At 56.7% G+C, this 43,621-nt stretch carries 46 protein-coding genes (1 of these 46 running past the window's edge); 32 read left to right on the top strand and 14 right to left on the bottom strand.

Features of this window, described 5'->3' with window-relative positions; translation table 11 throughout:
- Positions 1-12: 12 nt before the first annotated feature.
- Entirely contained in the window at positions 13-498 is a 486-nt protein-coding gene (locus tag HMPREF3143_RS25075; RefSeq protein WP_175441125.1) for a GIY-YIG nuclease family protein, read from the bottom strand.
- A 123-nt stretch (positions 499-621) separates the two neighbouring features.
- Here HMPREF3143_RS25075 and HMPREF3143_RS25775 point away from each other — a divergent pair, with 123 nt between their 5' ends.
- Positions 622-876 carry a hypothetical protein gene (locus HMPREF3143_RS25775; protein ID WP_131641656.1) on the top strand — a complete coding sequence of 85 codons (255 nt, stop codon included), beginning with the start codon at positions 622-624 and terminating at the stop codon, positions 874-876.
- A gap of 204 nt (positions 877-1,080) precedes the next feature.
- On the opposite strand, the gene HMPREF3143_RS17045 is transcribed toward HMPREF3143_RS25775, so the two are convergent.
- Positions 1,081-2,766, bottom strand: a complete 1,686-nt coding sequence (locus HMPREF3143_RS17045) for an aspartate:alanine antiporter (RefSeq protein WP_008503440.1) — start codon at positions 2,764-2,766, stop codon at positions 1,081-1,083.
- A gap of 279 nt (positions 2,767-3,045) precedes the next feature.
- Between HMPREF3143_RS17045 and HMPREF3143_RS17040 the strand changes: the two genes are divergently transcribed.
- Positions 3,046-3,414, top strand: coding sequence for an inner membrane protein YbjM (locus HMPREF3143_RS17040; RefSeq protein WP_023326986.1), 369 nt, complete (start codon positions 3,046-3,048; stop codon positions 3,412-3,414).
- A 35-nt stretch (positions 3,415-3,449) separates the two neighbouring features.
- Here the strand turns inward: HMPREF3143_RS17040 and HMPREF3143_RS17035 are convergent, their stop codons facing one another.
- The gene (locus HMPREF3143_RS17035; protein WP_006809455.1) at positions 3,450-3,719 is read right to left on the bottom strand and encodes a GrxA family glutaredoxin; all 270 of its coding nucleotides are present in this window, start codon (positions 3,717-3,719) and stop codon (positions 3,450-3,452) included.
- A 185-nt stretch (positions 3,720-3,904) separates the two neighbouring features.
- On the opposite strand from HMPREF3143_RS17035, the gene nfsA reads away from it, so the two are divergent.
- The 11 genes from nfsA (at position 3,905) to HMPREF3143_RS16975 (ending at position 14,581) form a co-directional block, all read left to right on the top strand.
- A complete protein-coding gene (nfsA, locus tag HMPREF3143_RS17030) occupies positions 3,905-4,627 on the top strand; it encodes a nitroreductase NfsA (RefSeq protein ID WP_008503442.1) in 723 nt (240 codons plus the stop codon).
- A gap of 69 nt (positions 4,628-4,696) precedes the next feature.
- Positions 4,697-5,599: a 30S ribosomal protein S6--L-glutamate ligase gene (rimK, locus tag HMPREF3143_RS17025; protein WP_021240931.1), complete on the top strand. Its 903-nt coding sequence runs from the start codon at positions 4,697-4,699 to the stop codon at positions 5,597-5,599.
- A gap of 63 nt (positions 5,600-5,662) precedes the next feature.
- Positions 5,663-6,139 (top strand): YbjN domain-containing protein, encoded by a 477-nt coding sequence (locus HMPREF3143_RS17020; RefSeq protein WP_003858385.1) that lies wholly within the window; start codon positions 5,663-5,665, stop codon positions 6,137-6,139.
- Positions 6,140-6,490: 351 nt separating this feature from the next.
- Positions 6,491-7,603, top strand: coding sequence for a spermidine/putrescine ABC transporter substrate-binding protein PotF (gene potF / locus HMPREF3143_RS17015; RefSeq protein WP_008503444.1), 1,113 nt, complete (start codon positions 6,491-6,493; stop codon positions 7,601-7,603).
- 98 nt (positions 7,604-7,701) lie between these two features.
- Positions 7,702-8,835, top strand: coding sequence for a putrescine ABC transporter ATP-binding subunit PotG (gene potG / locus HMPREF3143_RS17010; RefSeq protein ID WP_021240929.1), 1,134 nt, complete (start codon positions 7,702-7,704; stop codon positions 8,833-8,835).
- A gap of 10 nt (positions 8,836-8,845) precedes the next feature.
- Positions 8,846-9,799 carry a putrescine ABC transporter permease PotH gene (gene potH / locus HMPREF3143_RS17005; protein WP_021240928.1) on the top strand — a complete coding sequence of 318 codons (954 nt, stop codon included), beginning with the start codon at positions 8,846-8,848 and terminating at the stop codon, positions 9,797-9,799.
- The gene (gene potI, locus HMPREF3143_RS17000; protein WP_008503447.1) at positions 9,796-10,641 is read left to right on the top strand and encodes a putrescine ABC transporter permease PotI; all 846 of its coding nucleotides are present in this window, start codon (positions 9,796-9,798) and stop codon (positions 10,639-10,641) included. The genes potH and potI overlap by 4 nt, the downstream gene beginning before the upstream one ends.
- 65 nt (positions 10,642-10,706) lie before the next feature.
- Positions 10,707-11,180 carry a YbjO family protein gene (locus HMPREF3143_RS16995; protein ID WP_047073438.1) on the top strand — a complete coding sequence of 158 codons (474 nt, stop codon included), beginning with the start codon at positions 10,707-10,709 and terminating at the stop codon, positions 11,178-11,180.
- Between the two features lie 40 nt (positions 11,181-11,220).
- On the top strand, positions 11,221-12,348 hold the full coding sequence (rlmC, locus tag HMPREF3143_RS16990; RefSeq protein ID WP_059358960.1) for a 23S rRNA (uracil(747)-C(5))-methyltransferase RlmC: 1,128 nt from the start codon (positions 11,221-11,223) through the stop codon (positions 12,346-12,348).
- A 72-nt stretch (positions 12,349-12,420) separates the two neighbouring features.
- Positions 12,421-13,128, top strand: a complete 708-nt coding sequence (locus HMPREF3143_RS16980; RefSeq protein WP_025912904.1) for a response regulator transcription factor — start codon at positions 12,421-12,423, stop codon at positions 13,126-13,128.
- Positions 13,112-14,581 (top strand): sensor histidine kinase, encoded by a 1,470-nt coding sequence (locus HMPREF3143_RS16975; protein ID WP_070533779.1) that lies wholly within the window; start codon positions 13,112-13,114, stop codon positions 14,579-14,581. The genes HMPREF3143_RS16980 and HMPREF3143_RS16975 overlap by 17 nt, the downstream gene beginning before the upstream one ends.
- An 87-nt stretch (positions 14,582-14,668) precedes the next feature.
- On the opposite strand, the gene artJ is transcribed toward HMPREF3143_RS16975, so the two are convergent.
- From artJ to HMPREF3143_RS16945, 6 genes are all read right to left on the bottom strand, one after another.
- The gene (gene artJ, locus HMPREF3143_RS16970) at positions 14,669-15,400 is read right to left on the bottom strand and encodes an arginine ABC transporter substrate-binding protein ArtJ (RefSeq protein ID WP_025912906.1); all 732 of its coding nucleotides are present in this window, start codon (positions 15,398-15,400) and stop codon (positions 14,669-14,671) included.
- 174 nt (positions 15,401-15,574) lie between these two features.
- Positions 15,575-16,243, bottom strand: a complete 669-nt coding sequence (artM, locus tag HMPREF3143_RS16965; protein ID WP_008500034.1) for an arginine ABC transporter permease ArtM — start codon at positions 16,241-16,243, stop codon at positions 15,575-15,577.
- A complete protein-coding gene (gene artQ / locus HMPREF3143_RS16960) occupies positions 16,243-16,959 on the bottom strand; it encodes an arginine ABC transporter permease ArtQ (protein WP_008500033.1) in 717 nt (238 codons plus the stop codon). The genes artM and artQ overlap by 1 nt, the downstream gene beginning before the upstream one ends.
- A gap of 6 nt (positions 16,960-16,965) precedes the next feature.
- Positions 16,966-17,697 (bottom strand): arginine ABC transporter substrate-binding protein ArtI, encoded by a 732-nt coding sequence (artI, locus tag HMPREF3143_RS16955; protein WP_008500032.1) that lies wholly within the window; start codon positions 17,695-17,697, stop codon positions 16,966-16,968.
- A 19-nt stretch (positions 17,698-17,716) separates the two neighbouring features.
- On the bottom strand, positions 17,717-18,445 hold the full coding sequence (gene artP / locus HMPREF3143_RS16950) for an arginine ABC transporter ATP-binding protein ArtP (protein WP_008500030.1): 729 nt from the start codon (positions 18,443-18,445) through the stop codon (positions 17,717-17,719).
- Positions 18,446-18,671: 226 nt separating this feature from the next.
- Positions 18,672-19,190 carry a lipoprotein gene (locus tag HMPREF3143_RS16945; protein WP_023326990.1) on the bottom strand — a complete coding sequence of 173 codons (519 nt, stop codon included), beginning with the start codon at positions 19,188-19,190 and terminating at the stop codon, positions 18,672-18,674.
- Between the two features lie 97 nt (positions 19,191-19,287).
- Here HMPREF3143_RS16945 and HMPREF3143_RS16940 point away from each other — a divergent pair, with 97 nt between their 5' ends.
- The 3 genes from HMPREF3143_RS16940 (at position 19,288) to HMPREF3143_RS16930 (ending at position 21,337) form a co-directional block, all read left to right on the top strand.
- Complete coding sequence (locus HMPREF3143_RS16940) at positions 19,288-19,611, top strand: heavy metal-binding domain-containing protein (RefSeq protein ID WP_070533776.1); 324 nt, start codon at positions 19,288-19,290, stop codon at positions 19,609-19,611.
- Positions 19,608-20,438: an N-acetylmuramoyl-L-alanine amidase gene (locus HMPREF3143_RS16935; RefSeq protein WP_044596920.1), complete on the top strand. Its 831-nt coding sequence runs from the start codon at positions 19,608-19,610 to the stop codon at positions 20,436-20,438. Before HMPREF3143_RS16940 ends, HMPREF3143_RS16935 begins: the two co-directional genes overlap by 4 nt.
- A 275-nt stretch (positions 20,439-20,713) precedes the next feature.
- A complete protein-coding gene (locus HMPREF3143_RS16930; RefSeq protein ID WP_070533775.1) occupies positions 20,714-21,337 on the top strand; it encodes a helix-turn-helix domain-containing protein in 624 nt (207 codons plus the stop codon).
- Here the strand turns inward: HMPREF3143_RS16930 and HMPREF3143_RS16925 are convergent, their stop codons facing one another.
- Entirely contained in the window at positions 21,338-21,970 is a 633-nt protein-coding gene (locus HMPREF3143_RS16925; RefSeq protein WP_021240917.1) for a hypothetical protein, read from the bottom strand.
- Positions 21,970-23,535, bottom strand: a complete 1,566-nt coding sequence (locus HMPREF3143_RS16920; protein ID WP_070533772.1) for an ExeA family protein — start codon at positions 23,533-23,535, stop codon at positions 21,970-21,972. Before HMPREF3143_RS16920 ends, HMPREF3143_RS16925 begins: the two co-directional genes overlap by 1 nt.
- Between HMPREF3143_RS16920 and HMPREF3143_RS25770 the strand changes: the two genes are divergently transcribed.
- From HMPREF3143_RS25770 to HMPREF3143_RS16845, 16 genes are all read left to right on the top strand, one after another.
- Complete coding sequence (locus HMPREF3143_RS25770) at positions 23,521-23,886, top strand: hypothetical protein (RefSeq protein WP_126287664.1); 366 nt, start codon at positions 23,521-23,523, stop codon at positions 23,884-23,886. The genes HMPREF3143_RS16920 and HMPREF3143_RS25770 overlap by 15 nt on opposite strands.
- The gene (gene gspC, locus HMPREF3143_RS16915) at positions 23,837-24,568 is read left to right on the top strand and encodes a type II secretion system protein GspC (RefSeq protein ID WP_021240915.1); all 732 of its coding nucleotides are present in this window, start codon (positions 23,837-23,839) and stop codon (positions 24,566-24,568) included. Before HMPREF3143_RS25770 ends, gspC begins: the two co-directional genes overlap by 50 nt.
- Before the next feature lie 13 nt (positions 24,569-24,581).
- Entirely contained in the window at positions 24,582-26,504 is a 1,923-nt protein-coding gene (gene gspD, locus HMPREF3143_RS16910) for a type II secretion system secretin GspD (RefSeq protein ID WP_023343662.1), read from the top strand.
- Positions 26,505-26,518: 14 nt separating this feature from the next.
- Positions 26,519-27,997, top strand: coding sequence for a type II secretion system ATPase GspE (gene gspE, locus HMPREF3143_RS16905; protein WP_022647587.1), 1,479 nt, complete (start codon positions 26,519-26,521; stop codon positions 27,995-27,997).
- Positions 27,997-29,205: a type II secretion system inner membrane protein GspF gene (gspF, locus tag HMPREF3143_RS16900; protein ID WP_023343664.1), complete on the top strand. Its 1,209-nt coding sequence runs from the start codon at positions 27,997-27,999 to the stop codon at positions 29,203-29,205. Before gspE ends, gspF begins: the two co-directional genes overlap by 1 nt.
- Before the next feature lie 3 nt (positions 29,206-29,208).
- Positions 29,209-29,658: a type II secretion system major pseudopilin GspG gene (gene gspG, locus HMPREF3143_RS16895; protein WP_008500018.1), complete on the top strand. Its 450-nt coding sequence runs from the start codon at positions 29,209-29,211 to the stop codon at positions 29,656-29,658.
- Positions 29,658-30,143: a type II secretion system minor pseudopilin GspH gene (gspH, locus tag HMPREF3143_RS16890; protein WP_023343665.1), complete on the top strand. Its 486-nt coding sequence runs from the start codon at positions 29,658-29,660 to the stop codon at positions 30,141-30,143. The genes gspG and gspH overlap by 1 nt, the downstream gene beginning before the upstream one ends.
- A complete protein-coding gene (gspI, locus tag HMPREF3143_RS16885; protein WP_023292909.1) occupies positions 30,136-30,519 on the top strand; it encodes a type II secretion system minor pseudopilin GspI in 384 nt (127 codons plus the stop codon). The genes gspH and gspI overlap by 8 nt, the downstream gene beginning before the upstream one ends.
- Positions 30,516-31,145, top strand: coding sequence for a type II secretion system minor pseudopilin GspJ (gene gspJ / locus HMPREF3143_RS16880; protein WP_023292908.1), 630 nt, complete (start codon positions 30,516-30,518; stop codon positions 31,143-31,145). Before gspI ends, gspJ begins: the two co-directional genes overlap by 4 nt.
- Positions 31,142-32,152 (top strand): type II secretion system minor pseudopilin GspK, encoded by a 1,011-nt coding sequence (gene gspK, locus HMPREF3143_RS16875; protein ID WP_070533770.1) that lies wholly within the window; start codon positions 31,142-31,144, stop codon positions 32,150-32,152. Before gspJ ends, gspK begins: the two co-directional genes overlap by 4 nt.
- 15 nt (positions 32,153-32,167) lie before the next feature.
- A complete protein-coding gene (gene gspL / locus HMPREF3143_RS16870; RefSeq protein ID WP_070533768.1) occupies positions 32,168-33,310 on the top strand; it encodes a type II secretion system protein GspL in 1,143 nt (380 codons plus the stop codon).
- Positions 33,307-33,792 (top strand): type II secretion system protein GspM, encoded by a 486-nt coding sequence (gene gspM, locus HMPREF3143_RS16865; RefSeq protein ID WP_070533766.1) that lies wholly within the window; start codon positions 33,307-33,309, stop codon positions 33,790-33,792. Before gspL ends, gspM begins: the two co-directional genes overlap by 4 nt.
- On the top strand, positions 33,789-34,586 hold the full coding sequence (locus tag HMPREF3143_RS16860) for a prepilin peptidase (RefSeq protein ID WP_070533765.1): 798 nt from the start codon (positions 33,789-33,791) through the stop codon (positions 34,584-34,586). The genes gspM and HMPREF3143_RS16860 overlap by 4 nt, the downstream gene beginning before the upstream one ends.
- 257 nt (positions 34,587-34,843) lie before the next feature.
- The gene (locus HMPREF3143_RS16855; protein WP_008500009.1) at positions 34,844-37,576 is read left to right on the top strand and encodes a glycosyl hydrolase family 18 protein; all 2,733 of its coding nucleotides are present in this window, start codon (positions 34,844-34,846) and stop codon (positions 37,574-37,576) included.
- Positions 37,577-37,712: 136 nt separating this feature from the next.
- Positions 37,713-38,147 (top strand): type III secretion system invasion protein IagB, encoded by a 435-nt coding sequence (iagB, locus tag HMPREF3143_RS16850; protein ID WP_008500008.1) that lies wholly within the window; start codon positions 37,713-37,715, stop codon positions 38,145-38,147.
- A gap of 150 nt (positions 38,148-38,297) precedes the next feature.
- Positions 38,298-40,109 carry a chitinase gene (locus HMPREF3143_RS16845; RefSeq protein ID WP_008500007.1) on the top strand — a complete coding sequence of 604 codons (1,812 nt, stop codon included), beginning with the start codon at positions 38,298-38,300 and terminating at the stop codon, positions 40,107-40,109.
- A 160-nt stretch (positions 40,110-40,269) separates the two neighbouring features.
- Here the strand turns inward: HMPREF3143_RS16845 and HMPREF3143_RS16840 are convergent, their stop codons facing one another.
- The 3 genes from HMPREF3143_RS16840 to ltaE all read right to left on the bottom strand — a co-directional run.
- Entirely contained in the window at positions 40,270-41,283 is a 1,014-nt protein-coding gene (locus tag HMPREF3143_RS16840; RefSeq protein ID WP_008500006.1) for an NAD-dependent epimerase/dehydratase family protein, read from the bottom strand.
- Between the two features lie 92 nt (positions 41,284-41,375).
- Positions 41,376-42,812: an SDR family oxidoreductase gene (locus HMPREF3143_RS16835; RefSeq protein ID WP_070533763.1), complete on the bottom strand. Its 1,437-nt coding sequence runs from the start codon at positions 42,810-42,812 to the stop codon at positions 41,376-41,378.
- Positions 42,813-42,822: 10 nt separating this feature from the next.
- A protein-coding gene (gene ltaE, locus HMPREF3143_RS16830; protein ID WP_070533760.1) for a low-specificity L-threonine aldolase crosses the window boundary here: on the bottom strand, positions 42,823-43,621 show its 3' portion. The gene runs 203 nt beyond the window's last position; only the last 799 of its 1,002 coding nucleotides appear in the window; the start codon falls outside the window, past its right edge; it ends in the stop codon at positions 42,823-42,825.

The raw sequence follows: 43,621 nt of genomic DNA, 5'->3' as shown, positions 1-43,621 counted from the left end.
CTGAGGTGTCTGTTAAACGCGTGGCGATTCAGAGAGCGTTGGCTTAAAAGGATGAGTGTTACCTTGAATGTTTAATGGGAGCGGAATACTTCTTATCAACGCTTCTTCCAGCACCCAAGGTTCTTCGTCTGCTACCCAGTATACTTTTGCATTCTGTTCCATCCAAAGATCGAGCCATTGTTCCCCAGCATGGGTAAATGTCGTTCTGTTTCCCCTTCCAACACGACGGAGGGGATAATTGCTTACTGCCGCAAGCAAAACACCTAGCGTTCGTCTCAGCGTAGAGCCTTCGGCATTTCCGCTGTAGTGAGTTTTGATACGTGTTTTGAGATTGGCTCTACTATTAGGTTTCCCTTTTTTGTCGGGAGAAATACCCACATAAAGCAGAGTTAGCCCATCATGAGTTAGGCAACCTTCTGTTGGAACGCCCGGCGGGATTTCTTTGAACCACCAAAAATAGACTCCGTTGATGGCGGGAACGGGTGTTGGTCGACTCATAACTTCCGTTCTGTTAAATGTCTTGTCAGGATAAAAATTGAACACTGATATTCTCCGCGCTGATTTATCCGGGTATTTTATGGGATCATCAACTGGGATTGCTTGATTTACTTAGGGGAAGATATGAGTTTAAAAGTGACGACACAGCAGGTGGATACCTGGAAGAAACGTATTCAAAGGGATGGGTTGAAAGGTTCGACCTACTTTTGTCAGCAGAGTGGTGCTGTCTGGGTATCTGCATCCGTTGACCACCAGGCAATATGCCAGCGCGTTTTAGGGCAAGATTCGGGAACAAGCTCTCTGTCGAGCTACCTTCGCTGGGATGATGTAAGTGCGGTTGATCTGGTTGAACTGCTATATGCGATTGAAACGGCGTAGGAAGGCTTTGCCTATGGCTGTTCGCCACAAGGCACGAACTTCAGGCAACAAAAAACCCATCAACCTTGAACCAAAACGGCGGGGTTGATGGGCTCCACAAATTGGGGACATCAAAGAAAAGCAGTGGCACTAGTTATGACTGCCCCCTGATAAAAAAGTTCTGCGCGTAACGAAAATATTTTCCGCCACGCGCATTCTTAGGAGTTATCCGAGCCCCGGCCAGATGATGATGATCAGCGTACCCGCCAGCGTGAGCAGTACGTTAGCGATAGCATAGGTGCCCGCATAGCCCAGCGCCGGAATGTTGCTGCGCGCGGTGTCGCTGATGATTTCCATAGCAGGCGCACAGGTACGCGCCCCCATCATCGCCCCGAAGAGCAGGGCGCGGTTCATGCGCAGCACGTAGGCACCGAACAGGAAACAGATAACGACCGGTACCAGGCTGACGATAAGTCCGGAAACCAGCATCTGCCAGCCGACGGCGCCCAGGCTGTGACCAATCCCGCTGCCCGCGCTTAAGCCGACGCCTGCCATAAAGACCATCAGACCGAACTCTTTCACCATGTTCAGCGCGCCCTGCGGAATGTAACCGAAGGTCGGGTGGTTCGCTCGCAGGAAGCCCAGCATGATCCCGGCGAACAGCAGACCGGCGGCATTACCGATGCCGAAGCTGAAGTTGCTGAACTGGAAGGTGATCATCCCGATCATCAGGCCAACGATAAAGAATGCGCAGAAGGCCAGCAGGTCGGTGACCTGGCTGTGAATGGAGATAAAGCCGATGCGGTCGGCCACGGTTTTCACGCGGCGGGCGTCGCCGCTGACCTGCAGCACGTCGCCTTTGTTGAGCACCACGTTGTCGTCGATTGGCATCTCAATCTGGCTGCGGATCACGCGGTTGAGGAAGCAGCCGTGGTCGGTCAGCTTCAGCTGCGCCAGGCGGCGGCCCACGGCGTTATGGTTTTTCACCACGATCTCTTCGGTGACGATGCGCATGTCGAGCAGGTCGCGGTCGAACACCTCTTTGCCGTTACGGAAGCTCGGGTCGAGACGGGCGTGGGCGTCCGGGTAACCCACCAGCGCGATGTCGTCGCCCATCTGCAGCACCGCGTCGCCGTCCGGGTTCGCCAGAATGCCGTTGCGGCGGATACGTTCGATGTAGCAGCCCGTCTGGCGGTAAATCCCCAGCTCGCGCAGGTTTTTGCCGTCAGCCCACGCCACCAGCTCCGGCCCGACGCGGTAGGCGCGGATCACCGGGAGATAAACTTTACGTTTGGAGTCGGTATCCAGACCGCGCTCGCGGGCGATTTGCTGGGCGCTGGTCTGCAGATCCTGATGCTGCAGTTTTGGCAGGTAGCGTGCGCCAACGATAAGGCTTACCAGACCAATCAGATAGGTCAGGGCATAGCCCAGGCTCAGGTGATCGAGGGCGGTGGAGAGCTGTTCCCCGGCCATACCGGAGTGGCGCAGGGTATCACCGGCACCCACCAGCACCGGAGTGGAGGTCATCGAGCCTGCCAGCATACCGGCCGTTAGCCCGATATCCCAGCCAAACAGTTTACCCAGCCCTAACGCGATCAGCAGCGCGCTGCCGACCATCACCAGCGCCAGCATCAGATAATTTTTGCCGTCGCGGAAGAAAATGGAAAAAAAGTTAGGTCCCGCTTCCACGCCAACACAAAAAATAAACAGCATAAAACCTAAGTTGAGCGCGTCCGTGTTAATGCTGAAGTGCTGCTGGCCTAATAATAAGGAGACGACTAAAACGCCAATGGAATTACCGAGTTGAACCGAACCCAGGCGCAATTTACCCAGGCAAAGACCCAGCGCCAGTACCACAAATAATAACAGGATGTAATTCCCATTTAACAAGTCTGCGACGTTTATATTCACGGAGGCTAACTTCTTGTTTACCAGTAAGTTGTTGAATGAAAGGACTTTTTGGGCTACTGTTTTTTGGGTCAGGGAAAAGCGTTAACGCTCCCTGTTTCCTGCTTTATTCCCTAAAACATTAGCTGGCGTGTAGTTTAATCGCATTAGCTACTGACAGCTACTGATTATCGCATCACCCTGTGCGTACTTTGGCAAGGATTGCCGCATTGCTTTATCTGACTGGGCGTCTACCCGACGAAAGTGTATTTGATAGAGATAAGTCAGGAGGATAGGTTGAATATGAAACGAAACTGGGCGGGGGTGATCAGCTGCTTTTTGCTGTTCACGGTCGTATGCATGTCGCTTGCTTTTAACGTGAAAGGGGCATTCAGGGCGTCGGGTCATCCGGAGCTCGGGTTGCTCTTTTTTACCCTGCCGGGGGCAGCTGCCAGTTTTCTCTCCCGTAAAGGGGAGGTGGTGAAGCCACTGCTGGGCGCCATGCTGGCCGCGCCGCTCTGTTTGCTGATGATGCGCTTGCTGTATATCTCTACGCGAAGTTTCTGGCAGGAGCTGGCGTGGTTGATGAGCGCTGTTTTCTGGTGCGCCCTTGGCGCGCTCTGCTACTTATTTGTGCGCAGTCTGTTTCATAACCGACGGCACCACAAATAAAAACGCCCTCTCGGTGAGGGCGTCCTTTCATTTTATTACTGGGCAGCAAACAGGCCCAGGTGCTCTTTGGCGTAAGCTTCAAAGTCGGTGCAGCCGCCAATGTGTTTCTGATCGAGGAAGATCTGCGGTACGGTTTCAACCGGCTTACCGACAGTTTTTTCCAGATCGGCTTTGGTGATGCCTTCCGCGTGGATGTCCACATAGCGGAAGTTGAAGTCATCGCGCTCTTCGGTCAGTTTCTCAGCCAGCTCTTTCGCGCGCACACAGTAAGGGCATCCTGGACGACCAAAAATAACTGCAAACATTTCTCTCTCCTCAAAAAAACAAGCCTGACGGCGAATGACACGTATAGTGCCCCATAACCTGTCGTCATTAAAGAAGGTTTCGCCTGTCGTTATAATATCTATGAGCTATGTTTCGCCAATTACACCACGCATATCATTGCCTATACTGGCTGCCATACGGTTTAAGCAAGACAAAGAGAGACAAGATGACGCCAACCATAGACCTGCTCCTTTCCCATCGTTCCATTCGCCACTTCACCGATGAGCCGATTACCGATGCGCAGCGCGAAGCGATTATTAACAGCGCAAGGGCGACCTCCAGCTCCAGCTTCCTGCAGTGCAGCTCCATTATCCGCATTACCGACCCGGCGATGCGTGAACAGCTGGTGACGCTGACCGGCGGGCAGAAGCATGTGGCTCAGGCAGCCGAGTTCTGGGTATTCTGCGCCGACTTTAACCGCCACCTGCAGATCTGCCCTGAGGCCGAGCTGGGCCTGGCCGAACAGCTGCTGCTGGGCGTGGTGGATACCGCGCTGATGGCGCAAAACGCCTTTACGGCGGCGGAGTCGCTGGGGTTAGGCGGCGTCTACATTGGCGGCCTGCGTAACAACATTCAAAGTGTGACCGACCTGCTGAAGCTGCCAAAACACGTGCTGCCGCTGTTTGGCCTGTGCCTTGGCTGGCCGGCGGATAACCCGGATCTGAAGCCGCGCATTCCTGCGGCGATGCTGGTGCATGAAAACCATTACCAGCCGGTCGATCAGGACGTCCTGAATCACTACGACGAAGAGCTGGCGAACTACTACATGACGCGCGGCAGCAATAACCGTCGCGACACCTGGACGGACCATATTCGCCGCACCATCATTAAAGAAAATCGCCCGTTTATTCTTGATTACCTGCACAAACAGGGCTGGGCGACGCGATAGTCCATTTATCCTGCGCCTGCCTGCGTATATGATACGCAGGCTTTTTCCATGTCTTCAGAGAGGTGCAGGGTGAAAATTGCCATATTGTCCCGGGATGGAACGCTCTATTCATGTAAGCGCCTGCGAGAAGCGGCGGCGAAACGCGGGCATCAGGTTGAAATCCTCGACCCGATGTCCTGCTATATGAACATCGATCCGGCCGCCTCGTCGATTCACTACAAAGGCCGCAAGCTGCCGCACTTTGATGCGGTGATCCCCCGCATCGGCTCCCAGATTACCTACTACGGCACCGCCGCGCTGCGCCAGTTCGAGATGCTGGGCAGCTACCCGCTCAACGAATCCGTCGCCATTTCCCGCGCCCGCGACAAGCTGCGCTCGCTGCAGCTTCTTGCCCGTCAGGGGATCGATCTTCCCGTCACCGGGATTGCCCATTCCCCGGACGACACCAGCGATCTGATCGACATGGTGGGCGGCGCGCCTTTGGTGATCAAGCTGGTGGAAGGCACGCAGGGCATTGGCGTGGTGCTGGCGGAGACCCGTCAGGCGGCGGAGAGCGTGATTGATGCCTTCCGGGGCCTCAATGCCCACATTCTGGTGCAGGAGTATATCGAAGAGGCGAAAGGGCGCGATATTCGCTGTTTTGTGGTGGGTAACGAGGTCGTAGCGGCTATCGAGCGGCAGGCCAAAGAGGGCGATTTCCGCTCTAACCTTCACCGCGGCGGCATTGCCAGAATCGCCGATATCAGCGATCGCGAACGGGAAATTGCCGTGAAAGCGGCGCAAACCCTGGGGCTGGACGTGGCGGGTGTAGACCTGCTGCGCGCGACGCGCGGGCCGCTGGTCATGGAGGTGAACGCCTCGCCGGGGCTGGAAGGTGTGGAAAAAACCACAGGGGTCGATATTGCGGGTAAAATGATCTTATGGATCGAGCGTCATGCGACGCCGGGCTACTGTCTGAAAACGGGTGGTTAAATGGATTACCGCGCGCTTTTTAAGTACCCTATGCGAAGTTTTTATTAAAGAGGCTGCATCGCGATGGATTTACAGGTCGTACCTACACTGGATACGTTACGTCAATGGCTTGATGATGCCGGAATTACGTTCTTCGAATGTGATTCCTGCCAGGCGCTGCATCTGCCTCATATGCAGAATTTCGACGGCATTTTCGATGCCAAAATCGATCTGATTAACGACGTGATCCTTTTCTCCGCGCTGGCCGAAGTGAAGCCCTCCGCGCTGCTGGCGCTGGCTTCCGACCTGTCGGCAATCAATGCCAGTTCTTTGACGGTGAAGGCATTTCTCGACATACAGGATGATAATCTGCCAAAACTGGTCGTTTGCCAGTCTTTATTCTCCGGGGCAGGGCTGTCGTTCAAGCAGTTCGCCTGGTTTATGCGCTTGAGCGAAGAGCAAATTTCCATGGTTATGATGGAAGCCAATGCACACCATCTGCTGTATAGCGCGGAAGATGATGCAGAGAATAATGATGCATCTCCCAATTTTCTTCACTAAGCCTGTCTGACTTTTGCGCAGTCGCTGCCATAGCGGCTGCAGAAGGCCATTTTTTCTGCTGCTTTTAACCTTTCTTTAAAGAATTATTCACCTCCCTGAAGGCCGTTTCGGCTTATCACGTAGACTTAACCTGCATAAAAAATTGATAAAAGGCGTTTTTTCGTCTGGGCTATAGCCGGGGACACGGGCTACAGTTATTCTTGCGATGCTTAAAAAAGCGAGCGGAAGCTGCCGGGTAAAGAGGTTTCTTTTTATTTTGAGCAGAGCGACAAACTATGCATGATTTTTGCATATATCCTGATTGCACAGTTTTAGTTCGTTTGTTAACGAGCTTTCAGAAGGAATAACACTATGATCGCCTTGAATAAAAAATGGTTATCGGGTCTGGTTGCGGGTGCTCTGATGGCCGTCTCTGCCGGCACGCTCGCTGCGGAACAAAAAACGCTGCACGTTTATAACTGGTCTGACTATATTGCGCCGGACACGGTGGCAAATTTTGAAAAAGAGACCGGCATTAAAGTCGTCTACGACGTGTTCGATTCCAACGAAGTGCTGGAAGGAAAGCTGATGGCGGGCAGCACCGGGTTTGACCTCGTGGTGCCTTCCGCAAGCTTCCTGGAGCGCCAGCTGACGGCAGGCGTCTTCCAGCCGCTGGATAAGAGCAAATTACCGAACTGGAAAAATCTCGATCCGGAAGTGCTGAAGCTGGTGGCTAAGCACGACCCGGACAACAAATACGCGATGCCTTACCTGTGGGCGACCACCGGTATCGGCTACAACGTGGATAAAGTCAAAGCCGCGCTGGGCCCTGACGTGAAGCTGGACAGCTGGGACGTGGTGCTGAAGCCGGAAAACCTTGAGAAGCTGAAAAGCTGCGGCGTCTCCTTCCTCGATGCCCCGGAAGAGATTTTCGCGACCGTGCTGAACTACCTGGGCAAAGATCCGAACAGCAATAAGGCCGATGATTACACCGGCCCGGCGACCGATCTGCTGCTGAAGCTGCGTCCAAACATTCGTTACTTCCACTCGTCCCAGTACATTAACGACCTGGCGAACGGCGACATCTGCGTCGCGATCGGCTGGGCAGGGGACGTATGGCAGGCGGCGAACCGCGCGAAAGAGGCGAAAAACGGCGTGAACGTCTCCTACTTCATTCCGAAAGAGGGGGCGCTGGCCTTCTTCGACGTCTTCGCGATGCCGGCTGACGCCAAAAACAAAGACGAAGCGTATCAGTTCCTCAACTACCTGATGCGTCCTGAGGTTATCGCCCACATCAGCGACCACGTTTACTACGCGAACGGTAACAAGGCCTCCGTGCCGCTGGTGAGCGAAGAGATCCGTAATAACCCGGCTATCTATCCGCCAGCGGATGTGTTCGCCAAGCTCTTCACCCTGAAAGTCCAGGATCCAAAAATTGACCGCGTGCGTACCCGCGCGTGGACCAAGGTGAAAAGCGGTAAATAACCCTTTGTCACAGGCCGGGCAAGCGAAGCGCCCCCGGCAACAGGCGCACCGTTCTGGTGCGCCTGCACCATGATTTGATCTCTACCGGAGAACACCCCGTGAATGACGCGATCCCCCGCCCGCAGGCGAAAGTCCGTAAAGCGCTGACCCCGCTGCTTGAAATTCGTAACCTCACCAAATCTTTCGATGGCCAGCATGCCGTGGACGACGTCAGCCTGACGATCTATAAAGGCGAAATTTTTGCCCTTCTGGGGGCCTCTGGCTGTGGTAAATCGACCCTGCTGCGTATGCTGGCCGGTTTTGAACAGCCCACCGCCGGGCAGATCGTGCTCGACGGCGTGGATCTCTCCAGCGTGCCGCCGTATCAGCGCCCGATCAACATGATGTTCCAGTCCTACGCGCTGTTCCCGCATATGACGGTGGAGCAGAACATCGCCTTTGGCCTGAAGCAGGATAAGCTGCCGAAGGCTGAAATTACCGCGCGCGTGGCCGAGATGCTGAGCCTGGTGCACATGCAGGAGTTCGCCAAGCGTAAGCCGCACCAGCTCTCCGGCGGCCAGCGCCAGCGCGTGGCCCTGGCCCGCAGCCTGGCAAAACGCCCGAAACTGCTGCTGCTTGATGAGCCGATGGGCGCGCTGGATAAAAAGCTGCGCGACCGTATGCAGCTTGAAGTGGTCGATATCCTCGAGCGCGTGGGCGTGACCTGCGTGATGGTCACCCACGACCAGGAAGAGGCCATGACCATGGCCGGACGTATCGCCATCATGAACCGCGGGAAGTTCGTGCAGATTGGCGAGCCGGAAGAGATTTATGAGCATCCGACCACCCGCTACAGCGCGGAGTTCATCGGCTCGGTTAACGTCTTCGAGGGGCTGCTGAAAGATCGTCAGGAAGACGGTCTGGTCATCGAATCGCCGGGGCTGCAGCATCCGCTTAAGGTCGATCCGGATAACTCGGTGGTGGATAACGTGCCGGTTTACGTCGCGCTGCGTCCGGAGAAGATCATGCTCTGTGAGGATCCGCCTGCCGATGGCTATAACTTTGCCGTGGGCGAAGTGGTGCACATTGCCTATCTGGGCGATCTCTCCATCTACCACGTGCGCCTGAAAAGCGGGCAGATGCTCAGCGCGCAGTTACAGAACGAACATCGCTACCGCAAGGGGCAGCCGACCTGGGGCGACGAAGTGCGCCTGTGTTGGGATGCAGACAGTTGCGTTGTGCTGACGGTATAAGGAGCGGCCAATGAGTACACTTGAACCTCCAGCCCGCGTCGAAAAGCCGGGCGGCTTTGCCCACTGGCTGACGCGCATGCAGATGAAGCACGGCCGCAAGCTGGTGATCGCCATGCCATACGTGTGGCTGATCCTGCTGTTCCTGCTGCCGTTCCTGATTGTTTTCAAGATAAGCCTGGCGGAAATGGCGCGGGCGATCCCGCCTTACACCAACCTGCTGGACTGGGCCGACGGGCAGCTGACGCTGACCTTAAACCTGGGTAACTTCCTGCAGCTCACCGACGATCCGCTCTATTTCGAAGCCTATCTGCAATCGCTGCAGGTGGCGGCGATCTCGACGCTCTGCTGTCTGGTGATGGGCTATCCGCTGGCGTGGGCGGTGGCGCACAGCAAGCCGTCGACGCGAAACATCCTGCTGTTGCTGGTGATCCTGCCGTCGTGGACCTCGTTCCTGATCCGCGTTTACGCGTGGATGGGCATCCTGAAAAACAACGGCGTGCTGAACAATTTCCTGATGTGGTTAGGCGTTATCGATCAGCCGCTGACGATCCTGCACACCAACCTCGCGGTCTATATTGGCATTGTGTACGCCTATCTGCCGTTTATGGTGCTGCCGATCTACACGGCGCTGACGCGTATCGACTACTCGCTGGTGGAAGCGTCGCTCGATCTCGGTGCCCGTCCGTTAAAAACCTTCTTCAGCGTCATTGTCCCGCTGACCAAAGGCGGCATTATCGCCGGGTCGATGCTGGTCTTTATCCCGGCGGTGGGGGAGTTTGTGATCCCGGAACTGCTCGGCGGGCCAGACAGCATCATGATTGGCCGCGTGCTGTGGCAGGAGTTCTTCAATAACCGCGACTGGCCGGTGGCGTCGGCGGTGGCGATTGTCATGCTGCTGCTGCTGATCGTGCCGATCATGTGGTTCCACAAGCATCAGCAGAAACAGATGGGAGATCGCGGATGAACAACTTACCGGTAGTGCGCTCCCCGTGGCGAATTGCGATCCTGGTCATCGGCTTTACCTTCCTGTATGCGCCGATGCTGATGCTGGTGATCTACTCGTTTAACAGCTCCAAACTGGTGACGGTCTGGGCCGGCTGGTCGACGCGCTGGTACAGCGAGCTATTCCACGATGATGCGATGATGAGCGCGGTGGGGCTGAGCCTGACCATTGCGGCGCTGGCGGCGACCATGGCGTCCGTGCTGGGCACGATCGCCGCGCTGGTGATGGTGCGCTTCGGACGTTTTCGCGGTTCGAACGGCTTCGCCTTTATGATCACCGCCCCGCTGGTTATGCCGGACGTGATCACCGGTCTCGCGCTGCTGCTGCTGTTCGTGGCCCTTGCGCACGCCATCGGCTGGCCGGCGGATCGCGGGATGCTCACCATCTGGCTGGCGCACGTCACCTTCTGTACCGCCTATGTCGCGGTGGTGATCGCCTCGCGCCTGCGCGAGCTGGATCGCTCCATTGAAGAGGCGGCGATGGATCTCGGCGCGACGCCGCTGAAGGTCTTTTTCATCATCACGCTGCCGATGATTATGCCGGCGGTGATCTCCGGCTGGCTGCTGGCGTTTACCCTGTCGCTCGACGATCTGGTGATCGCCAGCTTTGTTTCCGGCCCGGGGGCGACGACGCTGCCGATGCTGGTCTTCTCCAGCGTGCGCATGGGGGTCAACCCGGAGATCAACGCCCTGGCCTCTATCATCCTCGGCGTGGTCGGAATTGTCGGATTTATCGCCTGGTATTTGATGGCGCGCGCGGAAAAACAGCGCGTGCGCGATATCCAGCGTGCAAGACGCGGCTGAAGGATTTAAAATTTCCAGTGATGTGCCGCGCATGACGCGGCACTGTTTTTCAGGGAAGTAAAACATTGGGATTATTAAAAAAATCACGTATTACGCACGCGCGTCCTAACGTACCTGCACTGGTTCAGGTGGCGGCGCTCGCCATTATTATGATCCGCTGCCTGGACGTGCTGATGATTCTGAATACCCTGGGCGTGCGCGGCATCGGTGAATTCATTCACCGCAGCGTGCAGACGTGGAATCTGACGCTGGTCTTTTTGAGCAGCCTGGTGCTGGTGTTTATCGAGATTTACTGCGCGTTTTCGCTGGTCAAAGGGCGCAACTGGGCGCGCTGGATCTATCTGCTGACGCAGATTACCGCGGCGAGCTATCTGTGGGCCGCCTCGCTGGGCTACGGCTACCCGGAGCTGTTCAGCATTGCCGGTGAATCCAAACGTGAGATCCTGCGCGCGCTGTTTATGCAAAAGCTGCCGGATATGCTGGTGCTCTGTCTCCTCTTCGTTCCGGCCTCCAGTCGGCGGTTCTTCCGCCTGCAATAATGTGTATAATCGCAGCCCTCGTGATTCTTAAGGTTTTCATATGCAGTGCGCACTCTATGACGCCGGACGCTGCCGCTCCTGTCAGTGGATAGAACAGCCGGTCTCTCAACAACTCACCGCCAAAATGGCCGACCTGCAACAGCTGCTGGCAGCACACGCGGTGGGCGAGTGGTGTGCACCCGTCAGCGGCCCGGAACAGGGTTTTCGCAATAAAGCCAAAATGGTGGTCAGCGGCAGCGTAGAAAAACCGCTGCTGGGGATGCTGCACCGCGACGGCACGCCGGAAGACTTAACCGACTGCCCGCTGTATCCTGACTCCTTTGCACCGGTCTTTGCCGCACTCAAGCCGTTTATTGCCCGGGCAGGGTTAACGCCCTACAGCGTGGCCCGCAAGCGCGGCGAGCTGAAATACCTTCTGCTGACCGAAAGCCAGATCGACGGCGGCATGATGCTGCGCTTCGTGCTGCGCTCCGAAACTAAGCTTGAGCAGCTGCGCGCGGCCCTGCCTTGGCTGCAGGCGCAGCTTCCGCAGCTGAAGGTCATTACGGCGAACATTCAGCCGGTGCATATGGCGATCATGGAAGGGGAGAAAGAGATTTTCTTCACCGACCAGCACGCGCTGGCGGAGCGCTTCAACGGCGTGCCGCTGTGGATCCGCCCGCAAAGCTTCTTCCAGACCAACCCGACCGTGGCAAGCAGCCTGTACGCCACCGCCCGCGACTGGGTGCGTGCGTTGAACGTTCATCATATGTGGGATCTGTTCTGCGGCGTGGGCGGGTTTGGCCTGCACTGCGCCACGCCGGAGATGCAGCTCACCGGGATTGAGATCTCTGCCGAAGCGATTGCCTGCGCGAAGCAGTCTGCCTCTGAGCTGGGGTTAACGAATCTGCGCTTCCAGGCGCTCGACTCCACGCAGTTCGCCACCGGCCAGGGCAACGTGCCGGAACTGGTGCTGGTTAACCCGCCGCGCCGCGGCATCGGGAATGCGCTATGCGACTACCTGAGCCAGATGGCGCCGGAATACATCATCTATTCCAGCTGCAACGCGCAGACCATGGCGAAAGACATCGCTCAACTGCCGGGCTATCGCGTTGAACGCGTTCAGCTTTTCGATATGTTCCCGCACACCGCGCATTATGAAGTGTTGACGTTGCTCGTAAAATCTTAAACAAAATGTGAACTCTTCATCCCGGCGAAATCAGGTAAGCTTACGTCATAAGACATGACTATAGGCTTATCCATGAAGCAGATCCTGCTGGTAGAAGACGACCACGATATCGCGGCGCTTCTGCGACTCAATTTAGAAGACGAAGGCTACGCCATCACCCACGAGCCCGACGGGGGCAACGCCTTACAGCGTCTTGAAGCCCAGACGTGGGATGCGGTGATCCTCGACCTGATGCTGCCCAACGTTGACGGTCTGGAGATTTGCCGCCGCATCCGTCAGATGACGCGCTACCTGCCGGTGATCATCATCAGCGCCCGCAGCAGCGAAACCGACCGCATTACCGGGCTGGAAACCGGCGCCGATGACTATCTGGCAAAACCGTTCTCCGTGCAGGAGCTGATTGCGCGGATCAAAGCGCTGTTTCGTCGCCAGCAGGCGATGGGGCAGGCGCAAACCGACGGACACATTCAGGCGCACGGGCTGACCATCGATCCGCTGGCGCGCAGCGTGCTGCTTCACGGCCAGGTGGTGGACCTCACCCCGCGCGAGTTCGAGCTGCTCTACTTCTTTGCCCGTCATCCCGGCGAGGTGTTCTCCCGTCTGGCGCTGCTGGAGCAGGTCTGGGGCTACCAGCACGAAGGCTACGAGCACACCGTCAACACCCATATCAACCGCCTGCGCATCAAGATAGAGAAGGACGCCGCCGAGCCGGAGATCATTCGCACCGTCTGGGGCAAGGGCTACAAATTTGCGGAGCCGCAGCATGATGCGTCGCTTTAGCCTGAGCCAGCGTCTGACGCTGCTCTTCATCCTGCTGATGATGCTCTGCGCCGCCGTCGCCTGCGCGGTACAGCTCTACAGCAGCATGCAGTACGGTAATGCGATGGTGCAGCGGTTATCGGGCGGGCTGGCGCAGCAGATCGTTCAGCGCGAACCGATTCTGGACGCGCAGGGCAGGGTCGACCGCAGCGCGCTGAAACCGCTGTTTGGCCGGCTGATGACCTTTAATCCGAGCGTTGAGCTCTACGTTGTCTCCCCGGACGGCGATATTCTCGCCGACGCTGCCCCGCCCGGCCATATTCAGCGGCAAAAAATCGACCTGGCGCCAGTGCAGAGCTTCCTGAGCGGCACCGCCATGCCGGTACTGGGCGACGATCCGCGCAGTCAAAATCAAAAAGTCTTTAGCGCTACGCCGCTGCGGCAGGACGGCGAGCTAAAAGGCTATCTGTACATTATTTTGCAGGGCGAGGAGTCAAACGCCCTGGCGGAAATGGCCTGGCACAAGGCGCTGTGGAGTACCGTCCTGTGGTCGCTGCTGTGGGTCGCGCTGTTTGGGCTGCTGGCAGGGCTGCTGGTCTGGTACTGGGTCACGCGCCCGGTCAAACAGCTGACGGTGGAGGTCGCCGGGCTGGAGCAGGACAGCATAAGCGCCATCAGGCTGCTGGCGGGACAGACGCCGGACGCGGCGGCAAAAGATGAAGTGGCGATCCTGCGCAACAGCTTTATCGAGCTGGCGCGCAAAATCACCCAACAGTGGGATCGGCTGGCCGACAGCGATCGTCAGCGTCGTGAGTTTATCGCCAATATTTCGCACGATCTCCGCACGCCGCTCACCTCGCTGCTGGGCTATCTCGAAACCCTGTCGCTCAAATCCGCCACCCTGACGCCGCAGGAGCACCAGCAGTATCTCGCCACCGCGCTGCGTCAGGGGCAAAAAGTCCGGCATCTTTCGCAGCAGCTGTTTGAGCTGGCGCGCCTTGAACACGGCGGTATTAAACCCCAGCGCGAGCGGTTTGCGATGGCGGAGCTGATTTCCGACGTGGCGCAGAAATTTGAGCTCACGGCCCGCACGCGCGAGGTCAATCTGCATATTGACGTGCCGGGGCCGCTGCCGCTGATCAATGCCGATGTGTCGATGATTGAACGCGTGGTGACCAACCTGCTGGATAACGCGATGCGCCATACGCCTGGCGGCGGGGAAATTCGTCTGGTAGTCTGGCAGGAGAATGAACAGCTACAGGTCGAAGTGGCCGACAGCGGCGCGGGCGTGGATGCCGCGCTGCGCGACGATCTGTTCCAGCGGCCGTCGGCGCTCAACACCCAGGCGTCGAGAGAGAATCGCGGCGGGTTGGGGCTGTTAATCGTGAAACGGATGCTGGAGCTGCACGGCGGCGGGATCAGGCTGATGGAGTCGGCGAGCGGGGCGCGGTTCAGGTTCTTTGTGCCGCTGTGAGAGAGTGCCGGGTGGCGCTGCGCTTACCCGGCCTACAACTCCCCCCGTAGGCCGGGTAAGGCGAAGCCTCCACCCGGCAAAAAAATCTTACTGCGGGAACCACTGCTCGCTAATTTTCTGGTACGTTCCGTCCGCTTTAATCGCCTTAAGCGCGCCGTTCAGTTTTTCCAGCAGGGCTTTGTTATCCGGACGTACCGCAATGCCGAGGCCCGTGCCGAAGTACTGCGGGTCGGTCACTTTTTCCGTTGCGGTGCCCAGCTGCGGGTTGGTTTTCAGCCATTCGTTCACCACGGCGGTATCGCCGAAGACGCCGTCGATACGGCCATTTTTCAGGTCGATAATCGCGTTCTGGTAGCTGTCATAGGCCACGGTCTTCACTTCCGGATGTTTGTCCTGGAGATATTTCTGGTGCGTGGTGCCGTTTTCCATCCCGATGCGTTTGCCTTTCAGCTGCTCGAAAGAGGTATACGCGCCTTTCTTCGCAATCACCACCGCCGAGTTGGCGTAGTACGGGTCGGTGAACGCGACCTGCTTGCTGCGCTCAGGCGTGATGTCCATCCCGGAGATCACCGCGTCGTATTTTTTGAACTTCAGCGACGGGATCAGGCTGTCGAAGGCATGGTTGGTAAAGGTGCAGTCGGCCTGCATCTGTTTGCACAGCGCTTTCGCCAGATCGATATCGAAACCGACGATCTGGTTGCTGGCATCCAGCGATTCAAACGGCGGATAGGTGGCGGAGACGCCGAAATTGATTTTATCCGCAGCGGATGCGCCAGCGGCGAAGGTGGCGAGTAATGCGGCCAGAACTAACTTTTTCATTGTAATGCTCCCGTCTGTCTTATTGATGCGCCGTGTCTGCGGCCTGGATGTACAATGCCAGTTAATGAATTTGTATGCAATAAAAATGATTAAGTATTGTGTTGAGCGCGAAAAAAAAGCGGATAACCCATCAGGTTACCCGCTCCATGAATACCGTTTTATGCACTTGCGCGGTTAATTCCTGCGCTCAAACGCCAGCGCTTTACGCTCAATAAGGCGCATCATCAGCGTCAGCAGACCGTTCACCACCAGATAGACCACGCCCGCCGCGCCGAACACCATCACGTCATAGGTGCGCCCGTACAGCAGCTGCCCGTGGCCCATCACTTCCATCAGGGTGATGGTATAGGCCAGAGAGGTACTCTTGAAAACCAGCACCACTTCGTTGGAGTAGGAGGAGAGCGCGCGCTTAAAGGCGTACGGCAGCAGGATCGCCAACGTGTCCTTCTTGCTCATGCCCAGCGCCCCGCAGGACTGCCACTGGCCTTCCGGAATGGCGCGGATCGCACCAAAGAACAGCTGGGTGGTATAGGCCGCGCTGTTCAGCGAAAGGGCAATCAGGGCACACAGCCATGGCTCAGAGAGCAGATGCCAGATAACCGGATATTCCTGCAGCGACGGGAACTGGCCCGGGCCGTAGTAAATCAGGAAGATCTGCACCAGCAGCGGCGTACCGGTAAACAGGGTGATGTACCCGCGCACAATCCACACCAGCACCGGCGTTTTCAGCGTCAGGATGATGGTGAAGATGAGCGCCAGGATCAGCGCCACGATAATGGACGCCACGGTCAGCGTCAGGCTGGTGTGCAGCCCTTTCATCAACTCGGGAAAGTATTCAAGCATCAGCCTGGTCTCCGTTCAAAGCGCGTCGCTCGCAGGTCAATACGCTTGAGGATGTACTGACTGAGCAACGTGATCACCAGGTAGATTGCCGCCGCCACAATGTACCAGGTAAACGGCTCCTGGGTACGGGTGGCGATGCTTTTGGTTTGCAGCATCAAATCGTTAACGCTTATCAGGCTCACCAGCGCGGTATCTTTCAGCAGCACCAGCCACTGGTTGCCGAGGCCCGGCAGGGCATGACGCCACATCTGCGGCATCACCAGACGGAAGAAGATGGCGGATTTCGACAACCCTAACGCCTGACCCGACTCCCACTGTCCCTGCGGCACGGCCTTCAGCGCACCGCGCAGGGTTTGCGACGCGTACGCGGAGTAGAGCAGGGAGAGCGCAATGACGCCGCACAGGAACGGGCTGACGTCGAAGTTGTCGATCTGCATCTGCACCGGGATCTGCGCAAAGCCGAGATTAATCGTGAAGCCGTCCGAGAGCGTGAGCAGCAGCTGCGAGGAACCGAAATAGATGAACAGGACCACCAGAATTTCCGGTAGCCCACGCAGCACGGTGACCAGCGCGGAGCCTGTCCAGGCGACGGGGAACCATTTCGCGGATTCCCACACCGCAAAGAACATCGCCAGCACCAGGCCGATAATCAGTGCGCAAACGGCAAGGCCGACGGTCATCCCGGCGGCGCTTGCTAAAGGAAAAATTTCATTCATCAGGAATTACTTCTGGAACCATTTTTTATAGATGGTTTCGTAGGTGCCGTCTTTCTTCACTTTTTCCAGCGCAGCGTTGAATTTCTGCTGCAGCTCAGTGTTGCCCTGACGAACGGCAATCCCCAGACCGGTACCGAAGTAATCCTTATCGGTCACTTTGTCGCCCACTGGCGCCAGCTTGTCGTTGGCTTTCAGCCACTCGGTCACGACAGCGGTATCGCCAAATACGCCGTCGATACGGCCATTCTGCAGATCCAGCTTCGCGTTCTGGTAGCTGTCATATGGCACGGTGGTGATTTCCGGATGCTTATCCATGATGAATTTCTGGTGCGTGGTACCGTTCTGCACGCCCACTTTTTTGCCTTTCAGCTGATCGACAGAGGTGAATTTGCCTTTCTGACCAATGAACAGGGCAGAGTTATCGTAGTAAGGGGTGGTGAACAGCACCTGCTTTTCACGCTCCGGGGTGATGTCCATACCGGCCATTACGGCGTCGATACGGCGGAACTTCAGGCTTGGGATCAGGCTGTCGAACGCCTGGTTGCTGAAGGTGCAGGTTGCATCGATCTCTTTACACAGGGCGTTTGCCAGGTCCACGTCAAAGCCAACAATTTTGTTGTTCGCATCGATGGATTCAAACGGAGGGTAAGAGGCTTCCGTGGCGAAACGAATGGTCTGAGCTGCGGTAGCGGAAAGGGTAACGCCAGCAAGCAGCACGGCAAGTAATACTTTTTTCATTATATTTCCCCTGACACAATCAATGAGATAAATAGTTTTTGAAGGCATCGGTTTGCGGGTTAGCGAAGCAGCTCGCATCACCTTGCTCAACGATATACCCGTTTTCCATGTACACCACACGGCTGGCGGTTTTACGCGCCACTTCCACTTCGTGGGTAACGATAACCTGCGTAATGTTGGTTTCCGCCAGCTCGCGAATAATGCTGACGATCTGAGCGGTGATTTCCGGGTCCAGCGCGGCGGTGGGTTCATCAAACAGCAGTACCGCAGGCTCCATCATCAGCGCACGGGCAATGGCCACGCGCTGCTGCTGACCACCGGACAGGTGCAGCGGGTAGCGGTCGCTGTAGGGCTTGAGGCGCAGACGCTCCAGCAGCTTTTCGGCACGCGCGATGGCCTGATCTTTGCTTAACCCCAGCACGCGGCACGGGGCTTCAATCAGGTTTTGCAGCACCGTCAGGTGCGGCCAGAGATTGTATTGCTGGAAGACCATGCCGACGTTTTGACGCAGTTCGCGAATCGCCTTATCAGACGGCGTCTTTGCGAAATCAAAATGGTTACCGGCAATCGCGAGCGTACCTGAACGAGGCATTTCAAGCAGATTAAGGACGCGCAGAAGGGAACTTTTGCCTGCACCGCTTGGGCCAAGCAAAACCAGCGTTTCGCCTTCCGGGCAGTTCAGCGTGATGTCAAACAGCGCCTGGTGTGCGCCGTAGAAGCAGTTAATGCCGTTTAGTTTAATACTCATCGGGGCAGTCTTTACTCATCCAGGCAATCTATAGCAATTGAGGCCGCAGATAGTACCGTTGACAGAATAGTTATGCAATATTTCTGCGTTAAAAGTTAAATATAACCCGTATTTCCTCTTAAACATAGCACAAAATAGCGAAGGGCAAGGGCGGCGAGTATAAATGTCGGCATTCCGCGAGAAATGCCGGACATTTTACGGGGGTAACATTTTTATCACTGATGAATCAGCGGTTCTCAATCGACTGGCGCAGCGTGCCGGCCGGGGCATGCACGCTGCCGCCCACGTAGCGTACGTCGTCCACCGCCCAGCACTGGCCTTCACGGATCATCAGCACTTCGTCCTGCCAGGTTTGGCTGCCCTGCGTCAGCTTCACGCGCAGCGGAATGTTACGGGCATCCGTGTTCGGGATGGTTGACGCGCTGGCCACTTCTGCGCTGTCCGGCAGCGTGGTGCGGCTGGAGAACGGGTCGGATTTCAGCAGCGCGTTGTGCTGCGGATCGCGGGTGGCATCGTTAAGCAGTTTTGCCAGACCATCGCTCAGATACGGGCGCAGGCCGGTGAGGTCGTTGCTGCGGTGCTGAATGCGGTAATCATAGAACTGCTGCGCCACGGTGTCCGGGCCGCCCTCAATGCAGGGGCCGCTGCGGGTACCGATATCCTTAAAGGCTGGCGTGACCGTGGTGGTACAGGCGCTGAGCACCAGCGCGCAGGGCACTAAAAGTGTTAAAGCTGAATAGCGCATGTTGATTTCCTTATTTATTAACTATCCTTTCAATCATAGCGTAACGAACCGATAATGCTGTGCCTAAGGCATTGAACGCTAAAGAAGGAGAGAAACCATGCAGTTTTCAACAACGCCAACCCTGGAAGGACAGACAATAACCGAGTACTGCGGCGTGGTCACCGGCGAAGCGATTCTCGGCGCCAATATCTTCCGTGACTTTTTTGCCGGTATCCGCGATATCGTGGGTGTCCGCTCTGGGGCATACGAAAAAGAGCTGCGCAAAGCACGCGAAATCGCCTTTAAAGAGCTCGGCGAGCAGGCGGAAGCCCTCGGCGCGGATGCGGTCGTGGGAATCGATATTGACTACGAAACGGTCGGGAAAGACGGCAGCATGCTGATGGTGAGCGTAAGCGGTACGGCGGTGAAAACCCTGCGATGAGGCGTGCGTTTGCCACGCTCCTGCTGGCGCTGCTGCTGGCAGGATGCGTTACGGAAAAGGGGATTATCGATAAAGGTGCCTACGAGCTGGATACGCGTCATCAGGCGCAGGCGGCTTACCCGCGCATCAAGGTGCTGGTGATCCACTACACCGCGGATGATTTTGACAGCTCGCTGGCCACGCTGACGGATAAAAACGTTAGCTCTCACTATTTGATCCCTGCCAACCCCCCGGCGCCGGACGGCAAGCCGCGCATCTGGCAGCTGGTTCCCGAGAGCGAGCTGGCCTGGCATGCGGGCATTAGCTTCTGGCGCGGCACCAACCGGATTAATGATACGTCCGTGGGGATTGAGCTCGAGAACCGCGGCTGGCAAACGCGTGACGGCGTGAAAACCTTTACCCCGTTTGCGCCTGCGCAGATTGCAGCGCTGATCCCGCTTGCCAGGGACATTATTGCCCGCTATGACATTCAGCCGCAGAACGTGGTTGCCCATGCCGACATTGCCCCGCAGCGTAAAGACGATCCCGGCCCGCTGTTTCCGTGGCAGCAGCTGGCGCAGCAGGGGATAGGAGCCTGGCCCGATCCCGCGCGCGTGGCGTTCTATCTTAACGGGCGGCCGCGCTATCAGGAGGTCGAGCGCGGTGCGTTGCTTGATGTGCTGAAACGCTATGGCTACGAGGTGCCGGACAACGCCACGGAACAGCAGCAGAAGAGGGTGATCAGCGCGTTTCAAATGCACTTCCGCCCCGCGCTGTGGAACGGCGTGGCTGACGTAGAAACCCTGGCCATCGCCGAGGCGCTTTTAGAGAAGTACGGGCAAGGGTAGTCCTCAGGGCTGCCCCTGACCAGGCCGTATTACCTTAGTTTTCTTGAGATTAATCTTAAGTACATTCTCAATTCATTTTTAGTTAATTGACTTAAAAGTACCCTCATTTAAGATAGATGTATAGCTTGCTAAGTATTTATAAAAAATAACACCTGCATAGTGATTTTTATTATCACTTCTCCTTGAAGTTTTTTATCAGGATTATACGAATAGTTTCGGTGGTTCCACCGTGGCCATTTTTTATCTAAAATTTACATCTTAATTCGGGTATAACAATGTTAAGCATTTACGGCAGAAAATTACGTCCTCATCATGAAATAGAAAAAATCATTTCCGCAACGGAAGGATTTGAAGAAAAATCGTTAAAGAAATGGCAAAAAATTTCCACCGTCGATAATGAATTTATTCATATTATCGTCAGCGGTGAAGTGGAATTCCGCCGCGAATCCGACGAGCTCTGCTTGTTCACCCTGCAGGGGCAGTGCATTTTTGGACTCTCTTCCATTTTTTATCATTCGTCCCATATGTATGGCCTGGTCCGCTCGAATACCGTGGTGCGCTCGATTCCGAAAAGCGTTTTCTCTCAACTGATGACCGAGCAAGGCTTGTGGCCTGAACTCACCAAGGTGCTGGCCTGGTATATCTGTCTCCTGAGCAAGCGCGATGACGTGCTGGTTGCCCGCAGCGCCTATTCTGTCGTGCGCGAATTTTTGCTGGAAATTAATGAACTGATTGTACATCATCAACGCGATATTAATGTTTATGATTATATTCAGGAATACACCAGCCTGGCACGCAGTACGATTATAAAAATCCTCTCCGATCTGAAAAAAGGTCAATACATTGTGGTGGAAAAGGGTCGCCTCCTTAATATCACCAACCTGCCTGAAAAATATTAACTATTCCAGCCGGTCTCCCTTTTTACTTAATGGAGACCGGGAACTTTCTTTATGTAATGCGCCCGCCTGAGTATTATCCTGCGTTTCGTCAACCGGCGGTGCGGGTATTTTCCCTTGCGAATAATCCTGCTCTTGTTCTTTTAACGCCTGCTTAAACAGTTCGGTTAATGATGCGTCGTCACCCTCCGTGCGGGGGGAGACGGCATCGTCGTGCGCTTCCGTTCCGGGGAGGGTATCCCGCGAGGTATCGTGCGGCACCGTGCCGTCAGGCATCTGCTGCCAGTCGGCGTCGTCGCTGTTAATCGGCAGATCCTGCATGGCAGGGACGTCGGCCTGCACCGGGACGGGTTTCGGGTGCGGATGCGGGAACGGCTTGCTCACGTACACGTAGTGCATATCGGAAAGCTGCGTCTCGGGCTTCGCCACGTTCACTTTTTTTACCGGCTCCGGCGCAGGGTGGCGCAGTTGCCAGTATACGTGGGCGTACAGCCCCGCCATCAGCATGACGCAGAGGCTTACTATTCCTAAAAAGGCGTTAGAAGCGATTTTTCTCAGGCGGGGAATGCGGTACGAAAACCAGACCGCCTCCCCGGAAACGTAGCTGCGCTGAGCCGCAAGACAGATGGTAGACATTAGGAATGCTTCTCCTGCGTTTTCGCGTCCGGTGCGGCATGGGGGGTCTGAAGCAGCACGCTCGGCGTGGTGTTAGTGTCGCGCATCAACTGCATCAGCGTCTCTTCACCCGGGATACCGTCGACGCGCAGATGCATTTTTTGCTGGAACTCGCGGGTACGTTTCATCATCTCCGTCGTCCAGGTTTGAGCGTGGGTTTCCGGCTCGGCAAGGGCCTGGCTCAGCTGCTGATCCAGCCACCCCATGTCCTTCGCATCGCTGGCGGCGCTGATGGCGTCTTTGCCTTCCGGCGTCAGGCGGTGGAGTTGGGTATAATTGCCGGTGGCATGCTGGTTAAACCAGTGACGGCTTACCTGCCAGGTGCGGTTATTCATCAGCAGGTCGAGTGAGTTATCCCCGACGCGGGCGACCACGGCATAGTTAAGGTGGTTGCCGGTTTTCAGTTCACTCACCCACGGATATCCTTCCTGTGCCAGCGCGTCCGGTGAGGCATTTCCCTGCTTACACATCAGGTTCACCTTCGCGGCGTTCTGGCACAGGGCATCGTCCGCCGAGGCGTCATACCCCCACATCAGATAGAGCTGATGCATCGCATCCGGCTGATTAACCACCTCGTTGTCGATAGCCGGCACCACCGGCGCCTGCTCGATGGGCGTCTGCTGTTTCCAGCTCGCGGGCACCGGCAGTTGAATCGGAAGTCTTGCTCCGATCGAGGAGGTCAAATACCAGCCGCAGGCAGCGAACAGCACGGAGGCGAACAGCCCCACGGTAGCCAGGCGCATACCGTGTTTTTTCGCAGGCAGGATCTCACCGGCCGCCAGGCGCAGATGACGCGGGCTAACCTGTTCTGCACGTTCGGTCCAGGCGGCGAGCATCGACAGGTGCGCCAGCTCGTTCAGCTTGCTGATATTCCCTTTGGTCAGCGCATGCATTTTACGCACGCGCGCCGGGGTCAACGGCGAGTGCTCACACCCGTGCGCTTCACACTGCGCCTGAACGTAGCTGAGAAACTCCCGGCAGGTAAGGGGGCGCAGGGTGTGGCAGGTATGCGCATATTCACGCAGTTCAGACTGCTGCATCAGAACGGCTTCCCGATCCGCTGCACCCATCAATACGACGGACAGACGAAACTCCAGCTCCTGCGCGCGCGTCAGCAGCAGAGCCAGCACCTCCCGACAGGTCTCTTTCATGGCATCGGTATGGCTAATCACCAGCACTTTCGTCCTGCTTTTTCCCCCCTGCCACTGGTGCAGGATGGCATCCACCGCCTGAAGCCGGTTTTTGCTCTCTTTCGTTCCCGGGTTGAGTTTATACAGCAGGCTACTGGCACTCAGTTTTGGAAACGCGTTGATGGCAATAACGTCAGGGGTTGCGGATTTCAGGGCGTCGCTGAACTGGCCCAGCAGCGGGGCATCGTCAGAAAAGAGCCCAATAATCCCCGCCTGTTGGGTTTTCTCTTTCAGCAGGTTGAAAATATCCTGGTGATACGGCACGAAGAAATCGCCCGAGGCGCGGGTAATTTTTCGAAAAGGCGGGTGATTAAATTTAAAATGACTCTGATACATAACGACTTACCGTCTCTGGGCATGAATAGCAATGGTCCAGAAAAGTACGGCAAGGGTGCGTCATGGTCAATTTACGGGCAGGGTAAAAATAACCTGTCGGCTTCCTCTAACACTGGTTTTTTTGACGGTCAATCTTTTTCTTTATCAAAGTTAACGGCGAAGCAGGTGGTCGATTGTCAGGCCGCTAATTACTATTTATGTCACATATTGGCGCAGCATGACGCTGCTTATTTCCGCTTTGCTAAAGGCCAGATGAATAATGAGGCTCTCACTTTTTTCACGGTGGATAACGCCCTGTATTATGTTTGTATTGCTGATTTTTTGCGGTCAGCAAGGCTACGTCATTTTTAAAGATTATAAAAAAGTGACGAATAAACTCGCGAACGCAGCGGCGAAACCGCAAAAAAAACGTCAGGAAGAAAAGACATTTTCACTTTTCACCGCCGCCGTGCGTCAGGACAACCTGCCAGCGGCCGGAAAAGCCCCGCTCGCTGCCGAAATTGAGGGGATCGTCCGCAGCGACGATGCCTGGTTGTCCTTCGCCGTGATCAAAACGCCGGGTGGTCAAAAGAGCTATCGCGAAGGCGAAGCGCTGACCGGTTTTAACGATGCCTTTATTCAGGAAATAAACAAAGACAATGTGGTGGTTAATTACGAAGGTGCTACGCAGGTACTGGCGTTAAATAAACCTGACTATTTTAAGGGCGGCGTTGACAGCGGCCCGGTAACCCAATCGACGAAAGATGCTGGTGCTGAAAGCGTGCATCTGGATGATTATCTGGTGTTAAAGCCACTTATCGAAAAGGGCCAACTGGAAGGCTACAACATTAATCCAAGGAATGCCTCTGACTTCTACAGTCATGCCGGTCTGGAAAAAGGTGATGTGGCGGTAAAAGTCAATTCTGTCGATATGACCGATGCAGAAAAGGCAAAAGATATTATTGCCAACTGGTCGAAAATGAAAGAAGCGGAGGTCGTCGTCAGACGTCACGCTCACCTTGAAAATATTCGGGTCAATGTTCTAAACAATTAACAAGTGTACAGACATGAAGAAATTTCCTTGGGCGTGCGTGGCGCTGACCGCATTGTCGTTATATTCCAGTTCGCTGCTCGCAGCTAACTTTAGCGCCAGCTTTAAAAACACCGATATCCGCGAATTTATTGATACGGTAGGCCGCAATCTGAACAAAACCATTCTGGTCGACCCGTCCGTTCAGGGCACGGTGTCGGTCAGAACCTATAACGTGTTGACGGAAGACGAATATTACCAGTTTTTCCTGAGCGTGCTGGACCTGTACGGCCTGTCGGTGATCCCGATGGATAACGGCATGGTCAAAGTGGTGCGCTCAAGCATTGCCCGCACCGCCGGTGCGCCGCTGGCCGACGGTAAAAATCCGGGCAAAGGCGACGAGATCATCACCCGCGTCGTACGCATGGAAAACGTGCCTGTTCGCGAGCTGGCGCCGCTGCTGCGTCAGCTCAACGATGCCACCGGCATCGGTAACGTGGTCCACTTTGAGCCGTCCAACGTCCTGCTGCTAACCGGTAAAGCCTCGGTGGTGAACCGCCTGGTGGATCTGGTTCAGCGCGTGGACAAAGACGGTATTCAGCGTCGTGAAATCGTGCCGCTGCGCTTTGCGTCCGCCAAAGAGCTCTCGGAGATGTTGAATAACCTCAACAACGAAGAGCAGAAAGGGCAGAACGCGCCGCAGCTGGCGACCAAAGTGGTGGCCGATGACGAAACCAACAGCCTGGTGATCAGCGGTTCGGAAGATGCGCGCGCGCGGACCCGCTCCCTGATCCATCAGCTGGATCGCGAGCAGAACAACGAGGGGAATACCCGCGTCTTCTACCTCAAGTATGCCAGCGCCACCAAGGTGGTGCCGGTACTCACCGGCATCGGCGAGCAGCTGAAGGACAAGGCCGGCGCGCCGAAGTCGAAAACCGCGCCAGCGTCCAGCGATCTGAACATTACCGCCGACGAAGCAACCAACTCGCTGGTGATTACCGCCCAGCCTAACGTGATGAACTCCCTTGAGAAGGTGATCGACAAGCTGGACATCCGTCGTCCGCAGGTGCTGGTGGAAGCCATCATCGCGGAAGTGCAGGACGGGAACGGCCTGGATCTCGGCGTGCAGTGGACCAGCAAGCACGGCGGCGTGCAGTTCGGCTCCACCGGACTGCCAATCAGCCAGATTAAAAATGGCACCATGAAAGGGGCGAGCTTCACTGGCCTGGCGACCGGCTTCTTTAACGGTGATTTTGGTGCGCTGGTGACTGCGCTTTCCACCGACGGCAAAAATGACATCCTCTCCACGCCAAGCGTGGTCACGCTGGATAACAAAGAAGCGTCGTTCAACGTGGGCCAGGATGTGCCGGTACTTTCCGGTTCGCAAACCACCAGCGGCGATAACGTCTTTAACTCCGTTGAGCGTAAGACGGTCGGTACCAAGCTGAAAATTGTGCCGCAGATTAACGATGGCGACATGATCCATCTGAAGATTGAGCAGGAAGTCTCCAGCGTCGACAACAGCGCGACGGAAGACTCCAGCCTCGGCCCGACCTTCAATACGCGCACGATCAATAACGAAGTGATGGTCCACAGTGGCCAGACGGTGGTGCTTGGTGGTCTGATGGAAAATGTGACCAAACAGTCCGTGTCCAAAGTGCCGCTGCTCGGCGATATCCCGCTGGTCGGTCAGCTGTTCCGCTACACCTCCCAGGATACCTCCAAGCGCAACCTGATGGTGTTCATTCATACCACCGTTCTGCGTGACGACGACAACTACAGCGCGGCCTCGAAAGAGAAATATGACCAGATCCGGGTGCGCCAGATGCAGCGCGTGGAAGAGAAAAAGCTCGGTATTGTTGAGCCGAGCGACAATGCCGTCCTGCCCGCGTTTCCTTCAGCAAGTCCTCACGCCGCACCGGTGAAAACCCGCGCGACACGCAATCCGTTTAAAGAGTAAGGCGGAGGGGCAACGTGGACGAACTGAGTAAAACACTGTGTAGCAGCAGCTACGCAAAAGATAACGGCGTTCTGCTTTACAACAATGACGTCTATATCCGTGAGGACACCCCGGCGTTAGCACTGCTGGAAGTGCGCCGGGTGTTGGGCCGCGCGTTCGTCCCGGTTACTGTGACGCCGGAAGCGTTTGACGAGATGCTGGCCAAAATCTGGCAGCAGAGCAGCGGCGTTTCACAGCAGCTGGTGGACGACATGGATGCGGATATCGACCTGATGGCGTTAACCGAGGAGATCCCGGATAACGAAGATCTGCTTGATAACGACGAAAACTCGCCGGTGATCCGCCTGATCAACGCCATTCTCGGCGAGGCGGTTAAGGACGGCGCGTCGGATATCCATATCGAAACCTTCGAGCGCACGCTGAGCATTCGCTTCCGCGTTGACGGCGTGCTGCGCCCGGTGCTGCAACCGGCGCGTAAGCTCGCCCCGCTGCTGGTGTCGCGTATCAAGGTGATGTCGAAACTCGACATTGCCGAAAAACGTCTGCCGCAGGATGGCCGTATCTCACTGCGCATTGGCCGCAAGGCGATCGACGTGCGCGTCTCGACCATTCCGTCCCAGTACGGCGAGCGCGTGGTCATGCGCCTGCTCGATAAAAGCAATCTCAAGCCCGACATCAACAAGCTGGGCCTGATTGATGAAGAGCTGGAGAAGTTAAAAGGGCTGATTGACCGCCCGCACGGCATTATCCTGGTCACCGGGCCGACAGGCTCCGGTAAAAGTACCACCCTGTACGCCATTCTTTCGGCGCTGAACGGTCACGAACGCAACATCCTGACCGTGGAAGACCCGATCGAATATGAGCTGGAAGGGGTGGGGCAGACGCAGGTTAACCCGCGCGTGGACATGACCTTTGCCCGCGGGCTGCGCGCTATTCTGCGTCAGGACCCGGACGTGGTGATGATCGGGGAAATTCGTGACGGTGAAACCGCGCAAATTGCGGTACAGGCGTCGCTCACCGGTCACCTGGTCATGTCTACGCTGCACACCAACAGCGCCGCCGGGGCGATTACGCGTCTGCGGGACATGGGGCTGGAGTCCTTTTTAATCGGTTCATCGTTGCTCGGTGTCATTGCCCAGCGTCTGGTGCGTCGGCTGTGTACGCACTGCCGGACCACCAGTCCGCTGGATGCCAATGAAAAAGCGCTGTTCAGCTTTATGGAGGCGCCGCCAAAAGCCATTTACCGCGCGGTGGGCTGTGAACACTGCCGCCAGAGCGGCTATCAGGGCCGTGCCGGTATTCACGAGTTCCTGGTGGTGGACAGCGCCATGCGCCGCGCCATTCATGAAGATAAAGACGAAATGTCCATCGAGACGCAGCTCTTTAAGCAGGCTTACAGCCTGCGCGAAAACGGGCTGCTGAAGGTGATTAGCGGCGTCACCTCGCTGGAAGAGGTGATGCGTGTGACCGCCGAGCGCGGGGGGGATGCGTAATGGCCTTCTACGCCTGGACGGCGACGGATGTCGCAGGCAAAACCCAGCGCGGCACGCTGCAGGCCGAGGGGCAAAAGCAGGTTCGCCAGATGTTGCGCGAGCAAAAGCTGATGCCCGTCAGCATCAGCGAAACCCGTGAAGCGGCGTCTGCCGGAAAAGCAAAAACCGGAGCCAGGCTCTCCACGCCGGTGCTGTCGATGTTTACCCGTCAGCTCTCCACGCTGGTCAACGCCGCACTGCCGCTCGAGAGCGCGCTGAAGGCGATCTCGAAGCAAACGGAAGACAAAAAGCTGGCGGCAATGGTGGTGGAGATCCGCGAGAAGGTGGTCGAAGGTCACACCCTGTTCGACGCCTTCAGCCAGTTCCCGCGCACCTTTGACAAGCTCTACTGCACGCTGGTGATGGCCGGTGAAAAAACCGGCCACCTGGGCGACGTGCTGGAGAAGCTGGCGGAGTACAACGAGCAGCGCCAGAAGATGAAGAGCAAGCTGACGCAGGCGATGGTCTACCCGATTACCCTCACCGTGGTCGCCATCGCGGTCATCAGCATTCTGCTGGTGGCGGTGGTGCCGCAGGTGATCGAGCAGTTCACCCACATGAAGCAGCAGCTGCCGATCACCACCCGCACGCTGATTGCGGTGAGCGATTTCCTGCAGGCGTACGGGATCTACATCGTGGGGATCCTCGGCGGCGGGTTTGTTGGTTTTAAGACCTGGCTCAGAAACGCCAAAAACCGTTTTCGCTGGCACAGCTGGCTGGTGAACGGCTCGCCGATTAAAAAGCTGGTGTGCGCGATCAACAGCGCCCGCTATATCCGCACGCTCAGCATCCTGCAGGCGAGCAGCGTGCCGCTGCTTGAAGGGATGTATATCGCGATGGACGGTATCGAAAACCTCTACGCCCGGCAGGTGCTGGAGCAGGCGGCGGATACCGTGCGTCAGGGAGCCTCGCTCTATGCCGCGCTGGAGCAGGCGAAATTATTCCCGCCCACCATGCTGTATATGATTGCCTCCGGCGAAGAGAGCGGCGAGTTAGGCAACTTAATGGACCGCGCGGCGGAAAACCAGGAGTCGGCGCTACAGCATCGTATTACGTTAACGCTCTCGGTATTTGAACCGGCGCTGGTGGTCTCCATGGCGACGATTGTTTTATTCATCGTGCTGTCAATATTACAGCCGCTTCTGCAACTTAATAATATGGTAGGTTAAATCATGGCTATAAAAACAAAACGTCTGGCTCGCCAGGCGGGGTTCACCTTGCTCGAATTAATGGTGGTGATCGTTATTCTCGGCGTTTTAGCGAGTATGGTGGTGCCCAATTTAATGGGTAATAAAGAAAAAGCGGACGCGCAAAAGGCGACCAGCGATATTGTTGCGCTCGAAGGCTCGCTGGATATGTATAAGCTCGATAACCACCGCTACCCAACGACCGAGCAGGGTCTGCAGGCGCTGGTGACCAAGCCTGAGATCGCGCCTATTCCCAACGGCTACCGCGCCGACGGCTATATTCGCCGCCTGCCGCAGGATCCGTGGGGCAACGATTATCTGCTCGTCAGCCCGGGTGAACACGGCGCCGTAGACGTCTTCTCTGCCGGTCCTGATGGCGAAGCCAACACCGCAGACGATATTACGAACTGGTCTCTGGATAAGAAAGAGAAATAATGAAGAATCAACGCGGCTTTACGTTGCTGGAAATTATTCTGGCGCTGGTGATATTTGCCAGTTGCGCCATGATGGTTGTCTCAACAATACCCTCACGCAGCGGTGCGGATATATTTGGTCAGCAATTAAAAGCCCTCGTTGATTATGGTTCAGACCGCGCGGTCATGGACGGAAATATTGTCGGGCTGGTGATCGCTACCGATAAATATCAGCTGGTCACGCTCGACGATAAAAACGGCGAACGTCACTGGGTGCCGTTATCCGCAGGCCGTATTACCACGAAAGGCGATTTCCCGGAAGAGATGCACGTGTCGCTCTCGCCTCAGCGTCTGGCGGCTAACGTCGAGGCCGACCCCCAGATCCTCTTTCTGCCGGACGGTGAGATTGGCCGTTTTACGCTGACGCTGCAAAGTTACGACAAACAGCATCACTTCCGCGTGGTGTCGCAGGGCACGGCCCCGGTTTCGGTAGAGAACGATGACTAAAGGCAAGGTTAAGCAGAACGGGATGACGCTCCTGGAGGTGATGGTGGCGCTGGTCATTTTCTCCACCGCCGCGCTGGCGCTGATGAATTCCGTCTCCCTGAACGTGCGCTTCACCCACGGGCTGGCCGAAACGCTGCAGGCCAGCTGGGTTGCAGAAAATCAGCTGGCTGAAGCCCAGCTCAGCAAAACCGATTTTCCCGATGCCGAGGAGCAGGGGACGGAAATCATGGGGGGGCGCAGCTGGTACTGGCATAAGCAGCGGGTGAAAACCGCCAATAGCGGTTGGGCCAATGCCATCCGCGTTTACGCCGAAGGCGATAAAAGCCAGCCGGTCATTTCGCTTCAGATCATTGGGCCGGGAGAAGAGAGCAAGTGAAGACGAGCCGACGCCAGCGCGGTTTTACCCTGCTGGAGATCATGATTGCGCTGACCATTTTTGCGGTCATCAGCACCCTGGCCTGGCAAATTCTCGACGGCGCGATGCGCACCAGTTCGGCAACCGATACCCGCGCGGCGAAGCTTAATCAGCTTCAGCGTGCCTGGAGCCTGATGGAGCGCGATTTTTTCCAGCTGCAGGCGCGGGCGCCGCGCAACGCGCCGGATCTGTTTTTACAGGATGGCGATGCCGTGGAATTTACCACGCTGAACGGCGTGAGTGGCACGGTCCAGCTGGAGCGCGTGCGCTGGCGGCTGGAAGAAGGGCGTCTGTATCGCGACGTCTGGCCGGTGATTGACAGCCCGGCGGACGTCAAACCCGATGAAGTGCCTATCGTCAGCGAGGTGAAAGCGATGCAGTGGCGGTTTTATCACCAGGGCTGGCAAAAAAGCTGGGGTGACTCTGCCCATCTGCCAGACGGCGTGGAGCTTACGCTGACCATGGAAAATGGCGACACCTGGCGCTGGGTGTTTACCACGCCGGGAGAGATACCAGAAGCGGTGGCACCGGCGGCAGAAAACGCGCCTGCCCCGCAAAATGCGCCTGCGCCGGACGTGAAGCCATGAGCCGGGTCCATCAGCAACGCGGTGTTGCCCTGCTGGTTGTGCTGATCCTGCTGGTCATGATGTCGGCCCTGGCGGCCAAAATCAGCCAGCAGTTCTGCCGTAATTTGCAGAAAACCCACTATCAGGTGAGCCAGCAGCAGCTGCGCTGGGCAATGCAGGCGCAGGAAAAAGTGGTGAAAGACCGGTTGCAGAACGACGCCAGCGGCGAGAGCAAACCGCTCGACCCGGCGGGCGACTGGCACCAGCCGCTGGAGACGCAGGGTGAAGACTATACGGTGGTCAGCCAGGTCGACGACGCGCAGGACTGCTTCAACGTCAATAACCTGCTGGCCGCAGACAAAGTGGCTCAGGATCAAAATGCGTCAACCGTGCCGGAAAAACCGCGAAAAGAGAAGATTGTCGAGCAGATCCTGACGGACGGCGGCATCAGCCAGACGGCGGCGGAAGAAATTTATCAGCAGCTGGTGGATTATCTCGACGGCGACGCCACGACGGTGAAAGAGGGCGCGGAGATGGACGCCTGGTCTGGCGTAGTGCCGGCGCGTCAGCCTGCGAATCAGATGATGCGCACCCTTGCCGAGATCAAGCTGCTGCCGGCGTTTCCTGCTGCAGCGTACCCGAAAGTGAGCAAGCTCTTATGCGCGCTGCCGGACTCGGCCAGCAAGGTGGATGTCAATACTCTGACGCCGGAGCAGGCGCCCTTACTGGCAGCCCTGTTCCCGGGAAAACTCACCGCGGACGATGCCGTACGCCTGATTGAGTCGCGGCCGGAAACCGGCTGGGAAAGTATGGACGTCTTCAGCAAAGCGCTGGAACAGGCCTTCCCGCAGTTGAAGGACGAGTTGCCGCAGGTGGCCGGGCTGCTCTCCATCAACAGCCGGTATTTTCGCGTCAACTACACCGGCAATACCGATGAGTTAACGCTTCGCGTGGTGAGCCAGCTTCAGGTGAATAACGAAGCCGGTGAAATTGTGACGTGGCAACGTCGTTACCGAATGATTGAATAAGAAAAGTAGAACGCTATGAAACAGGTCCTTTTTGTTCGTCCCGACAGCCGTGAGGACGGGAAAATCATGTGGTGTGAGTCGGGAAGCGAACAGGTTACAACCCTGGACACCCCGCAGGCGCTGCATACCCTTGCCGACCATCCTCTGGCTGCGCGCGTGTGTCTGCTGCTGCCCGCCAGTGAGATGATCTTCCGCCACTTTACGCTGCCGAAGAAAATGGCGTCGCAGGCGACCGCCTTCTCGTGGATGGCGGAGGAGACTCTGATTGGTGAGGTGGACGATCTCCACTGGACGGTGCTGAACAAAAAAGGCGCCGAGGTGGACGCCGTGGCGATAGATTCCGCCCGCCTGCAGCAGTGGCTGACCCGCTTTCACGAGGCGGGCCTGAAGGTCATTCAGGTCCTGCCTGACGCCTGGCTGCTGCCGGTCACGGCGGGTGGAAGCACGCTGGTTGCGCGGGAAGAGAACTACTGGTTGCGCTTGTCGCCGCATATCGCCTGTAACGTTGAGGTTGGCCTGTTGCCGCTGCTGATGCAAAAAGCCGGAGAGGGCGAGGTCCGCTGCTACGGGGACATCCCGCCGGGCATTGAGGTTGACGAACAGCTGGCGGCAGAACATCCGCTGGTGCTGATCCAGCCGCAGTGGCGGGCGTGCCGCGTCAACGTGCTGCACGGTGCGTTCAGCGCGAAAGCGACCAGCGCGAGGGCGGCGAAAGGGATGAAGGCCGCCATCGCGGTGATGGGGCTTCTCTCTCTGGGCCTGCTGCTCGGCCCCCGCATCACCCTGGCGTGGATGCTGGCAGATCGGGAAAATCAGGTGCAGCAGGAGATGGTCGAGCTTTATCAACACCATTTTCCGAGTATGCGCCACCAGACCAACCTTAAGTACCATTTTGGACAGAACATCAAGAAGCAGCCTAAAGGCATTTTTTTGCAGATGGACGAACTGGAAAAGATCCGTCAGTCCGTTCCGTCGATGGAAATTACGCTGTTTGAATATGACGACACGCAGGGAGCCCTGACATTAAGCGTGAGTGCGCAAAACGAGCAGGCATTACAGGAATTCATTCATCAGGCCAGCCCGAATTTTGATTTTACGTTACAGCCTATTTCAAAGGACGCGCCGTATACGGCCATGATTACAGGGAAATATAAATGAAAGCGCGAATTGCACAGTTTACATCTCGTTATCAACAATACAGCACCAGAGAAAAATTCATTTTAAAAATAGCGGCGGGAGCTTTATGCAGCGCCGTCATCTATTACGCAGGGATAATTCCCCTGGATAACATGATAAAAAATAGCCAGGCGACGCTGGCGCGACAAATTGAAACGGTAAACTGGATGAAAACAGAAATTGATAAAAATCATCTGCCGGTGCTACAGGTGAAAACCGATAATCCACGCAGCGTGGTGGAGAATAGCGCGCATGAAATTAACCTGACGCTGACCGATATTCGTCAGGACGGTCAGACTCTGGCCTTTGTCGTGAACCGGGTCAACGTGTATGAATTAAAAAACTGGCTGCGGGAGATGAACCTCGCGTCAGGCGTCAGGCTGGAGAAAATAAACCTCACGCCCGTGGATCACCTGAGCGACGTGAAGGCCGAAATCCAGCTGACCTGGAAAAAAGTGGCATGAACGGGCTGATACTCGTCCGGGAGAGTTATCCCGTCGGGTTTGCCGCGATGAGCGGCGTATTCGGCGCGATCCTGGGGAGTTTTCTCGGCGTTGTGGTGGATCGCGTGCCGGGGATGGTGCTAGAGGAGGAGAGCCGCAGCAACCTGCTTTTCCCGGCGTCACACTGTCCCGTCTGCCAGCATGCTCTGCGCGCATGGGAGAACATCCCGCTGCTGAGCTGGCTGGTGCTGAGGGGACGCTGTCGTTGCTGCAAGTCGCCGATTCCGCTGCGGTTATTTTTACTCGAGCTGTTGACGGCGGTGTTCTTTGGCCTCACCGCCCGGTGGATACCGGACTTAGCATCCCTTTTCTCGCTGTGGGTGCTGGCGGCCTTTCTGCTGCCGCTGGCGATGATTGACGGACAGCACCAGCTGCTGCCCGACTGCCTGACGCAGCCGCTGCTCTGGGCCGGGCTGCTGTTCCACGCCTTCAGCCACGGGCTGCCCCTGCGTGATGCGCTGCTGGGCGCGGTGGCAGGCTATCTTTCGCTCTGGCTGGTGTACTGGGCGTTTCGTCTGCTTACCCGTCGGGAAGGGCTGGGCTACGGCGATTTCAAGCTGCTGGCGGCGCTGGGCGCCTGGTTCGGCTGGCAGTCACTCCCTGCGATTGAATTAATTGCCGCATTAAGTGGCATAGTGGGTTATTTGCTATTAAATAAATCGAATAAAAATAACCAAACCATCGCTTTCGGACCTTATCTGGCTTTTGCTGGAATAGCGCTCTATACCTGCCAGCTATTTTTGAATACCTATTAAATAACCGGGTCAAGTTTTTTTATCAATATTTTCGACGAGGAAAGAGAAGGACGACCTTTTATCCTCAGTGTATCGTAAAAGGCATAAGCTACACGGATTTTTAGCTTGTATCTTTTAATGGAGGAATACAACGCGTCTTTAAGGTTTGGATAACGGCTGTCTGCGTATTTAAAAACGCACTATGTGAATATCATTCCATGTTCTAAAGGAAGACATGGATCAATTTCGTTTACGAATAAATTTATCAGGAAAGAAAAATGAAATTTATTAAGCCTAAATATCTGGCGCTCTTTATTGCAGCGGCAACCGGTTCTGCATTCGCTGCTGCGCCAGGTGCGCCGACCATCGGCTCCGGCAATGACAAATTTGCGCTGGTCGAGGTGGATCAGGCCGCGCAGGATTACAACAGCCTCGTCAAGGTACATAACGACGGCGTGGATGTGAAAGTCGAGTGGAACGTGTGGAGCGGCGACGCGCCAACGTCTGCCAAAGTGCTGCTGGATGGTAAAACCGTGTGGACCGGCGCAGCTGGTGCAAGCGGCTCAGCCACCTTTAAAGTGAAAAAGGGCGGACGTTATCAGGAGCAGGTGGAAGTCTGTAATGCCAGCGGCTGCACCAAAAGCGCCAGCAAGCTGATCATCGTGGCGGACACCGACGGCAGCCATCTGCTGCCGCTGAACGCGCCGCTGCAGGAGAACAACAAAACGTTCGCCAAACATACTGATAAAGTGGTTGCGGCGTATTTCCCTGAATGGGGCGTTTACGATCGTAACTTCCCGGTTGATAAAATCCCGGCAGCGAACCTTAACCACATCCTCTATGGCTTCATTCCAATCTGTGGCGGCGACGGCATCAACGATGGCCTGAAAACCGTTGAAGGCGGTAACAGCTTCTCCGTACTGCAGCGCGACTGCGCGGGCCGTCCGGACTATACCGTCGCCATTCACGATCCGTGGGCTGCGCTGCAAAAACCGCAGTCTGGCGTCTCCAACTGGGACGACCCGTACAAAGGTAACTTTGGCCAGCTGATGGCGCTGAAAAAAGCGCATCCGGACCTGAAAGTGCTGCCATCCATCGGTGGCTGGACGCTGTCCGATCCGTTCTTCCACATGGGCGACCCGGCAATCCGTGCCCGCTTCGTCTCCTCTGTGAAAGATTTCCTGCAGACCTGGAAGTTCTTTGACGGTGTGGACATCGACTGGGAATTCCCTGGCGGCGGCGGCGTGAGCGAACATCTGGGTAACCCGCAGCAGGATAAAGCGACGTATACCGCCCTGATGCATGACCTGCGCACCATGCTGAACGAGCTGTCTGCACAGACTGGCCGTACCTATGAACTGACCAGCGCCATCGGTGCGGGCCGCGATAAGATTGAAGACGTGGATTACACCGCTGCTCAGCAGTACCTCGACCACATCTTCCTGATGAGCTATGACTTCTACGGCGGCTGGAGCAACACCGAGCTGGGCCACCAGGCCGCACTGCGCGCGCCGTCATGGCGTCCGGACACAAACTACACCACCGAGAACGGCGTGGACGCGCTGCTTGCTCAGGGCGTACAGCCAGGCAAGATCGTGGTGGGTGCGGGCATGTATGGCCGCGGCTGGACTGGCGTGCATGGCTACACCGGTGACAATCCATTCACGGGTACCGCAACCGGTATGGTGAAAGGTACCTGGGAACCTGGCGTGGTCGACTACCGTCAGATCGTTAACGAGTACAAAGGCAAGCCTGGCTGGGAATATGGTTACGACGCGAATGCTGAAGCGCCATATGTCTTCAATAAGTCTACCGGCGACCTGATCACCTATGAAGATGCACGCTCTACCGCCGCTAAAGGCAAGTATGTGCTGTCGAAAAACCTGGGCGGGCTCTTTGCCTGGTCTATTGACTCTGATACCGGCGACATCCTGAACGCGATGAACGAAAGTTTGCTGGGCGGTTCTACCCCGGTCGATCCGGTCGTCACCAACCATGCGCCAATCGCGTCTTCTGCGGATCAGAACGTCTCTGGCCCGGCAACCGTCACGCTTGATGGTTCTGCTTCCAGCGATCCAGACGGCGATGCGATTACCTACAAATGGACCCAGGTTTCTGGCCCATCTGTAACTCTCTCCAACAGCACCAAAGCGAAAGCAACCTTCAACGTTGCGGCAGCGACCAGCGACCAGACCATGGTGTTCCGCCTGACGGTTACGGATGCTAAAGGCCTGAGCAACGCCATTGATGTGCAGGTTGTGAACAAAGCGCCAAAAGCTAACCAGGCGCCAGTCGTGAACGCAATGGAGGCAGTGACGCTGCAGGCAGGAGAAACCTATGCTCTGCACGCGCAGGCTGTGGATCCAGACGGTGATGCGATGACCTTCTCCTGGAGCGTGCCAGCGGATATGCATGCAACCGGTACCGATACCGCGAACGTGACGATTACTGCACCAGACGTTGCCACCACGTCTACCTATACGCTGAGCGTAGTTGTAGGCGACGGCAAAACCAGCGTGCAGTCTAACGTGCAGGTAACCGTGAATCCGAAACCGGCTGACGTTACACCACCGTCTGATGAGGTTACACCTCCGTCTGATGACGTAACGCCGCCCTCTGATGAAGTTACGCCTCCGTCTGATGACGTGACCCCGCCATCTGACGAAGGGTCTGCAACCGGTAGCTGCGATGCGCCTGTCGATGCTAACGCCAGCAAATATGCCGCGTGGGATGCCAGCAAAATCTACAACAGTGGCGATACCGTGAGCTTCGACCATCTGGTGTGGAAAGCGAAGTACTGGACGCAAGGCAACCAGCCTGGCTTCGGTGTGGATGCCTGGGAGCTGGTCAGCAACGTGAAGATGAACTGGCGTTCTGACCTGGTTTATAACGGCGGCGAAACCACAACCTACCAGGGCAACGTTTACCGTGCCAAATGGTGGACCCGCGGTGACAACCCGGCTAACAGCGATGTATGGGTGAAAGAAGGTCCTTCAACAGACTGCAAATAACCTTCTGAACCGTGGATTGCGGGAATGATATCAACCCGCACTAGTTGGTCACACCCCACTTCGGGTGTGACCAACACTTCAGAATTATCGCTAATGATGAGCGGAAAGAGGTTCAGTATTTAAAAAGCAGGTGCTCATGAAACGCGTGATTATATTTTTACTGCTGTTTAGTCAAAGCGTATTCGCGAACTGTTGGGATAACGCCGGACATTATTATCATGTCGATCCGTGGTTATTGTATGCAATTGCCAAAGTCGAATCCGGAATGAATCCCCACGCGGTAGGCTGGAACCACGACGGCACGCGTGACGTCGGGTTGATGCAGATTAACAGCTCACACTTCAGTGAGTTAGAACGTCAGGGTATTGATGAAAATCAGCTTATTAATGAGCCCTGTACCTCCATTATGGTCGGCGCCTCCATCCTGTCCGGGATGATAAACGTGTATGGCTATAACTGGGAAGCGGTGGGCGCGTATAACGCCGGATTGAAAAAAGAAAATTATCCGCAGCGCATGCGTTATGCCCATAAAGTGTGGGCGAAGTATCAGCAAATAAAATCGGGTAAATAACCGTAGCATTATTTTTATTTTTTGAAGAATTCCTTTCGGTGTTCTTCAGAAAATGAAAAAGAACCACACTCTCGGGCTTATTTATTAAGGGAGTAATACATAAGCCGGGAATGTACTCACCCTAGTTGCTTAAATACAGGATTATTTGAAATGACGAAAAGGACATTACTGAGCGTTCTCGTGGCGGGGGCATGTATTGCACCCTTTATGGCCCAGGCTGCATCACTGCAGGCGGCCAGCAGTGAGCCGTACACCATGAAAGCCAGCGATCTGGCGAAAAAGGAAAAAGAGCTGACCAATTTCCCGCTGATGGTTTCGGTGAAGGATACCATTGCGACCCTGGACAATAGCCTCGTAGAGCAGATTGAGCCAGGTCGTGCCTCGAACCCTGACAACGTCAAGCGCGTTGAAGGGATCGTGAAGGCCAGCGACTGGGAATATCTCTTCCCGCTGCGCGCTCAGTCTTATACCTACAGTAACTTCCTGAAGGCTGTTGGTAAATTCCCGGCACTGTGTAAGACCTATAACGATGGTCGCGACAGCGACGCCATCTGCCGCAAAGAGCTGGCGACCATGTTCGCCCACTTTGCGCAGGAAACCGGCGGCCATGAGAGCTGGCGTCCGGAAGCCGAGTGGCGTCAGGCCCTGGTTCACGTTCGTGAAATGGGGTGGACCGAAGGCCAGAAAGGCGGTTATAACGGCGAATGTAACCCAGACATCTGGCAGGGGCAGACCTGGCCATGCGGTAAGGACAAAGACGGCGACTTCGTAAGCTACTTTGGCCGCGGCGCGAAGCAGCTGTCTTACAACTATAACTACGGTCCGTTCTCTGAAGCGATGTTTGGCACCGTCCGCACCCTGCTCGACAAGCCTGAGCTGGTGGCGGATACCTGGCTGAACCTGGCAAGTGCGATCTTCTTCTTCGCCTATCCGCAGCCGCCAAAACCAAGCATGCTGCAGGTTATCGACGGCACCTGGCAGCCAAACGATCACGATAAAGCCAACGGCCTGGTTCCGGGCTTCGGCGTGACCACCCAGATCATCAACGGTGGCGTAGAGTGCGGCGGCCCAACCGAGATTGCCCAGTCTGAAAACCGCATCAAGTACTACAAAGAGTTCGCGAACTACCTGAAAGTGCCTGTTCCGGCGAATGAAGTGCTGGGCTGCGCCAACATGAAGCAGTTCGATGAAGGCGGCGCCGGCGCGCTGAAGATCTACTGGGAGCAGGACTGGGGGTGGAGCCCGGATACGCCGGACGGTAAGACCTACTCCTGCCAGCTGGTGGGGTACCAGACGCCGTTCAGCGCGTTCAAAGAGGGTGACTACACCAACTGCGTTAAGAAGTTCTATAACGTGAATATCATTAACGACGACGGCTCAGCCGTGACCCCAGGGGAAGACAAAACCCCGGCTGACACCACGCCGCCAGCGGATACGACGCCAGCGGAAGATACCACCCCTGTTGAACCGGCTACCGTGAATCACGCCCCTGTGGCGCAGATTGCGGGCCCAATCGGGGCGGTTGAAGCGGGTGCGCAGGTTTCCCTGAGCGCGGAAGGCTCCACTGACGCCGACGGTAACAAGCTGACCTACACCTGGCGTTCCCAGGATGGCCAGACCGTGACCGGTCAGGACAAAGCGGTGGTGACCTTCAAGGCGCCAGAGTCTGCAACGGCTCAGCAGTACGAAATCGGCCTTACCGTCAGCGATGGCGAACTGACCAGCACCACGTCCTACCTGCTGAATGTGAAAGCGAAAGCCGAGTCTAAGGACGAAGGCACTTCCGGCTCTTACGCCGCGTGGAGCGCGAACAGCAAGTACAACGCAGGTGATATCGTGAACAACCACGGTAAACTGTTCCAGTGCAAACCGTTCCCGTACAGCGGCTGGTGTAACAATGCCCCGGCATACTACGAACCCGGCGCTGGCCTGGCGTGGGCTGATGCCTGGACGGCTCTGTAAAAGCAAACGGCAACCTTCGGGGTGCCGTTTTCGTATTTGCACCCTCTGTCTTTTACCGGGTGGCGCTGCGCTTACCCGGCCTACATGAGGCTAAGGGGCGAGGGGTCAGTACGGAGCCGTTGTAGGCCCGGTAAGGCGAAGCCGCCACCGGGCAAAAAGGCTAGCGATGCAGCTTCCCGTGATCCCGCAGCCACGCCGCCGTGCGCATAATCCCTTCATCCAGCGTCACAACCGGTTTATACCCCAGCTCATTCTCCGCCCGCGAAATATCCAGCGTGAAGTCAAAGTTGAGTTTAGAGACACCGTAATGCGTCAGCGCAGGCTCTTTGGCTGTTTTACTGCCAAAGCGCTCCATGCTGCGGGCGATCATGTCCAGCATTGGGTAGGGCACGGAACGGATACGGCAGTTGATCTGCAGCTCGTCGATCAGCCGCTGCACAATGCTGCGCAGCGTGCAGGGTTCGCCGTTAGTGATGTTGTAGGCGCGACCGGAGATCAGCTTATCGCAGTCCGGCTGGCTGGCCAGCCACATGGCGTGAACGGCGTTTTCGTAGTAGGTCATATCCACCAGCGCATCGCCGCCGCGCGGTAACAGCACGCTGCCGTAGTGATGCATCATCTGGGCCAGTCGCGGGATAAAGACTTTGTCGTGCGGCCCGAACAGGCTCTGCGGACGCAGGACCGTAAAGCGGGTGTGCGGGTTTGACTGTGCCAGCAGGTCGATGACCTCTTCGCTGGCCGCCTTGCTGCGGGCAAACTCGCAGGCAAAGCGAGCAGGGCGGAAATCTTCCTGCACGTCACGATGGTGGTGATAGTCGAAATAGAGTGACGGGGAGGAGATATGAATAAAGTTACGTACGCCCCAGGCAACGGCCCATTCCCCCAGACGGCGGGTGGCCCGCACGTTGGCGAGATCGAAGGCTTCCTGGGTCCCCCACGGGGAGGTAAAACTGGAGCAGTGCCATAGCGTGTCGATACCGGCGAGCATCACCTTCGCCTGCGAGGAGACCAGCTCCGTCAGGTCGGCATGGACGAACTCTGCGCCCATTTTTTGCAGCAGCTTACCCATCGCTTCGTTGCGACCGGTAGCCCTGACGCTGATGCCCTTGTTGCGCAGAAATTCGACCGCATTTCGGCCTAAGCCGCTGGTCGCCCCGGTAACCAGTACCTTCATAGCTATCCACTGTGTTGAAAAGAATTTCGTGCGCATTCTTTCGTGAATTACGGCGCTATGCAATGGGAAAGGTGAAAGAAAGAGAGTTTTATTTAGATCTTTTCCGTCTTTTGTTCTGCCCGTTGCGCAATGCGTTTCGCCATTCCCCGGAAGATAAACAGGTGGGCAGGGATCATCAACAGCCAGTAGAACAGACCCGGCATTCCGTGCGGATGCCACCAGGCGCGCACGTCCAGTTCACGATGATCGCCTTTGTCTTTCAGGGTAAAGCAGAGTCGGCCCAGTCCCGGGGCTTTCATGCCGAACAACAGCGCCAGCTGTTTTTCCGGTTCGACAATGATCACCTTCCAGCTGTCGACCGCGTCGCCCACCTCAAGATACGGTCGTGCCGGGCGGCCTTTCGCCAGCTGGTGGCCCACCAGCAGGTCCATCGCCCCGCGCGTTTGCCAGAGGAGATTACCGAAGAAATACCGTTCTTTGCCGCCAATCTGGTTCACCACCTCCCAGAGCGCGGCCAGGCTCGCGGAGGTTTTCACCGTGCAGCCCGCCTGTTTCGGGTAATAACCATACTCTGGCCGCCAGCGGGCAAAGGCCTGGGCGTCGTAGCCCCAGTCGCTGGAGTTCACCAGCTGTTCTTCTTCCTTGAGCGTATTGTGCACGGCATCGTCAAAGCGGATCAGATCCTGAGGAATTAAGGCGCGCAGCGCGCGATCGTCGGCCAGCAGATCGTGCTTCAGCCCCTGAATCAGCGCTTTGGCGGTCGTCGGCGGCACCGAGGTGATGACATTCAAAAACCACACCGAAATCCAGCGCGTCGGGAAGGGAATGGGGATCAGCCAGCGGCGGCGGCCGCTGACGCGCATAAAGTGCTCGAACTGCGCCTGATAGCTCAATACTTCAGGACCAGCGGCTTCCAGCACGCGGTGTTGCTCCGCCGGGTGATCCAGCAGGGCCACCAGATAATGCAGGAGATTCTCCAGCGCAATCGGCGTGGTGCGCGAACGGACCCAGCGCGGCGGCGTGAGCACCGGCAGGTTGTAGACCATATCGCGCATCACTTCGAAGGCGGCAGAACCGGCGCCGACGATGATCCCGGCGCGCAGTTCGGTGACGGGTATATTGGCTCCCCGTAGGATGTCCGCCGTCAGCTGGCGGGCGCGCAGGTGATCGGACTGCTCGCGTTCAGGTGCCTGAAGTGAACTAAGAAAAATCACCTGCTTCACCGGGGTTTGCAGCAGGGCATCGCGGACGTTCATCGCCACCTGGCGCTCGTGGGCGATAAAATCTCCGCCTTCGCCCATGCTGTGCACCAGGTAGTAAAGCGTATCAACCCCTTCCAGCAGCGCGGGAAGCGCCTTCGGCCAGTTGAGGTCAACGTTGTGACAGGTAACGCCCGGCAAACCGAGTTTTTGCAGGCGTTCGGTATTGCGTGCCGCAGCCAGCACCTGGTGCCCCTGCTGGCTTAACGCCGCGGTGAGATGCTGACCGATATACCCGCTGGCGCCGAGCACCAGAATGCGTTGCGGCACGTGATGCTCCTTATCGCTGTAAAAACGCCTGCCAGTGTATTACCACGTCGGCCAGCTGCTCGCGGTTGACGTCGAGATGCATGACCAGACGCACCACAGGTGAGGCGTTGATCAGCACGCCACGTGCTTTCATGAACTCGCCAAGCGCAGCGGCGTGGTCATCGCCCACGCGGACGAACAGCATGTTGGTGTCGTGGCGCATCACGTCGGCGCCAATTTCACGCAGCTGCGCCGCCATCCACGCGGCGTTGTCGTGATCGTCCTTCAGGCGCGTCACGTTGTTTTTCAGGGCATACAGCCCGGCTGCCGCCAGAATACCCGCCTGACGCATGCCGCCGCCGGTCATTTTGCGCCAGCGGTTGGCACGCTTGATGTAGTCCGCGTTACCGACAAGAAGGGAACCCACTGGGGTGCCCAGCCCTTTAGAGAGGCAGATGGTGAACGAGTCGCAATATTGCGTAATCTCTTTCAGCTCGCAGCCGTACGCCACCACGGCGTTGAAGATGCGCGCGCCGTCCACGTGCAGGCCGAGCCCGTGCTCGCGGGTAAACTCCCACGCCGCCTTCAGGTATTCGCGCGGCAGGACCTTGCCGTTGTGGGTGTTTTCGAGGCTGAGCAGACGGGTGCGGGCAAAATGAATATCATCGGCTTTGATTTTCGCCGCGACTTTATCAAGGGGCAGGGTGCCGTCCGGCGCAGCGTCGATCGGCTGCGGCTGAATGCTGCCGAGCACCGCGGCACCGCCCGCTTCGTAGAGATAGTTATGCGCGCCCTGGCCGACGATATACTCTTCACCGCGCTCGCAGTGG

Origin of the sequence: Enterobacter sp. HMSC16D10 (assembly GCF_001807145.1) — a bacterium.
Lineage (GTDB): Bacteria > Pseudomonadota > Gammaproteobacteria > Enterobacterales > Enterobacteriaceae > Enterobacter > Enterobacter roggenkampii.
The sequence above is the reverse complement of the archived record's forward strand: the minus strand, read 5'-3'. Positions and strand labels throughout refer to the sequence as shown.

Bases quoted from the DNA above. Each gene is read 5' to 3' on its own strand.
- HMPREF3143_RS25075 (WP_175441125.1), bottom strand. From the start codon at position 498: ATGAGTCGACCAACACCCGTTCCCGCCATCAACGGAGTCTATTTTTGG.
- HMPREF3143_RS25775 (WP_131641656.1), top strand. From the start codon at position 622: ATGAGTTTAAAAGTGACGACACAGCAGGTGGATACCTGGAAGAAACGT.
- HMPREF3143_RS17040 (WP_023326986.1), top strand. From the start codon at position 3,046: ATGAAACGAAACTGGGCGGGGGTGATCAGCTGCTTTTTGCTGTTCACG.
- HMPREF3143_RS17035 (WP_006809455.1), bottom strand. From the start codon at position 3,719: ATGTTTGCAGTTATTTTTGGTCGTCCAGGATGCCCTTACTGTGTGCGC.
- nfsA (WP_008503442.1), top strand. From the start codon at position 3,905: ATGACGCCAACCATAGACCTGCTCCTTTCCCATCGTTCCATTCGCCAC.
- HMPREF3143_RS17020 (WP_003858385.1), top strand. From the start codon at position 5,663: ATGGATTTACAGGTCGTACCTACACTGGATACGTTACGTCAATGGCTT.
- potF (WP_008503444.1), top strand. From the start codon at position 6,491: ATGATCGCCTTGAATAAAAAATGGTTATCGGGTCTGGTTGCGGGTGCT.
- potH (WP_021240928.1), top strand. From the start codon at position 8,846: ATGAGTACACTTGAACCTCCAGCCCGCGTCGAAAAGCCGGGCGGCTTT.
- potI (WP_008503447.1), top strand. From the start codon at position 9,796: ATGAACAACTTACCGGTAGTGCGCTCCCCGTGGCGAATTGCGATCCTG.
- rlmC (WP_059358960.1), top strand. From the start codon at position 11,221: ATGCAGTGCGCACTCTATGACGCCGGACGCTGCCGCTCCTGTCAGTGG.
- HMPREF3143_RS16980 (WP_025912904.1), top strand. From the start codon at position 12,421: ATGAAGCAGATCCTGCTGGTAGAAGACGACCACGATATCGCGGCGCTT.
- HMPREF3143_RS16975 (WP_070533779.1), top strand. From the start codon at position 13,112: ATGATGCGTCGCTTTAGCCTGAGCCAGCGTCTGACGCTGCTCTTCATC.
- artJ (WP_025912906.1), bottom strand. From the start codon at position 15,400: ATGAAAAAGTTAGTTCTGGCCGCATTACTCGCCACCTTCGCCGCTGGC.
- artM (WP_008500034.1), bottom strand. From the start codon at position 16,243: ATGCTTGAATACTTTCCCGAGTTGATGAAAGGGCTGCACACCAGCCTG.
- artQ (WP_008500033.1), bottom strand. From the start codon at position 16,959: ATGAATGAAATTTTTCCTTTAGCAAGCGCCGCCGGGATGACCGTCGGC.
- artI (WP_008500032.1), bottom strand. From the start codon at position 17,697: ATGAAAAAAGTATTACTTGCCGTGCTGCTTGCTGGCGTTACCCTTTCC.
- artP (WP_008500030.1), bottom strand. From the start codon at position 18,445: ATGAGTATTAAACTAAACGGCATTAACTGCTTCTACGGCGCACACCAG.
- HMPREF3143_RS16945 (WP_023326990.1), bottom strand. From the start codon at position 19,190: ATGCGCTATTCAGCTTTAACACTTTTAGTGCCCTGCGCGCTGGTGCTC.
- HMPREF3143_RS16940 (WP_070533776.1), top strand. From the start codon at position 19,288: ATGCAGTTTTCAACAACGCCAACCCTGGAAGGACAGACAATAACCGAG.
- HMPREF3143_RS16935 (WP_044596920.1), top strand. From the start codon at position 19,608: ATGAGGCGTGCGTTTGCCACGCTCCTGCTGGCGCTGCTGCTGGCAGGA.
- HMPREF3143_RS16930 (WP_070533775.1), top strand. From the start codon at position 20,714: ATGTTAAGCATTTACGGCAGAAAATTACGTCCTCATCATGAAATAGAA.
- HMPREF3143_RS16925 (WP_021240917.1), bottom strand. From the start codon at position 21,970: ATGTCTACCATCTGTCTTGCGGCTCAGCGCAGCTACGTTTCCGGGGAG.
- HMPREF3143_RS25770 (WP_126287664.1), top strand. From the start codon at position 23,521: ATGACTCTGATACATAACGACTTACCGTCTCTGGGCATGAATAGCAAT.
- HMPREF3143_RS16920 (WP_070533772.1), bottom strand. From the start codon at position 23,535: ATGTATCAGAGTCATTTTAAATTTAATCACCCGCCTTTTCGAAAAATT.
- gspC (WP_021240915.1), top strand. From the start codon at position 23,837: ATGTTTGTATTGCTGATTTTTTGCGGTCAGCAAGGCTACGTCATTTTT.
- gspD (WP_023343662.1), top strand. From the start codon at position 24,582: ATGAAGAAATTTCCTTGGGCGTGCGTGGCGCTGACCGCATTGTCGTTA.
- gspF (WP_023343664.1), top strand. From the start codon at position 27,997: ATGGCCTTCTACGCCTGGACGGCGACGGATGTCGCAGGCAAAACCCAG.
- gspG (WP_008500018.1), top strand. From the start codon at position 29,209: ATGGCTATAAAAACAAAACGTCTGGCTCGCCAGGCGGGGTTCACCTTG.
- gspH (WP_023343665.1), top strand. From the start codon at position 29,658: ATGAAGAATCAACGCGGCTTTACGTTGCTGGAAATTATTCTGGCGCTG.
- gspI (WP_023292909.1), top strand. From the start codon at position 30,136: ATGACTAAAGGCAAGGTTAAGCAGAACGGGATGACGCTCCTGGAGGTG.
- gspK (WP_070533770.1), top strand. From the start codon at position 31,142: ATGAGCCGGGTCCATCAGCAACGCGGTGTTGCCCTGCTGGTTGTGCTG.
- gspL (WP_070533768.1), top strand. From the start codon at position 32,168: ATGAAACAGGTCCTTTTTGTTCGTCCCGACAGCCGTGAGGACGGGAAA.
- gspM (WP_070533766.1), top strand. From the start codon at position 33,307: ATGAAAGCGCGAATTGCACAGTTTACATCTCGTTATCAACAATACAGC.
- HMPREF3143_RS16860 (WP_070533765.1), top strand. From the start codon at position 33,789: ATGAACGGGCTGATACTCGTCCGGGAGAGTTATCCCGTCGGGTTTGCC.
- HMPREF3143_RS16855 (WP_008500009.1), top strand. From the start codon at position 34,844: ATGAAATTTATTAAGCCTAAATATCTGGCGCTCTTTATTGCAGCGGCA.
- iagB (WP_008500008.1), top strand. From the start codon at position 37,713: ATGAAACGCGTGATTATATTTTTACTGCTGTTTAGTCAAAGCGTATTC.
- HMPREF3143_RS16845 (WP_008500007.1), top strand. From the start codon at position 38,298: ATGACGAAAAGGACATTACTGAGCGTTCTCGTGGCGGGGGCATGTATT.
- HMPREF3143_RS16840 (WP_008500006.1), bottom strand. From the start codon at position 41,283: ATGAAGGTACTGGTTACCGGGGCGACCAGCGGCTTAGGCCGAAATGCG.